54 protein-coding genes (2 of these 54 cut by a window edge) are annotated in these 57,186 nt (G+C 60.4%); 26 read left to right on the top strand and 28 right to left on the bottom strand.

The features are described 5' to 3' along the window. Positions 1-722: the 5' portion of a DUF58 domain-containing protein gene (locus AX768_RS14770; RefSeq protein ID WP_062000560.1), read on the bottom strand. The gene continues 241 nt to the left of window position 1, outside the view; 722 of the gene's 963 nt are visible here — the first part of the coding sequence; it begins with the start codon at positions 720-722; its stop codon lies beyond the left edge, outside the window. 17 nt (positions 723-739) lie between these two features. Then, positions 740-1,699: an AAA family ATPase gene (locus AX768_RS14775; RefSeq protein WP_062000561.1), complete on the bottom strand. Its 960-nt coding sequence runs from the start codon at positions 1,697-1,699 to the stop codon at positions 740-742. A gap of 471 nt (positions 1,700-2,170) precedes the next feature. Here AX768_RS14775 and AX768_RS14780 point away from each other — a divergent pair, with 471 nt between their 5' ends. The 4 genes from AX768_RS14780 (at position 2,171) to AX768_RS14795 (ending at position 8,995) form a co-directional block, all read left to right on the top strand. Continuing rightward, positions 2,171-3,403 carry a formylglycine-generating enzyme family protein gene (locus tag AX768_RS14780; protein ID WP_062000562.1) on the top strand — a complete coding sequence of 411 codons (1,233 nt, stop codon included), beginning with the start codon at positions 2,171-2,173 and terminating at the stop codon, positions 3,401-3,403. Between the two features lie 44 nt (positions 3,404-3,447). After that, positions 3,448-4,527 (top strand): HAD family hydrolase, encoded by a 1,080-nt coding sequence (locus tag AX768_RS14785; protein ID WP_062000563.1) that lies wholly within the window; start codon positions 3,448-3,450, stop codon positions 4,525-4,527. 203 nt (positions 4,528-4,730) lie between these two features. Continuing rightward, positions 4,731-6,329 (top strand): arylsulfatase, encoded by a 1,599-nt coding sequence (locus AX768_RS14790; RefSeq protein ID WP_062001016.1) that lies wholly within the window; start codon positions 4,731-4,733, stop codon positions 6,327-6,329. A gap of 89 nt (positions 6,330-6,418) precedes the next feature. Further along, positions 6,419-8,995 carry a fused MFS/spermidine synthase gene (locus AX768_RS14795; RefSeq protein ID WP_062000564.1) on the top strand — a complete coding sequence of 859 codons (2,577 nt, stop codon included), beginning with the start codon at positions 6,419-6,421 and terminating at the stop codon, positions 8,993-8,995. A gap of 145 nt (positions 8,996-9,140) precedes the next feature. Here the strand turns inward: AX768_RS14795 and AX768_RS14800 are convergent, their stop codons facing one another. From AX768_RS14800 to AX768_RS14825, 6 genes are all read right to left on the bottom strand, one after another. Further along, complete coding sequence (locus tag AX768_RS14800; protein ID WP_155524242.1) at positions 9,141-9,446, bottom strand: hypothetical protein; 306 nt, start codon at positions 9,444-9,446, stop codon at positions 9,141-9,143. 107 nt (positions 9,447-9,553) lie between these two features. After that, positions 9,554-10,231 (bottom strand): hypothetical protein, encoded by a 678-nt coding sequence (locus AX768_RS14805; protein WP_062000565.1) that lies wholly within the window; start codon positions 10,229-10,231, stop codon positions 9,554-9,556. Further along, positions 10,228-11,046, bottom strand: a complete 819-nt coding sequence (locus tag AX768_RS14810) for a DUF2092 domain-containing protein (RefSeq protein ID WP_062000566.1) — start codon at positions 11,044-11,046, stop codon at positions 10,228-10,230. The genes AX768_RS14805 and AX768_RS14810 overlap by 4 nt, the downstream gene beginning before the upstream one ends. Positions 11,047-11,056: 10 nt before the next feature. Further along, positions 11,057-12,031, bottom strand: a complete 975-nt coding sequence (locus AX768_RS14815; RefSeq protein ID WP_062000567.1) for a SphA family protein — start codon at positions 12,029-12,031, stop codon at positions 11,057-11,059. Positions 12,032-12,083: 52 nt separating this feature from the next. Beyond that, entirely contained in the window at positions 12,084-12,542 is a 459-nt protein-coding gene (locus tag AX768_RS14820) for a glycine zipper domain-containing protein (protein ID WP_062000568.1), read from the bottom strand. Positions 12,543-12,620: 78 nt separating this feature from the next. After that, complete coding sequence (locus AX768_RS14825; protein WP_231941283.1) at positions 12,621-13,286, bottom strand: hypothetical protein; 666 nt, start codon at positions 13,284-13,286, stop codon at positions 12,621-12,623. A gap of 858 nt (positions 13,287-14,144) precedes the next feature. Here AX768_RS14825 and AX768_RS14830 point away from each other — a divergent pair. The 4 genes from AX768_RS14830 to aqpZ all read left to right on the top strand — a co-directional run bounded on the left by AX768_RS14830 (position 14,145) and on the right by aqpZ (position 17,566). Next, positions 14,145-14,549, top strand: a complete 405-nt coding sequence (locus tag AX768_RS14830) for a helix-turn-helix domain-containing protein (protein ID WP_062000569.1) — start codon at positions 14,145-14,147, stop codon at positions 14,547-14,549. Positions 14,550-14,593: 44 nt separating this feature from the next. Beyond that, entirely contained in the window at positions 14,594-15,202 is a 609-nt protein-coding gene (locus tag AX768_RS14835) for a hypothetical protein (protein WP_062000570.1), read from the top strand. A 31-nt stretch (positions 15,203-15,233) separates the two neighbouring features. After that, positions 15,234-16,646, top strand: a complete 1,413-nt coding sequence (locus AX768_RS14840) for a DUF2252 domain-containing protein (protein WP_062000571.1) — start codon at positions 15,234-15,236, stop codon at positions 16,644-16,646. A 176-nt stretch (positions 16,647-16,822) separates the two neighbouring features. Then, positions 16,823-17,566, top strand: coding sequence for an aquaporin Z (gene aqpZ / locus AX768_RS14845; RefSeq protein WP_062000572.1), 744 nt, complete (start codon positions 16,823-16,825; stop codon positions 17,564-17,566). A gap of 90 nt (positions 17,567-17,656) precedes the next feature. Here aqpZ and AX768_RS14850 read toward each other — a convergent pair whose 3' ends face one another. Further along, positions 17,657-17,860 carry a cold-shock protein gene (locus tag AX768_RS14850; RefSeq protein ID WP_056364527.1) on the bottom strand — a complete coding sequence of 68 codons (204 nt, stop codon included), beginning with the start codon at positions 17,858-17,860 and terminating at the stop codon, positions 17,657-17,659. A 279-nt stretch (positions 17,861-18,139) separates the two neighbouring features. On the opposite strand from AX768_RS14850, the gene AX768_RS14855 reads away from it, so the two are divergent. After that, entirely contained in the window at positions 18,140-21,538 is a 3,399-nt protein-coding gene (locus tag AX768_RS14855) for an autotransporter outer membrane beta-barrel domain-containing protein (protein ID WP_062000573.1), read from the top strand. A 13-nt stretch (positions 21,539-21,551) separates the two neighbouring features. Here the strand turns inward: AX768_RS14855 and AX768_RS14860 are convergent, their stop codons facing one another. Next, positions 21,552-21,830: a DUF6440 family protein gene (locus tag AX768_RS14860; protein ID WP_062000574.1), complete on the bottom strand. Its 279-nt coding sequence runs from the start codon at positions 21,828-21,830 to the stop codon at positions 21,552-21,554. 56 nt (positions 21,831-21,886) lie between these two features. Then, entirely contained in the window at positions 21,887-23,020 is a 1,134-nt protein-coding gene (locus AX768_RS14865) for an aminotransferase class I/II-fold pyridoxal phosphate-dependent enzyme (protein WP_062000575.1), read from the bottom strand. 108 nt (positions 23,021-23,128) lie between these two features. On the opposite strand from AX768_RS14865, the gene AX768_RS14870 reads away from it, so the two are divergent. Both AX768_RS14870 and AX768_RS14875 read left to right on the top strand, forming a co-directional pair. Then, complete coding sequence (locus tag AX768_RS14870) at positions 23,129-24,022, top strand: LysR family transcriptional regulator ArgP (RefSeq protein WP_062000576.1); 894 nt, start codon at positions 23,129-23,131, stop codon at positions 24,020-24,022. A gap of 88 nt (positions 24,023-24,110) precedes the next feature. Continuing rightward, a complete protein-coding gene (locus AX768_RS14875) occupies positions 24,111-26,444 on the top strand; it encodes a patatin-like phospholipase family protein (protein ID WP_062000577.1) in 2,334 nt (777 codons plus the stop codon). A gap of 16 nt (positions 26,445-26,460) precedes the next feature. Here the strand turns inward: AX768_RS14875 and AX768_RS14880 are convergent, their stop codons facing one another. Further along, positions 26,461-27,576 carry an ATP-binding protein gene (locus AX768_RS14880; RefSeq protein WP_231941284.1) on the bottom strand — a complete coding sequence of 372 codons (1,116 nt, stop codon included), beginning with the start codon at positions 27,574-27,576 and terminating at the stop codon, positions 26,461-26,463. Between the two features lie 138 nt (positions 27,577-27,714). Then, positions 27,715-28,428: a response regulator gene (locus AX768_RS14885; protein ID WP_062001019.1), complete on the bottom strand. Its 714-nt coding sequence runs from the start codon at positions 28,426-28,428 to the stop codon at positions 27,715-27,717. 170 nt (positions 28,429-28,598) lie between these two features. On the opposite strand from AX768_RS14885, the gene AX768_RS14890 reads away from it, so the two are divergent. Together AX768_RS14890 and AX768_RS14895 are read left to right on the top strand one after the other, a co-directional pair. Further along, positions 28,599-29,573: a VirK/YbjX family protein gene (locus AX768_RS14890; protein WP_062000578.1), complete on the top strand. Its 975-nt coding sequence runs from the start codon at positions 28,599-28,601 to the stop codon at positions 29,571-29,573. A gap of 81 nt (positions 29,574-29,654) precedes the next feature. After that, complete coding sequence (locus tag AX768_RS14895; RefSeq protein ID WP_062000579.1) at positions 29,655-29,930, top strand: hypothetical protein; 276 nt, start codon at positions 29,655-29,657, stop codon at positions 29,928-29,930. A 19-nt stretch (positions 29,931-29,949) separates the two neighbouring features. Here the strand turns inward: AX768_RS14895 and AX768_RS14900 are convergent, their stop codons facing one another. Together AX768_RS14900 and AX768_RS14905 are read right to left on the bottom strand one after the other, a co-directional pair. Beyond that, positions 29,950-30,633, bottom strand: coding sequence for a hypothetical protein (locus tag AX768_RS14900; RefSeq protein ID WP_144022122.1), 684 nt, complete (start codon positions 30,631-30,633; stop codon positions 29,950-29,952). Positions 30,634-30,768: 135 nt separating this feature from the next. Further along, positions 30,769-32,151, bottom strand: coding sequence for a sigma-54 dependent transcriptional regulator (locus AX768_RS14905; protein ID WP_062000581.1), 1,383 nt, complete (start codon positions 32,149-32,151; stop codon positions 30,769-30,771). 272 nt (positions 32,152-32,423) lie between these two features. Between AX768_RS14905 and AX768_RS14910 the strand changes: the two genes are divergently transcribed. The 4 genes from AX768_RS14910 to AX768_RS14925 all read left to right on the top strand — a co-directional run bounded on the left by AX768_RS14910 (position 32,424) and on the right by AX768_RS14925 (position 33,764). Beyond that, positions 32,424-32,702 carry a GlsB/YeaQ/YmgE family stress response membrane protein gene (locus AX768_RS14910; protein WP_062000582.1) on the top strand — a complete coding sequence of 93 codons (279 nt, stop codon included), beginning with the start codon at positions 32,424-32,426 and terminating at the stop codon, positions 32,700-32,702. A gap of 161 nt (positions 32,703-32,863) precedes the next feature. After that, positions 32,864-33,136 carry a hypothetical protein gene (locus AX768_RS14915; protein WP_062000583.1) on the top strand — a complete coding sequence of 91 codons (273 nt, stop codon included), beginning with the start codon at positions 32,864-32,866 and terminating at the stop codon, positions 33,134-33,136. A gap of 115 nt (positions 33,137-33,251) precedes the next feature. Next, positions 33,252-33,491, top strand: coding sequence for a hypothetical protein (locus AX768_RS14920; RefSeq protein WP_062000584.1), 240 nt, complete (start codon positions 33,252-33,254; stop codon positions 33,489-33,491). A gap of 24 nt (positions 33,492-33,515) precedes the next feature. After that, entirely contained in the window at positions 33,516-33,764 is a 249-nt protein-coding gene (locus AX768_RS14925; protein WP_062000585.1) for a hypothetical protein, read from the top strand. Between the two features lie 231 nt (positions 33,765-33,995). On the opposite strand, the gene AX768_RS14930 is transcribed toward AX768_RS14925, so the two are convergent. The 7 genes from AX768_RS14930 to AX768_RS14960 all read right to left on the bottom strand — a co-directional run bounded on the left by AX768_RS14930 (position 33,996) and on the right by AX768_RS14960 (position 41,488). Beyond that, positions 33,996-34,400 carry a DUF488 domain-containing protein gene (locus tag AX768_RS14930; protein ID WP_062000586.1) on the bottom strand — a complete coding sequence of 135 codons (405 nt, stop codon included), beginning with the start codon at positions 34,398-34,400 and terminating at the stop codon, positions 33,996-33,998. A gap of 269 nt (positions 34,401-34,669) precedes the next feature. Continuing rightward, the gene (gene glmS / locus AX768_RS14935) at positions 34,670-36,487 is read right to left on the bottom strand and encodes a glutamine--fructose-6-phosphate transaminase (isomerizing) (protein ID WP_062000587.1); all 1,818 of its coding nucleotides are present in this window, start codon (positions 36,485-36,487) and stop codon (positions 34,670-34,672) included. A 69-nt stretch (positions 36,488-36,556) separates the two neighbouring features. Next, positions 36,557-37,918, bottom strand: a complete 1,362-nt coding sequence (gene glmU / locus AX768_RS14940; protein ID WP_062000588.1) for a bifunctional UDP-N-acetylglucosamine diphosphorylase/glucosamine-1-phosphate N-acetyltransferase GlmU — start codon at positions 37,916-37,918, stop codon at positions 36,557-36,559. A gap of 96 nt (positions 37,919-38,014) precedes the next feature. Beyond that, entirely contained in the window at positions 38,015-38,839 is an 825-nt protein-coding gene (locus AX768_RS14945; RefSeq protein ID WP_172811957.1) for an aspartyl protease family protein, read from the bottom strand. A 451-nt stretch (positions 38,840-39,290) separates the two neighbouring features. Continuing rightward, the gene (gene ttcA, locus AX768_RS14950; protein ID WP_062000590.1) at positions 39,291-40,235 is read right to left on the bottom strand and encodes a tRNA 2-thiocytidine(32) synthetase TtcA; all 945 of its coding nucleotides are present in this window, start codon (positions 40,233-40,235) and stop codon (positions 39,291-39,293) included. Beyond that, on the bottom strand, positions 40,232-40,633 hold the full coding sequence (locus AX768_RS14955; protein WP_062000591.1) for a dihydroneopterin aldolase: 402 nt from the start codon (positions 40,631-40,633) through the stop codon (positions 40,232-40,234). The genes ttcA and AX768_RS14955 overlap by 4 nt, the downstream gene beginning before the upstream one ends. Before the next feature lie 30 nt (positions 40,634-40,663). Continuing rightward, positions 40,664-41,488, bottom strand: a complete 825-nt coding sequence (locus AX768_RS14960) for an SDR family oxidoreductase (RefSeq protein ID WP_062000592.1) — start codon at positions 41,486-41,488, stop codon at positions 40,664-40,666. A 13-nt stretch (positions 41,489-41,501) separates the two neighbouring features. On the opposite strand from AX768_RS14960, the gene AX768_RS14965 reads away from it, so the two are divergent. Both AX768_RS14965 and AX768_RS14970 read left to right on the top strand, forming a co-directional pair. Further along, positions 41,502-42,716, top strand: coding sequence for a class I SAM-dependent methyltransferase (locus tag AX768_RS14965; protein ID WP_062000593.1), 1,215 nt, complete (start codon positions 41,502-41,504; stop codon positions 42,714-42,716). Positions 42,717-42,720: 4 nt separating this feature from the next. Continuing rightward, the gene (locus AX768_RS14970; protein WP_062000594.1) at positions 42,721-42,915 is read left to right on the top strand and encodes a DUF2905 domain-containing protein; all 195 of its coding nucleotides are present in this window, start codon (positions 42,721-42,723) and stop codon (positions 42,913-42,915) included. On the opposite strand, the gene AX768_RS14975 is transcribed toward AX768_RS14970, so the two are convergent. From AX768_RS14975 to AX768_RS14990, 4 genes are all read right to left on the bottom strand, one after another. After that, positions 42,912-44,150 (bottom strand): multifunctional CCA addition/repair protein, encoded by a 1,239-nt coding sequence (locus tag AX768_RS14975; protein WP_062000595.1) that lies wholly within the window; start codon positions 44,148-44,150, stop codon positions 42,912-42,914. The genes AX768_RS14970 and AX768_RS14975 overlap by 4 nt on opposite strands. Next, a complete protein-coding gene (locus tag AX768_RS14980) occupies positions 44,147-44,767 on the bottom strand; it encodes a glutathione S-transferase family protein (protein WP_062000596.1) in 621 nt (206 codons plus the stop codon). Before AX768_RS14980 ends, AX768_RS14975 begins: the two co-directional genes overlap by 4 nt. 28 nt (positions 44,768-44,795) lie before the next feature. Continuing rightward, positions 44,796-45,749 carry a complex I NDUFA9 subunit family protein gene (locus AX768_RS14985; protein ID WP_062000597.1) on the bottom strand — a complete coding sequence of 318 codons (954 nt, stop codon included), beginning with the start codon at positions 45,747-45,749 and terminating at the stop codon, positions 44,796-44,798. A 122-nt stretch (positions 45,750-45,871) separates the two neighbouring features. Then, positions 45,872-47,839, bottom strand: coding sequence for a lytic transglycosylase domain-containing protein (locus tag AX768_RS14990; RefSeq protein WP_062000598.1), 1,968 nt, complete (start codon positions 47,837-47,839; stop codon positions 45,872-45,874). A gap of 50 nt (positions 47,840-47,889) precedes the next feature. Here AX768_RS14990 and AX768_RS14995 point away from each other — a divergent pair, with 50 nt between their 5' ends. After that, positions 47,890-48,603: a 5-formyltetrahydrofolate cyclo-ligase gene (locus AX768_RS14995; RefSeq protein ID WP_231941286.1), complete on the top strand. Its 714-nt coding sequence runs from the start codon at positions 47,890-47,892 to the stop codon at positions 48,601-48,603. Between the two features lie 1,116 nt (positions 48,604-49,719). On the opposite strand, the gene AX768_RS15000 is transcribed toward AX768_RS14995, so the two are convergent. Then, positions 49,720-50,232 (bottom strand): winged helix DNA-binding protein, encoded by a 513-nt coding sequence (locus AX768_RS15000; protein WP_062001020.1) that lies wholly within the window; start codon positions 50,230-50,232, stop codon positions 49,720-49,722. 155 nt (positions 50,233-50,387) lie between these two features. Here AX768_RS15000 and pxpB point away from each other — a divergent pair, with 155 nt between their 5' ends. The 6 genes from pxpB (at position 50,388) to AX768_RS15030 (ending at position 56,885) form a co-directional block, all read left to right on the top strand. Beyond that, a complete protein-coding gene (pxpB, locus tag AX768_RS15005; RefSeq protein ID WP_062000599.1) occupies positions 50,388-51,041 on the top strand; it encodes a 5-oxoprolinase subunit PxpB in 654 nt (217 codons plus the stop codon). Further along, positions 51,038-52,069 (top strand): biotin-dependent carboxyltransferase family protein, encoded by a 1,032-nt coding sequence (locus AX768_RS15010; protein WP_062000600.1) that lies wholly within the window; start codon positions 51,038-51,040, stop codon positions 52,067-52,069. The genes pxpB and AX768_RS15010 overlap by 4 nt, the downstream gene beginning before the upstream one ends. Before the next feature lie 21 nt (positions 52,070-52,090). Further along, entirely contained in the window at positions 52,091-52,843 is a 753-nt protein-coding gene (gene pxpA, locus AX768_RS15015; protein ID WP_062000601.1) for a 5-oxoprolinase subunit PxpA, read from the top strand. Positions 52,844-53,010: 167 nt separating this feature from the next. After that, positions 53,011-53,730, top strand: coding sequence for a DUF969 domain-containing protein (locus AX768_RS15020; RefSeq protein WP_062000602.1), 720 nt, complete (start codon positions 53,011-53,013; stop codon positions 53,728-53,730). Next, positions 53,727-54,683, top strand: a complete 957-nt coding sequence (locus tag AX768_RS15025; RefSeq protein ID WP_062000603.1) for a DUF979 domain-containing protein — start codon at positions 53,727-53,729, stop codon at positions 54,681-54,683. Before AX768_RS15020 ends, AX768_RS15025 begins: the two co-directional genes overlap by 4 nt. 876 nt (positions 54,684-55,559) lie before the next feature. Beyond that, positions 55,560-56,885: an IS1182 family transposase gene (locus AX768_RS15030; protein ID WP_062001021.1), complete on the top strand. Its 1,326-nt coding sequence runs from the start codon at positions 55,560-55,562 to the stop codon at positions 56,883-56,885. A 155-nt stretch (positions 56,886-57,040) separates the two neighbouring features. Here AX768_RS15030 and AX768_RS15035 read toward each other — a convergent pair whose 3' ends face one another. Further along, positions 57,041-57,186: the 3' end of a TraB/GumN family protein gene (locus AX768_RS15035; RefSeq protein WP_082778845.1), read on the bottom strand. Its footprint extends 934 nt past the window's final position; 146 of the gene's 1,080 nt are visible here — the last part of the coding sequence; its start codon lies off the right edge, out of view; it ends in the stop codon at positions 57,041-57,043.

The raw sequence follows: 57,186 nt of genomic DNA on the forward strand, positions 1-57,186 counted from the left end.
ATGCGCTGCCAAAGCGGATCGAAGACCATTGCAGCGATGACATCGTTATGCCTCGCCAACTGGCGCAAAAGCTTGCGCGTGCGCTCGGCGGCGCCCGCAAAATCGCTCACGATGCAGATCAGGTAATCGTGTCCTGCAAGCTGCAACACGCCTTGAAGCGCGGCATCGAGTTGACCGTAATTGGTTCTCGCGGCACTTTCCGCATGCAGCGCCTGGTTCATGCGTGCAATGGTGCCGAATAGAACCTTGATGCGGCTGCGGCTGCGCAGCGGGCGGATGCGAACGACGCTGCTGTCGTCGAAGATCACGCCGCCCACGCGGTCCCCCGATGCAAATCCCATCCACACCGCAAGCGCCGCGACCTCCGCCGCCACGACCGACTTGAACGCGCGGCTCGATCCAAAAAACATGCCCATGCGCTGATCGACAACGACGAGCAGCGGCCGGTCCCGCTCCTCCGTATAAGCGCGAATTTGCGGCTTGCCCAGACGCAACGAGACCTTCCAGTCGATGTGGCGAATGTCGTCGCCAGGAAGATAAGCGCGGATCTCTTCGAAGTTGAGCCCGCGTCCGCGCAAACGCGACGCATGGCCTCCCGACAGAATGCTCGACACCGGCGCCGGCGCGATGAAACTCAACCCGCGCGCACGAAATTCGAGCTTGGCGAGGTGCGCCGCGTCCACGTACACGCGGCCAATATCTGACCCGGATGCCACGACCATGATGGTCCTCCCGCGCCTTATGCTGGCACGGCCACTTTTTCGATGAGACGATCGATCACGCTGTCAGCGCTGATGTTGTCGGCGTTGGCATCGTAGGAAAGAATCAGCCTGTGACGCAGGACTGGATGGATGACAGCGCGCACGTCATCGGGCGTGACGTAGCTACGGTCTTCAAGCCACGCATGCACGCGGCTCGCACGATCAAGACCGATCGCGCCCCGCGGACTTGCGCCAATCTCGATCCACTTGCCGAGGTCAGGGTCCAGCTCCGCGCCATGCCGCGTCGCATTGACGAGCGACACAATGTATTCATCGATAGCCGGTGCTACCCTGATTTGCTGCACGGCACGGCGCACCTCGAAGATGACGTCCTGAGCAAGCGTCTCGGCGACCTTGGGCAAGTCGTTACTTTCACGTCGGAGCATACGCAACATTTCGCGCTCGCTTTCAGGGGATGGATACGTGATCAGCACCTTGAACAGGAAACGATCCATCTGCGCCTCGGGCAGCGGATAAGTCCCCTCCTGTTCGATCGGATTCTGCGTTGCCATGACGAGGAACAACTCGGGCATTGCGTGGGTTTGTCCCGCGACCGATATCTGCCGTTCTTCCATCGCCTCGAGCAGGGCGGACTGGACCTTGGCAGGCGCGCGATTGATTTCATCGGCGAGAATCAGGTTGCCGAATATGGGGCCGGGCTGAAAGCGCAGCGTTCGTTCGGTACCGGATTGCAGGAGCGTCTCCGCGCCGGTGATGTCGGACGGAAGCAAGTCCGGCGTGAACTGAATGCGGCTCATGCTCGCCGCCAACCGCGTGGCGATCGCCTTGACCGTACGCGTCTTCGCGAGCCCGGGGAGGCTTTCGAGCAGGACGTGGCCGTCGGCGAGAAGCGCGATCAGAACCTGACGGACGACTGCCTCTTGCCCGACTATTGCCTCGCAGACGCTCGCTTCGAAGCGAAGGATCGTTTCACGCATGGCCCTGAATCCCCTGAACGTTTCAATCCCGGATGCCCGGCTGATACCGCTTGTCCTCCCGGACGTTAATGCACGTTGGCCCGTTCGTCAAAGATTCAGCGACCGCTAAAAAATCCTCGAAGTGCCGTAGAAAAGTTGTTGCCTGCTTCTGGCAAATATGAGATTGGTGGTTGCTGATGACGGTGACGTCGGAACAGTGAACAAGGATTCGGCATCGCTTGAAGCGGCCGTTCAAGCATGTGTGATAAAGCACGCCTTATCCTAATTTTCTGTTTGAAAGAAATCAAAGACGCAAGCTTTTAATGACATGAATAACGTCCATTTTTCGTTAGTCGAAAAGAAACTATTAGCAATACTAATTTAATCGACGATGATAAGAAACAGGAATCGCGCTTGCGCAAATTTCCGAAATATGACTGAAGTCATGCGCCAATCGGCGCGACACGTCGAACCCGCGTGAGAGAACAAGCCATGAGCGTACGCAAACCGGCATCGGTGAAAACAGCTACTGCAGGCAGCGATCAGAGATCGGCGCGCGTTGCAAAACCGTGGCGCAAGCTGGTGCTTTGGGGTGCCTTGCTGGTCCTCGCACCGGCGGTGGTGGGCGCGGCAGTCAGTCTGGCCGTGAAGTCGCACGAGACGCCACATCCGCAGATCGTTTTCGGCGATGGATCACGTGGTCCGCTGGAAATGGCGTGGATTCCGGGCGGCCAGTTCGAGATGGGAAGCGACTCGAAGCAGGCGCAAGCGAACGAACGTCCGGCGCACAAGGTACGTGTGCATGGTTTCTGGATGGATCGTCATCACGTTACCAATGCCCAGTTCGCCGCGTTTGTGAAAGCAACCGGCTATGTCACGACGGCGGAAAAGAAACCCGATTGGGAATCGCTGAAAGTCCAGCTTCCGCCGGGCACGCCACGACCGCCTGACAGCGCAATGGTCGCGGGCGCGATGGTTTTTGTCGGCACGGGTCAGCCCGTACCGCTGGAAGATTATTCGCGCTGGTGGCGCTATGTGCCGGGCGCCGACTGGCGTCATCCGAGCGGACCGGACAGCAGTATCGCGGGGAAAGACGATCACCCTGTGGTGCAGGTTTCTTATGAAGATGCGCAGGCTTATGCCAAGTGGTCCGGCAAGCGCCTGCCCACCGAAGCGGAATGGGAGTTCGCCGCGCGAGGCGGTCTGGAGCAGGCCACCTATGCGTGGGGCAATCAGTTCGCACCCGGCGGCAAGCAGATGGCCAACGTATGGCAAGGACAGCAACCGCAGTCGTTTCCCGTCGTCAATCCGAAGGCCGGCGGCGCAGTGGGAACCAGTCCTGTGGGCACTTTCCCGGCCAACGGCTACGGCCTCTCCGACATGACCGGCAACGCGTGGCAGTGGGTTGCCGACTGGTATCGGGCGGATCAGTTCAGGCGCGAGGCGAGCGCTACGAGCGTTGTGGAGAACCCCGTGGGACCGTCGAATTCCTGGGATCCGGCCGATGCAGGTGTGCCCGTCGAAGCGCCCAAACGCGTGACACGCGGCGGATCGTTTCTTTGCAACGAAGACTACTGCCTGAGCTACCGGCCAAGCGCGCGGCGCGGTACCGACCCCTACAACAGCATGTCGCACCTCGGTTTCAGGCTGGTCATGGACGAGAACACGTGGGCAGATCTGCACAAGCACCAGCAGTTGGCGCGCGCCGACGTGCCGGGCGGTTAGACGCGCCGGTCAACTGACCGCATTACTTCGGATGGACACGCTCGATGCTGCTTCACTCCCGACGCCATTGGCTCACCCGTTTATCGGCAAATGCCGGCGCAACATTCGTCGCACTTTGCCTCGCCGGCTGCGCGGGCCAGGGCACATCGAACACGTCCGTAGCTCTAAGCTCAACGCCGAGCACAGCGCCGGTTGCGAGCACGTCCGACGCGCTGCCTTCTTGGAGAGACGGCGCGGCCAAGCAAACCATCCGCAAGTTCGTAGCGGATGTCACGCGCGAAGGCTCGCCAAACTTCGTTCCGCCTGCAGAGCGTATCGCTGTATTCGATAACGACGGCACGTTGTGGAGCGAGCAGCCGCTGTACTTCCAGTTTGTGTTCATGCTGGACCAGGTCAAGGCAGCCGCACCGAGTCATCCGGAATGGAAGAGCAATCCGGCGTTCAAGTCGCTGGTCGCGAAGGACTACGGCGCGCTCGCCGGTCAGCAAAAGGAGCTGATGCAGTTGATCGCGGTTGCAAACAGCGGCATGAGCGTGGATGACTACGACAAGACCATCCGCGGCTGGCTTGCAACGGCGCAACACCCGAAATTCAAACGCCTTTACACCGAGCTCGTGTATCAGCCGCAACTGGAACTGCTCGGCTACCTGCGCGCGAACGGGTTCAAGACGTTCATTGTGTCGGGCGGGACGATCGAGTTCATGCGCCCCTGGGCGGAAAAGGCCTACGGCATTCCGCCGGAACAGGTGATCGGATCGAGTCAGGTCGTGAAATACGAACTCGTCGATGGCAAGCCCACGCTCATACGCATGCCGAAGCTCGATTTCGTCGATGACGGTCCGGGCAAGCCAGTCGGGATTTATCGGAACATCGGTCGCAAGCCCATCCTCGCATTCGGCAACTCGGACGGCGATCTGCAGATGCTGCAGTACACGGCCACGGGCGCCGGTCCGCATCTCGCGCTGCTCGTGCACCACGACGACGCCACGCGCGAGTTCGCGTACGACCGGCAATCGAAGGTAGGCAAGCTCGATAAAGCCTGGGACGAAGCCATGAAAGACGGCTGGACCGTGGTGAGCATGAAAGACGACTGGCAGACGATTTACCCGGGCACAGGGCAATAGCAATAGCAAAAGCAATAACGATCGGCAAGGCACTCGCGATCGATCAGGTCATGCGGCATCGCTTTTATAAGCGAGAAGCAACGACCGGCAACAACGTCATGGAGCAACACGATGAGACCGTTCTTTCGAAAGGGGCGCTATGCCCTGGGGGTATCGCTTGTCGCCCTCGCGGCAGTGATCGCGCTGGTGGTTCCCCCACCAGGCTGACCGCGCAGACGCAGGGGGCGGTCAGGCCCGCCGCACCCTCCGCAACCAGCGCAGCCAGACCGGCTAACCAGAGTTCGTCCAAGCCGAACATTCTCGTGATCTTCGGCGATGACATCGGTCAGGCAAACATCAGTGCATACGCGCATGGTGTAGTCGGCTACAGGACGCCGAATATCGACCGGATTGCCGCTGAAGGCATGATGTTCACGGACTACTACGCGGAGAATAGCTGCACCGCCGGGCGTTCGTCGTTCATCACCGGCCAGACTCCGCTGCGTACCGGACTTTCGAAGGTCGGCGCGCCGGGCGCACCGGTCGGTCTGCAAAAGGGCGACATCACCATCGCGCAGGCGCTCAAGCCGCTGGGCTATGCGACGGGCCAGTTCGGCAAGAATCACCTTGGCGACCGCAACGAATACTTGCCGACCAATCATGGCTTCGATGAGTTCTTCGGCAACCTGTATCACCTGAATGCCGAGGAAGAACCCGAACGCGAAAACTGGCCGCAGGACAAGAACGATCCCTACGTGAAGAACTTTTCTCCGCGTGGCGTGATTCACAGTACGGCTGACGGCAAGGTCGAAGACACTGGCCCGCTCAATGCAAAGCGCATGGAAACCATCGACGACGAAACCGGCCAGAAAGCCGCCGACTTCATCACGAAGCAGGTGAAGGCCAATACGCCGTTCTTCGTATGGATGAACTTCACGCGCATGCACGTCTTCACGCACGTGCGGCCGGAATTCAAGGGCAAGAGCGGCATGCGGGGCAACGAATACGCTGACGGCATGTGGGAGCACGATCAGGATGTCGGCAAGCTGCTGAAACTGCTGGACGATCTCAAGATCGAGAAGAACACCATTGTTGTCTACACCACGGATAACGGACCTAACGCATTTACTTGGCCTGACGCCGCGACCTCGCCGTTCCGAAGTGAAAAAGACTCCAACTGGGAAGGTGCTTTCCGCGTCCCTGCAATGGTTCGATGGCCGGGCATGATCAAGCCGGGAGAGGTATCGAACGAGTTGTTCTCAGGGCTCGACTGGTTCCCCACGTTGCTTGCCGCAGCAGGCGATGGCGGCGTGAAGGACCGGCTGCTGAAGGGCTGGTCGCCAAAAGCCGGCGGGACGAGTTTCAAGGATCACCTCGATGGCTTCAACCAGTTGCCGTATCTGACGGGCAAGTCACCCAAGGGAGCACGGACCGAGTTCTATTATTTCGACGACGACGGCGATCTCGTTGCCATGCGATGGGATTCGGAAGGCACTGCGTGGAAGGCTGTGTTCTGCGAGCAGCGCGCGCAAGGGAACCTGAACATCTGGCAGGACCCGCTCATCTGCCTGCGTCTGCCAAAGCTATTCAACCTGCGTATGGATCCGTACGAGCGAGCCGACATCACCTCGGATCAGTACAACGACTGGACGACGAAAAACGTCTATCTGAATGGCGTCGCCACACTAAAGGCATCGACGTTCCTGCAGACCTTCGTCAACTATCCGCCGAGCCAGAGGCCGGCAAGCTTCAGCGTCGACGGCGTGCGCCGGCAGGTGGACAAGAAGATAGATGAGTCGTTCAAGAAGCGCGGCCTGGAATGAGTGTTCAGGCAACGCGTTGAGCATGTTTTCAACCCGCCGCGTCCACCGGTCTCACAGCCGGTGGACGCGGCTCATTTGCTGATTCGACCATGACCCAGACGCTTGCCACGCGTGCCAAGGCGCAACATCGCGATAAACGCGCAAGTGCACCACGACGTCAGGAATCGTTGGTTCAGACCGGCAAGCCGGGCCGTCCTTCACTGAATATCTCGTGGCCCGCGTTGATGTTGTTCGCATCGGGCGCGGCATCGTTGATTTACCAAGTGCTCTGGATCAAGCAGCTCGCGCTCGTCGTGGGCGCTGAAGTGCAGGCCGTGACGACAGGCGTCAGCGCTTTTTTTGCGGGGCTCGCGCTGGGCGGCTGGCTATTCGGACGCCTTGCCGACCGGCAAAAGCATCCGCTGCGCGTGTATGCGTGGCTAGAATCGTTTGCACTCGTTCTGGCCGTTGGCACGACGCTCGCGCTGGCTCATTCGGCGCGCTCGTTCGCCACGATGCAGGATCACATCGGTGTGCTTGCGTGGGCGCTTCCGTTTGCGTTGGTCGGCGTGCCCGCCGTGTTGATGGGCGGCACGCTTCCCGTTTTGATGCGTGCCGCCGCTCCACTGAGTGGCGACGTCGGGCGTGCAGGCGGGCGTTTGTATGCAGCCAATACCGCCGGCGCTATCGCGGGGACACTCGCGGCTCCGTTCATCCTCATTCCCGCGCTCGGTGTGCAAGGCAGCGCTATCGCCGCGGCCGCGTTGAACGCTGCGGCAGCAATTTTCTCATTCGTTCTCAGCCGGTACGTACCCGCTTCTACGCCTGTCGATATGGCCCCAGCCAGCGAAGAAAGGAATCGCGCCCGGCTGGCGCTGGTTCTGTATGCGATCGCCGGCGGCATTGCGCTCGGCTATGAAGTCGTCTGGTCCCAGGCCATCGTTCAGTTCATCAGCACACGGAGCTTCGCGTTTGCCATCGTGCTCGCGACCTATCTTTGCGGACTCGTGGCCGGCAGCGCGCTCGTGTCCCGTCAAGCCGATCGGGCACGCGATCCGTGGAGCATGTTCGCGTTGCTGATCGTTGCTGCGGGACTCGCCGCGATGCTCGGAGTCGCGTTCCTCGGCGACTGGCTATTGCAAGGGCAAGCGTGGGTATCGAAGATGATGTTCGGCGCGACCGGCAGCATGCTCGCTGCGATGTGCGCGCGCTTCGCGCTTGCAGGCTTTTGCATCGTGTTCGTCCCGACCTTGCTGCTCGGCGCCGCGTTTCCGTTCGCGTTGCGTCTGAGCGTCGATAGCCGCAAGGTCGGGCGCGGCGTCGGCATGATCGTGGCCGTGAACACGGCAGGCGGTATTGCCGGGACCTTGCTTGCGGGTTTCGTGCTCGTGCCTTTGCTTGGTCTCGTTCACGCCCTGGCCGCGCTCGCCACTGCGGCGAGTCTTGTCGGGGTTATCGCCGTAACCTGCGGTCCGGGTGCGCGTACGAATACTCGATGGAGCGTGCTCGCACTCGCCATCGCCGCGCTGGTCGCCGCGCTCTTCACGCCCGCGGACCGCCTCGCTTCCCTGCTCGCCAGAGCGCGCGGCGGCGAACTCGCCTTCTACGCGGAAAGCAAGGGCGGCACGGTTGCGGTTGTCGCTCAGCAATCCGGCGATAACCGCTTCAAGCGTCTCTACATTCAAGGCGTATCGAATTCCGGCGATGCCATGACGTCCCTGCGCTACATGCGCCTCCAGGCAATGTTGCCCCTGCTCATTCATCGAGGCGAACCGCGATCGGCGCTCGTGATTGGATTGGGAACGGGTATCACGGGCGGCGCATTGCTGCCATATCCCGGACTCGAGCAACGTGTGGTGGCCGAGTTGCTGCCGGCGGTTGTTGCAGCCGCGCCGCAATTCAAGGGCAACTACGGCATGAGCACGGACCCACGCATCGATATCCGTCTTCACGATGGCCGCCGCGAACTGCTGCGCAACCCGCAACGCTACGACGTCATCACGCTGGAACCGCCGCCGCCATCCGCGGCCGGCGTAGTCAATTTGTACTCGTCGGATTTTTACAGGCTCGCCGCTTCGCGTTTGCAGGAAGGAGGTCTGGTTGCACAATGGCTGCCGTTGCCGACGCAAAATGAAGAGGACACGCGCGCGCTGATCAGGAGTTTCGTCGATGTATTTCCGTACGCAACGCTGTGGACCACGGAGTTGCACGAAATGATGCTGGTCGGTTCAATGCAACCCATCGAGCTCGATGTCCCGCGCATCACATCACGTTTTGAACAGCCAACGGTGGCGGCGTCGCTGCGCGAGGTTGGCATCAAGTCACCTGCGGCGTTGCTGGCAACGTGGATCACGGATCGCGCGGGGCTCGAATACTACGCTGCCGATGCGCCGCCCGTCACCGATGATCGTCCTGCCATCGAATATGCTGCGTGGGTTCGTTCGGCGGATTTTCCAGATGTGCTGACGCATTTGCTCGCGTTGCGCGCGGAGCCGCCGCTCAAAGGTGTGGATGATGCGTTCGTGAATGCGATGCACGCGGAGTACGCGACGTTGCACACTTTCTATGATGCAGGGCTCGATGCGTATCGTGGCGATCGTGATGCGTGGCAAGCCAATATCCGCAGCGTCATGCACGACGATGCGGATAATCCGTACTATCGGTGGTTCGTGGGGATTGGCGGTTAGGCGGGGTCGCCGGTTGCATGACCCCGTTCAGCAGGAGTGATCAGGCGCACTGCTGTTCGCGTTCGTGCTCACGTCCAAGCGCCCTCGCCCGCAACGCGTGCTGATGCACGCGCTGCCGCTCTGCCGTCACCAGCTCGCGCTTGCCCTAGAGCGTCGCGCTCTTGAAGCGCGGATCGCCCATTGCGGCAACGTACATGTCCCATCTGTGCTTTTGATATCGGCGGAAAAACTCCGGGCCCGGCAAGCCGTTATCGCAGGCGAGCAGCACGCCATAGTCGATGTCGGGCGCGTCGTTGAGAGAACGCAGGGCGGCGTCGAGTACTTCATAACGACGCGTCAAGGGAACCGTGCGCGGAAACAGCACGTGAAAGCGTTTGTACGGCAAGACCGTACTTTGCAACGCGGCTCGTTCGAGAGCCTGGATGACAAGAGCCAGCGGATTCGAGTCCATACCCATCTCCGGTTGATCGATAATCATCGTCATGCGTACATGACGCACTGTGACGCAGGAAAGACCGGCTGGTTTCGATCAGAAAACCAGCCGCGCGATGAAGCGGGTTATCGGGGCGCTGTGACCACGACGTACTGCACTTGCGTTCCGTAGTACTGCGGCTGATACCAGTTCGGGCCGCAGTGCTGATAAGCGATACCGTTGACGATCACGTTCGAACAGCTCGGCGGCAATGTAGCGACCGTCGCGCCGACCACGACCGCCGTTGTCACGCCCACCGCCACGCCGACAGCAACCGGATCGACGTACCAGCCGTCGTGGTAATGATCGTCATCGTGATGATGGTGGCCGTCGTCGTGGTGGCCGTCGTCGTGGTGGCCATCGTCGTGGTGGCCATCGTCGTGGTGGCCGTCGTCATGGTGGCCATCGTTGCCGCCGCCATGGTTGTGATCACCACCACCGTTGTTGTGGTCACCGCCACCGCCGTTGTTGTGGTCGCCGCCGCCGTTGTTATGGCTACCACCTCCGCCGTTGTTGTTATGGCCGCCACCACCGCCGCCGCCATGGCTTTCACCTACGCCGTGCTGCATGCCACCGCCCGGACGGCCCCCTTGCGGCATGCCGCCGCCGTGAAACCCTCCGCCGCCGTTGAAACCGCCCCCCGGCGGCGCATGAATACTGGTGCGCGCGCCGCCCCGAAAGCCGAATGCATAAGCGCTCATGGATGTCGCGAGGAAAACGCCGGCAATGCCGGCAACTGCAATTTGTCTGGTGCGAAACATCATTCACTCCCCTCAAACGGCGTGCGCACAGCAGGCTTGAGTTCAATAGCCTTCGCGTTTGCCGCCGGCCGGAAAGTAAAGGTCGATGCCGGGAATTCCGGATTGATCTTCCAGTGATAAGTCACGACGTGCCGCGGATGCGCACTCTGCGATGTATCGACGATTGCCATGCGGCATGGCAACGGACGCGAGCCGCTCTGGATCCATATCTCCCAGTCGGCGCCGCTTTGCTGATAGGCATAGTGATTGCACCAGCGTGTATCGACGCGCTCGAGCCCAATGAACAACGCCGACGTCAGCGTGGAGTCGTCGACCTTGCCGTCGCCCCAGTAGAACAAGTCGGCGAGCGGTGTATCGATGTTGTAGGTGCTCGCCAACTCGCGCACGAGTTCGTCGTTTGTCGGAGGCGCGGGGTTGGTCGAGTAATAGCCCGGCGTCGTGTCGTAGATCGTGAAATGGCGCCCGTCGTAGACGAGTCCCTTCTCGCCGCGGCTGCCCGTGATGTCCGCCCTCATGCAGTTCGGGCGCTGAACCTTGACATCGGTTTCGTGAAGAAACGCGACGGTCTGGCCGCTGTCGAGAACGGCATCGGTTGCGGTCGATGCCGAGACCTCGAAGCGGCTGAGCGAGCGCAGGTATTGCGACATTGCGCCTAATGCATCGAGGGCTTTTTGCTGGCGCTCGGGCTGCACGGTCGTTGCCGTGCCGCTGGCCGGCTGCGGACTGGACTGCGCTATTGCGTTTGTCGCGCCCATACCGTACGCGATGCACGCGACGGCAAGCGCGACGCGCGCGGGTTGATACTTACGGCTTGGCACATCGTCCTCCTTACTGAAAAGTAGCGCTGATCGAAAGCTCGACGGCATTGCCCTTCGGCCGGTTGAGCACTTCGAATTCGTTCACCCATCTGAGCGACGCCGATACTGGCGTGCCGCTCACTTTTCCTGCGTACGTGACCATCGGTCCGATTCCAACGGAATGGCCTTTCGCGCCGCCAATGACGTCGGCGAGACCACCGCTGTCATCGCTGATCTGCTGAATCCATCCGCCGACCACACCCACGCCCCAGCCGCTTGTGAAACGCTTGAGGGCGAGCAGGTCGAGCACGCTGATTGGTGCGTTGTGATAGTGGGTTTTGTCGTTCGCCGTATAGAAATTGATGCCGTAGTTCGCCGAGAGCTCTATGTTGTGCTCCGGCAAAAGCTTCGTATAAGCGATGGTCGGAATGAACGTCCACGTGTTCTGCCCGGCATTGGCGAGCCGGCTCGTGCTATAGGCGCCGGTAGGTGCGTACATCTGGACGCTCAACGCAACATGGTCGGTCTTCGTCAGGTGGTAACCCGCCACGACCGGCGTGAACAGGATGTCGGCGAATTGCGTGGCCTTGTCGTTCGGCAGCCGGCCATTGAACGACGACGCCGATGTCCACTGGAACGGCACGCCGAACTGCGTGGCGAAGTTCCATCCGCCAAGCGTCACGCCCCACGTCTTCACCGCGTTGAGCAAGGTGTACGAGACGTGATAGTTGAGACCCGCTGTCACCGTTCCCGCAACCGGAAGGGTCTTGCTGGTGCCAAGCGAGCCCTCGTAGTAGATCGTTGTGATGGAAAAAATCCAGTCTGATGTTGGCGGCACGACCCCCGCATACGGCATGACCTGCATGCCCGTGAGCGGCCGTCCGATCCCGCCCTCCGTTGCTCGGCTGGCGACGGGAACAGTGAGTGTCACGGCGGCGCACACAACTGCAGTAATGTCCTTGCGCAGGCCGCTGCGTTTGCGTGCCTGCCTGACCGACGTCTCCATACTGCCTCCTCGCTGATGGGTTGTCGTGCTCGCCTGAGTACATCTCCGTAAGCTACTGGACCGTATAGCCGCGTCCCTGCATGCATGCCGAATACGAACGCCAGTAGGTGTTCATTTCGGCTTGCTGATCAGCCTTTGCGTTCTGCGCCTGTGCTGCATGCTGTCGCCGGCTTCGCACACCGCCGGCCACCGCGCCGGCCGTGGCGCCCACTGCTGCGCCGTGGCCGGCATCGTTATGATTGACGTCACCGATAAGCGCACCTGCCGCAGCGCCTCGCGCGGCGCCGCCAACGCGTGCGCCGGTCGGCCCCTGCGGCGGTGGAGGCGTTCCTGCAACTACAGCAGGATCGATACCGGTGTTCTGCTTCGCCCACGCGTAACACGCGCCGTCGTCCTGCGACTGCTTTGCCGGGCTTTGCCCGTGCGCCGGATACACGGCGGGTTTCTGAGCAAGCGCTGCATGAGTGGCTACGGCAAGCGCGGCTGCTATTGCTAGATCTGATACTTTCATGACAACCTCAAAAACGATTAGTGCAAAGGGAGCTCCTCTTGCTCGCCAAACTTTTGAACGTCATCTTGTTTTGGATTCCTACTTACTAAAGGTCATGTTCAGACCGGCAAACAGGGTGAACTGCGGAACCCCGCGCCCCGAATGCGCGACCGAATATTGCGGCTCGATAAACGCGTTATAAATGGTCGTACCGGACTTCCACGCTTTGCCGCCGCCCAGGCCCACCGGTATGTAATAAGTCCCGTGCTGCAAGTCGAACGTCCATGTGCCCGTCGAACGCACATACCATCCACCCGGCAGATTGAAGATACCGAACGGCTGTGCAGTCAGCGATTGCACCGTCGGGAGACTGTCCTGTCCGGCGAAGGAGTGCTGCCATTGCACAAGCGCGCCAAGCAAACGCGCCTTGGTCGCACTGACTGCAACCGCGGCAAGCCCGGCCTGCCACTTGCCGCTGCCAAGGCTCGGATCTGTCGCCGTCGGCATGGTGAGCAACGGTCCGATACCGACCTGGATGCCCTCCTGCGAGAGCAGGAAGATGTCGAATAGATTGATATCGCCCAAACCTGTGTTGTAGCCGCCCGCTGGATCGGGCCGAGTACTGATGGGCAGCGTCGCTCGGAATATCTGCGGTACGCCAATCAAGCCATTCGGCCCAATGGGAATAGTCGGACGCAAGAGAAAATCGTTCGTATGCGAACTCGCACCGAAGACGCTCGGCGTATAGTAATTTTGAATATTCAACGACGCAGCCAAATTCAGCGGATTATTACTTTTATTGGCTTCATCGGCCGCACTCTGTGCAAGCGCCACGCTCGAAAATGTCGCGGCACTTAAGCTGAAGCAGAATGACCGGACGAATTGCGGCGCGCAAATTCCCATGATCTTCTCAATGTGCCAATTTATGAAACGCATAGTCGGCCGAAGCGTTCAGTGAAGAACGCTTGAGTTCCGGCCGCACGAATGAATCCCTCCGGCTCTAAAGAGGGATTGGTGTATTTTAGTGAATCGATGCCACTCGACGAGTAGTGACAATGAGCCTCAGGCAATGCGCCTGATGCGGGCAGTGGCCGTCACGAGCCCTCGCAGAGCCAAGACAGACGTGAACGTGTCCAGTAATTCCTACCTTTCACGGCAGGTATTGTCTTCCACAGAGTTCTACATTTGCACGGATGCTAGCAAACGTTTTCTGGTTTGCCAAAATTATTTTGTAACGACACGACGATTTAAATTAAACATCGAATTCGTTTCCATAACGTTAGCAAACATCTGACACAACATTTTCCGACGAGTCTCATTAGGTGAACAGAGATCAAATTTCAAGCAAAAAAATTTTCACAGGATCGCCCCAAATCGTTTGAAAACAGATATTGGTTTGGACAGTGGCTTCCATTGGGACCTGTCTCATTAGTCGAGGAGTTGTTTTATTAATTATTTCGTGAATTATCAAATCGGAGAGGACTCTTTGTTTTGAATTGCGTTTAAGTAGAAACGATTCCCTGGATTGTTTCGATATGAGACCCGGACGCCGCGGCAAACCGGGACGGTCAACAAGCGGCGACGGACTGCCGTGCATTCCTGAAGACAAGGACAAGTGCACAGATGCTTTCTCAGCCCGAAAACCTGCCCAGCGTAATGCGCCGGATGACCGCGGGACAGATGCTGCTCGACGGCGCATCGGTTGACCGCGTGGCCGAAGAGCTTCACCTGTCGCTCGCGACGGTCAGGCGCTACAAGGCGCTCATCGACGCAGGCGGCCTCGATGCCTTGCGGCAACTCGGCGTGGGCGGACGCACCTCGGTACTGGACCAGCGCGCGCTCGAGTGGATATCGGCGGCGTTGCAGGGCTCGGCGAGAGCCCACGGCTTCGACAGCGACGCATGGACCAATGCGCGGCTGCGCTCGCTGATCGAAACGCAATTCGGCGTGCGTTATTCGCGCGTATACGTCTGGCAAATCGCCACCAATCTCGGCCTCGGTCATCTGTTGTCGAAGTCTCGCCGGTAATCGTCACAAGCCCGCTTACATTTCAAACCGCATAGGAACTGCACATGACCCGTTACCACACTTCGTCGAAAATCAGCATGCATCTTGTACGAGCTTCCATCGTCGTTTCCGCCTTGATCGCGGCACCCGTCATGGCGCAGACAGCGGCATCGAGTGTGGGGCCGGACGGCGTGGGTGCAGCGGCGACTGCCGAGGCAAAGGCGCAGGTAGTAGGTATCGATACCGCGTCGAACAGCGTTGCGTTAAAGGGCGAAAGTGGAAAGATCGTGAACGTCGCAGTCAATCCGGACATTGCGGATGTCGGCAAGCTGAAGCTCGGCGACACCGTGGACATCCGCTACGAAAACGCACTGCTCGTGCGGGCGACCAAGGTGAAGTCGGACGGCATCCGCGAACGGATCGATGAAACCGCGGCCGTTCCCGAAGCCAACGGATCGACCGCCACGGCGCGGCGCGTACAGGTCGTCGCGACAGTCCAGAAGATCGACAAGGCGCATCGGACCATCACGATTCGCGGCCCGTACAGGACGGACACATTGCACGTGGGTCCCGACGTACCGCTGAAAGACATCAAGGTGGGTGACAACCTGCGCGCGGAATTCGTGGAAGCGACTGCCGTACTCGTGACACGTGACGGTGCTCCAATCAAATAATCGGCCACCGGACGTTTGAAGAGAGGCGGTCATGTCAGGTGAAAGCAAGACGGCGTCGCGCGTTGCCGCGGGCAAGGCGCATCGGAACAACATGCCACGCTCCGCGCATGGCAAGCTCGGGAAAATCGATCGCGATCCCATCGAATTGCTCGAACAAAGCAGCTACGGTCGCGTGAACCGTCTTGTTCCGCTTCGATATGGCCGCATGATGGCATCGCCATTTTCGTTCTTCAGGGGCAGCGCGATCCTGCAGGCGAACGACCTCGCACAGTCCGCCAACACGGGCCTGGTCATGCCTATTTGCGGCGACGCGCATCTGATGAACTTCGGCGGTTTCGCCACGCCGGAGCGCCAGCTCGTCTTCGACCTGAACGACTTCGATGAAGTCGCCCTGGGCCCATGGGAATGGGACCTGAAGCGGCTCACAGCAAGCTTCATGATCGCCGCGCGCCACATGCGCCTGAGCCGCCTGACCGCGGAGAAACTGGTCGAAACGGTGGTCTCGCAATATCAGACCCGCATGCGTGAGTACGCGCAATTCAGCGCGCTCGAACTCTGGTACGAGCGCATCACGTTCGACCGCATGCTCGAAACCGCCGTCAGTCCCGAACGCAGGCGCATCTTGCGCAAGGGCATGGAAAAAGCGGCGAGCCGCACGCACGACAGCATGCTCGAAAAGGTCGCGCAATTCGATGGCGAGCACTGGACGCTGCGTGACATGCCGCCCGGCATGTTCCATATCCACGGTACGAATACCTTGTTCGATGCAGACGACGACTGGGTCGCGCTCGGCAACTGGCAAGCAGTGATCAAGGGCATGTTCCCGCAATACATGAAGACGCTCACGCACGATCGCCGCGCGTTGCTGCGCCACTTCACCGCGCAGGATCTCGCCTTCAAGGTGGTGGGCGTGGGCAGTGTCGGAACGCGTTGCCTCGTGTTGCTGATGCTGGACGAACTCGGCAAGCCGATGTTCCTGCAGATCAAGGAAGCGCGCCGATCGGTGATCGAACAGCACTTCGAAGCCGAGACCCTGGGCCATGCCGGCGAGCGCGTGGTGCGCGGCCAACGCGTGATGCAGGCCGCCAGCGATATCTTCCTCGGCTGGGGCACAGGTCCCTCCGGACGCCACTTTTATTTTCGGCAACTGCGCGACATGAAGCTGTCGGCGAACATCGAATTGTTCGATATCGATGTCCTCGAAGGTTACGCCCGCCTGTGCGGCTGGATTCTTGCGCGCGCGCATGCGAAGGCAAGCGGCAAGGCAATCGAGATCAGCGCATACCTCGGCCAGGGCAGCCAGATGGCAGAAGCGCTGGTGTCGTATTCGAAGAACTACGCGGATCAGGTCGAACGGGACTTCGATCTTTTTACTCAGGCGTGCAGAAGCGGACGGCTGCTCGCTCGCACCGACGAAGACATGGCCGCCGACTTTCATGTTTGAAAGACGCATTTGCAGGGTCGATTTTTAAAATCCCTGACCTACACTGTTTGCGTGACGGCATTCCGTATTTATGCGCCGCGTCACACAGCAGACAAATAGTCAGGAGGACTAAAACGAATCAAAGCAGTCGCGCCGATTCTTCTCGAAACCCGTCAGATCTAATTGGATGTCACATCATGCGATTACAACAGCGTCTCATAGCGGAATTATTTGGCACGTTTTGGCTAGTAATTGGCGGATGCGGAAGTGCGGTTCTCGCCGCGAAGTTTCCGGGAACGGGAATCAGTTTTGTAGGGGTATCGCTGGCATTCGGTTTGACCGTGCTCACCATGGCTTATGCACTCGGCCATATTTCAGGCGCCCATTTGAATCCGGCAGTTAGCGTCGGGCTGGCAGTCGCCGGCCGTTTTCCGGCGAAGGAGCTGGTGCCGTACATCGTCGTGCAGGTGATCGGCGCGACCCTTGGCGCGTTCGTGCTGTATCTGATTGCCTCGGGCGTGCCGGGGTTCGACGCCGCCGCCAGCGGCTTCGCCAGCAACGGCTACGGGGCACGCTCGCCCGGCGGCTACTCGATGACCGCCGCCCTCATCTGCGAAGTCGTGATGACGTTCTTCTTCGTGCTCGTCATTCTGGGCACCACCGACGGACGCGCCATCTCCGGATTCGCGCCGCTCGCCATTGGCTTGTGCCTGACGCTGATCCATTTGATATCGATACCGGTGACCAACACATCGGTCAATCCGGCGCGCTCGACCGGGCCTGCGCTCTTTGCAGGCGGGGCGGCGCTGGGGCAGCTCTGGCTCTTCTGGGTCGCGCCGATAATCGGGGCGTTCATCGCGGGGGCGCTGTATCCGCGGCTCTTCCCGGAAAAGGTCACGGCAATCGCGCCGGCGCCGCTCGCCATCGACGCTGCGCCCTGACCCGGCAGCGCGCAGCCATAAAAAATGGCCCGCCAAGGCGGGCCATTCATTCACGCGATCAAGCTAGCTGTATCGAATTGAAGCGTCGAATTACAGCGGCTGGATGTTCGATGCTTGCAGACCCTTCGGGCCTTGCTTCGCTTCGTAGCTCACTTTCTGGTTTTCCTGGAGGGTCTTGAAGCCTTCCGTGCGGATTTCCGAGAAGTGCGCGAACAGGTCGTCACCGCCGCCGTCCGGCGTGATGAAGCCAAAACCCTTCGCATCGTTAAACCACTTCACAATACCTGTTGCCATTTGCTGATTTTCCTAGAAGAGACGTAATTCCGTTTGGTAGCGTCACCCGCCGTCAAACGGCAAAGCGTTGCTGCCTCCTTTTACCACGCGAAAATGACACTTTGCAATTGGATTCTCCCCGGAGTTCCCGGAAATCCTGTCCAAATAGCGCGTGTGCATAGTGCGGAGACACCTGCCGTTCATCCGAGCGGACATGCGAATAATAATTAAAACATTTGGTAAGGCAAAGAAATAAGTCTATTTTTATCTTTCATTAGACGTTCTGAGAGACCGGAGACAATGAAGAAAGCAGTCGACCTGGGCATTTGCGGCGCTGTTGTTTTTTCGGGAGCGATCGCGGGGTCGGTGAATGCCGCGTGCAGTTCGACTGCGCCAACAAGCGGCGCGAGCGTAGTGTGCAGCGGAACCGGCGTTGGTCCGGTGGCCGCGCTGACGGGCTCGACCGGGGTCAATGTCACCATCGACTCGACCGTGGCCGCAGCCCTCACGCGTGCGGCTTCGCCGGTATCGTTCAGCGTCGTGGGGGCGAGCACGATCACCAATAGCGGCGCGATTACGCTAACCGGCGGGGGCGGCTCGGGAACCAATCGAGGTGCGGTCCTCGTGGGCACTGCAAATAACAATCAGCTTACAAACGCTGCGACCGGCAGGATCACCACGACTGGTGCCTACAACGACGGCATGGCCGCCAATGGCAGCGGCAATTCGCTTGTGAACAACGGGTCCATCTCGACCGCTGGGCCGAATGCTTATGGGATGTCCGCAGCCTGGGGGCAGACAAATGTTGGTCAGGCCAACAACAGTTTGACCAACACCGGAACGGTATCGACGAGTGGCAGCAACGCGCGCGCGGCATCCATAGTCGGCGGCAGCGGGACGATCAACAACAGCGGCAGCTTGTCGACGTCAGGCGCCAACAGTCCCACAGCGTATCTTCAAGGCAACAACGATTCGCTCGTGAATACCGGCACGATCACCGCGACCGGCGCCGACTCCGATGCGGTGTTCTCCAACACTGCGGGGTCGAGCTTTGCGGCGACTATCGAAAACCGGACGGGCGGTCGGATTTTCAGCCAGACCGCGGCGGCTGTCCGGACGCTGAACGGCGCGAGTACCGTCACGAATGCCGGGCTGCTGCAGTCGGGCGGCCCACTGGCGATCGCCATGGGCAATGGGGCAAACACGCTGATCCTGCAGACAGGCTCGCAGATCATCGGCGGTGCCGATGGCGGCGGCGGTCCCGGCGTGAGCACGGTGATCCTGCAGGGAAGTGGTGAGGCATCGAATGCCTTCACGCGCTTTCAGACGTTGCGAATGGACGGCGATGCCTGGACGTTCAGCGGCACGGGGGATTTCAACCTCGCCGAAGTGCAGACCGGCACGCTCAACCTGACCGGCCTGTTTGCGCCGACGACCGTCGCCCTGGTCGATGCTCCTGGCACGCTCCGGGCCACGGCGCAGAACCTGCCGTCCAACGTAACCGACAACGGGCTCGTGCGCCTGGCTCAAGATGTCGACGGCACCTACAGCGGCACGATCTCGGGCACCGGCGCGCTGGAAAAGACCGGCGCGGGCACATTGACGATGGCCCCGGCGGCGGCCGGCGGCAACACGTATTCCGGGGGCACCTCGGTTCTTGGCGGCACGCTCGCGATCGGCGCCGATAACGCGTTGGGCGCCCCGACCGGTGGCCTGACGCTCGACGGCGGCACGCTGCGCCTGAACAATGCGCTCGATCTGGCCGCGACACGTCCCACCGTGCTTGGCGCGGCGGGCGGTGTCATCGATACGCAAAATTTCGATACCACCATCGAGCAGAACATCTCGGGCGCGGGATCGCTGACGAAGCTCGGCGCCGGGCAGCTTTTGCTGCAGGCGCCGACCACATTTACAGGCGGCACCACGTTGAGCGCCGGCACCCTCGCCGTAGGCGACAGCTCGCACCCCGGCGCATCGCTTGGCGGCGGCGGGCCGGTTTCCATCGCGGCAGGGACGAATCTGGGGGGCTACGGGAGCATCGTCGGCAATGTCACCAACAACGGCACGATCTTCGCGGCGAATGCGCTGCCGGCGTTTGCATCGGGAGGAACCGGCGCGTTGAACGTACGCGGGCAGCTCACGAACAACGGCCTCGCGCAGATTGCCGGGGCAGGCGTTGGCAATCAGCTTGTCGTGACGGGCAGTTACGTCGGGCAGAACGCCCGGATTGCGCTCAATACGGTCGTCGGTCCCGACAACTCGGCTTCGGACAAGCTGGTCGTCAGCGGCGGTAATGCCAGCGGGTCCAGCACGTTGCTGATCCACAACGTTGGCGGCACGGGCGCCGCGACCACCGCCGACGGCATCCAGGTGGTTCAGGCCGCGAATGGCGCCACATCGGCCGCTGGCGCGTTCTCATTGCCGGCGTCCATACAGGCGGGCGCCTATACCTACTATCTCGCGAAGGGCGGCGTCACGGCGGGGACGAGCGAAAGCTGGTATCTGCGAAATACCGTCGCCGCCGCAGCGCCGCCCGTAGTCACGCCGCCGACCTCGCCAGGAACGCCCGGAACGCCGACGACACCGGCCACGCCCGGGACGCCATCGGAGCCCACAACACCCACGACGCCCGGCGCGCCCTCCGGCACGACTCCGCCTTCAGACGATACCCCGTCCGTTCCCACCGCCGCGCCCGGCACGCCGCCGCTTCCCGCGCCGCCGCCAGCTGGTTCAGCGCCCGTCCCGGTGTACCGGCCCGAAGTGGCGCTTTACGCCGCCATCGCCATGGTCGCGCGCGAACTCGGCTTCCAGCAGATCGACAACTTCCACGACCGCCAGGGCGACCAGTCCCTCCTCACCGAAACCGGCGCGCTGCCGGCCGCGTGGGGCCGCGTCTGGGGCGCGCATTCGGTGCAGAGCCAGGACGGCGCAGCCAATCCTGAATTCGACGGCTCTGTTTTCGGCGCGCAAGTCGGTCACGACATCTACGCTGACTCCACCGCAAGCGGCCACAAGAATCATTACGGCCTGTTCCTGGGTTTTGCGCGCGCGACCGGCGATATCGATGGTTTCGCGCTCGGCTTTCCGAACGTGAACGTCGGCCATTTGTCGATGAATGCGTACAGTCTCGGCGGCTACTGGACGCACGTCGGCCCCACGGGGTGGTACACGGACGCCGTACTGATGGGTTCGTCGATTACAGTCGACCCGTTGTCGAATCAGGGAACCGGCGCGGGGACGCACGGGACAGCCGTGACCGGTTCGGTGGAAGGCGGCTTCCCGATAGCGCTCGGCAACGCGTTCGTTGTCGAGCCGCAGGCGCAGATCCTCTGGCAGAACTTGTCGCTCAATGACTTCAATGACGGCGTGTCGTCTGTCTCGTTCAACAATGGCAACACGTACATCGGGCGCCTCGGTGTGAGGCTGCAACATACCTTCAGCAGCGCAGGCGTGACGTGGCAACCTTATGCGCGGGTCAGCGTCCTGCGCGCGTTCGGCGAAGGCGACAGCACGACGTTTGCAGGGACCACGACCATCCCGGGGAGCGTTGGACAAACATCGGGACAATTGAACGTGGGACTCGTTGCCCAGGTCACGCGCTCGGGCAGCGCGTTCGTGACGGCGAGCTACCTCACCAATCTCGGCGGCTCGCATCAACGGACGATAGGCGGCAACGCCGGCGTCCGGTGGAAATGGTAGAACCGGCTGCGTCCTACTGACCGAGTTTCGGCGCGCTGCAGTCGGGCGTGCCGTTGCTTTTCAGCAGCGGCGTGATGCCCTGCCCTTGGGCGATGAGGTATCGGCAACCCGTTTCGTGATCGGTTTCCAACTGCAGATTGATGTCCTCGGTGGTCTCGCGTGTGAATCTGTTGAAGCTCGCGCGAGAGGCGGGTTTCGAGTCAGCGCTCGCGACGTTCGGGACATTCGGTGTGTTCTGGGCATGCGCTGCGAACGACGCGCTTGCCGCCAGCAATACCAACAACCTCTTCATGTGCGTTCCTCGTGACGTTTTGCGCGCAAAGACACACGCATTGCGTTCGATGACATCTACCGCCCGAGGTTCAACCCGCCGCCTTGCTCGCGCAAATAGTTATCGAGGATGGCCAGGACATCCGGCAGATTGCGCCGTCCCAGGCCGATACGAATATGGGTATCACCGTGATCCAGCAACGTGCCGGGGAGCAGCAGCACGCCGGTACGTTCGAGCACTTCCGCGCAGAAGCGCTCCGCGCCGCCCTGCTTCAACCGCGGAAAGGCTACCGTGCCGGCGCGTGGCCGATGCCATTCCAGAAGCTCCCGATGGCGCGCGAAAAATGGATCGAGCAAAGCCAGATTGCTCCGGACGATTGCTGTATTCCGCTCGATCAATGCGCCGGTATTGCGCACCGCGATGGCCGCAAGAAACTCGCTCGGCGCGCTATTGCAGATGGTCAGATAGTCCTTGAACGTGTTCATGGCGGCCAGCACATCCCGATCGCGCGTTGCAACCCAGCCAACGCGCAAGCCCGCGAGACCATGCGACTTCGATAACGCGCCAAGCGAGATCGCTTTCTCGTAGACGTCGCACGCGGCAGGCAGCCTGTGCGCCGGATCATGCTCGAGTCCCCTATAGACCTCGTCGCTGAAAAGCCAGAGACCGTGTTTGCGCGCGAAGTCGACGATTGCATCGAATCGTTCTCGATCCGGAAGATAACCCGTGGGATTGTGCGGCGCGCAGATGAGCAAGGCTTTCGTTTCGGGACGCAGCAACGTTTCGAGTTCGTCGGGATCGAGCGCCCAGCCCTCGGCTTCACGCGCCATCCAGGGCGACACCGATACACCCAGCGCCTGCGCCACCGAGTAATGCGACTGATAGCCAGGCATATGCACGATCATGTGATCGCCGGCCTCGAGCATCGTGTTCACGAACGAGTAGATCGCTTCCTGCGCGCCTGTGTGCACGATCAGATCATCCGTGCCGATCGACTCGTACAAGGTTGCCAGTTCTCGCCGAAGCTCGGGCGCCCCCGGGTATTCCGTGTAGCCCAGCCACGTGTTGTTGAAGGCATCGGCAGACCCGGGTTCGAGCGCGAGAAGATCCGCGACCGACATCGACTCCGGGTCGGAACTGCACATCAGATAGCGGGCGGTGAATTCGTGAACGGCGAAGTAGCGTTCGAGCGCAAATGGCGTGGGTTGCATGGCGGGTCCAGGGAGAAGAAGCGTGACGGACGCTGTTTAGAGGCGTAGTCTGCCGGTCGTACTTTCATAAATAAAGCTAACTCTCCTAATGCCACTTAAGAAACGCTAATGCTTGACTATGCCCTTCTCGATGCGCTCGGCGCCGTGGTGCGTCATGGCTCGTTCGATCGCGCGGCGCGCGAGCTCAATGTGACGCCATCGGCGGTATCGCAGCGCGTGAAGCTGCTGGAAGAGCGCGTGGGAAGCGTGCTGGTGAAGCGCGGCCAGCCGTGTATCGCGACGCCACCGGGCGCGCTGCTGTGCCGCCATATTGAACGCGTGCGCCGGCTCGAAACCGAACTCGGCAGTCAGATGCCGACGCTGCCCGGCATGCTTGCCGAAGCGTGGCCGACGTTTCGCGTCGCAGTCAACGACGACAGCGTGGGGACGTGGTTCATCGATGCCGTATCGGAATTTTGTGTCGAACGAGAAATGCTCGTGGACCTGGTGATCGACGACCAGGACCACACCGCGCAGCAACTGCGCGACGGCAGCGTGCAAGGCGCGGTGACCACGCAAGCCGAAGCCGTGCAGGGGTGCCGGTCGACCAAACTCGGGCGCATGCGGTACCTGCCCGTGTGTTCGCCCGCGTTTTTCGATCGATATTTCGCGGAGGGCCTCACGCGTGACGCGTTGCGCCATGCGCCGCGTGTCGAATTCAATTCGAAGGACCAGATGCAGCGGCGCTTCATCCGCCGCATCACGCGCGCGGATCTCGATCCCCCGCGGCACCTGATTCCGCACGTGGCGGGTTTCGTGCGCGGCTGCGCGTCCGGGATGGGATGGGGCATGTGTCCCGAACGCATGATCCGGCCGCTGATCGAATCGGGCGAACTCGTCCGCGTCGTGCCCGGCGCCCATATGGATGTCGATCTTTATTGGCAGAGCTGGCGGTTGTCCATCGGCTGGCTCGACGATTTCAGGACCATGCTGCAAAAACGCGCGAAGGCATTTCTCGATTAGTCCGCGGCCGCACATCACGATCGCGATTTCGGGATGCGAAACACTGTAATCTCTCGAACTCGTTCCTTCTGCATCGGATACACGAGTCTTGTCGAGCAAACATTCCAACGATAAAAAAACCGCCAATCGCTCGAATCTCGCACGTCGGCGCTTGCGTTACGCCGCCGCGCTGCTTGTGCTCGGCTGCGCCGGCGCAGAGCGTCCAGCAGCGGCAGAGGGTGCTGCGTGCGTTGCGGATGCAGGCCCGTCGCCCCGGCGCGCGGTCGGCCTCGTGCTCTCGGGCGGCGGTGCGCGCGGCTATGCGCACCTCGGCGTGCTGAAAGTGCTGGAGGCGAACCGTATTCCTGTCGACTGCATTGCGGCGACGAGCATGGGTGCGGTCGTCGGCGGACTGTATGCGAGCGGCATGAGCGCGCAAGACATGGACAATCGACTCGCGAAAATCAATCTTGCCGACGTCGCATTCGACGTCACCTCGCGCGCCGATCTGCCGCAATCCCAGCGGGAGGACGAGCGGCTGTATATGAACAGCTTGTCGTTCGGCTACGGCTCGCGCGGCTTCCGCCTGCCAGCCGGCCTCGTGCAAGGCACACAGCTTCAGGCACTGCTGCAGGACTGGACGAGCACGGTGCCCGGGAACATCTCGTTCAACGCGCTGCCCGTCCCGTTTCGTGCGATCGCCACGGACTTGCAGACCGGCCAGAAGGTCGTGCTCGATCACGGGTCGTTGTCGCAGGCGATCCGCGCGAGCATGGCGCTGCCCGGCCTGTTCGCGCCGGCGGATGTGGACGGACGCACGCTGGTCGATGGCGGCATAGTCAGCAACCTGCCGATAGAAACCGCCCACGACATGGGCGCCGACGTTGTGATCGCCGTGGATATCGGTTCGCCGCTGCGGCCGCTCGATGCGTTGGCGTCGCCCACCGACGTGATGCAGCAGATGATCGGCATCCTGATCCATCAGAACGTCGCGCGGCAGCGCGAACAGCTCAAGGCCGACGACGTGCTGATCGAACCCGCGCTCGGTTCCCTCAGCTTCACGGATTTCGCCAATGCGCGCCAGGCCATTGCTGCGGGCGAAGCTGCCGCCACCGCCGCGCTGCCGAAGCTGCGGCATCTGGCGTTGTCGCCTGCGGACTACGCAGCGTATCGCGTGGCGCATTCCGCGCCCGCGAGCAAGCCGGTGCGCATTACGCGCATCGAGATTGCATCGCAGGGCGCGGTGCCGCAGGCGCGCATCCGCGAAACACTGCACGTGCAAGAAGGCGATGTGTACGACCCCGCGGCGGTTTCCAGGGACTTGCTGTCGCTGACCACGCTTGGCAATTTCGAAAGCGCGACGCAACAACTCGTCGATAACGGCGACGAACACACGCTCATCATCAATACCCGCGATAAATACTGGGGGCCAAACTTCCTGCTCTTCGGGCTCGGCTTGTCGAGCAGTACGACCGATTCGGGCGGCTTCCGGCTGCACTTGGGTTATCGGAGGCCGTGGCTCACGTCATCGGGACTGGAAGGGCGTATTGACGGCACGGTCGGCAGCGACCTGACCAACATTCACGCGGAGCTGCGGCAGCCGTTGTCGAATACAGCGGGTTATTACCTTGCGCCTTATCTGGAGCTTCAGCGCCGGTACGCCAATCTCTACGACGACAACGGCGACCTCAAGGTGACGCAATATCTGTTGCAGACGGAACGTGCGGGACTCGACTTCGGATTGCCGCTTTCGACTCTCGGCGATTTCCGCGTCGGCATTGCTTATACGCACGCATATGGATCGCCGCAATACAACCTTCCGGCCAACATATATGATCCAGGCCTGCCTCCGTCCCAGCAACTCTTCCCCGAGTTTTACGGGCGGCAAGTCAGCGCCCGGGCGCGGCTTGTCATTGATCAACTCGACGATCCGCTGTTTTCGCGGAAAGGGTATTTCGGCGAGCTTCGCATAGAACATTCCCTCTTCGCCGGTAGCGACAGTTTCACCGAACTGTACGGCAAAGGCATTGCTGCGACCACGTTCGGGCGCCACAGCTTCAATGCGAGCGTGGAGGCCGGCGGCGATCTTGGCGGCAAGAGCAACCCCACTAACCCGCTTGGTTTTACGCTCGGGGGCTTCCAGCACCTGTCGGCCTATGCCGCCGATCAATTGGCCGGCGACTCCATGCTCTACGGGCAGATCACATACATGAACCAGCTCGCCAGCTTCAACACGCCGCCAATACGCGGACTGTTTGCGGGCGTCAGCGCGGAAGTCGGAAACGTCTGGGTGAAGGACTCGAAGTTCGGCAGCGGCGCCCTCAAGCGCAGCTTCACCTTTTTCACCAGCGTGACGAGTTCATTCGGACCCATTTACCTCGGCGTGGCGTTTGCGCCGGGCGGCAGGACGAACTACTACTTCCAGCTTGGACACTCGTATTAAGTTTGATCGGTGGTCTTCAGGCAGCAGCGCTGACAGGCCAGCTCAATTCAAAACGCGCACCGCTCAACGTCACAGGATCGGTCACCGCAATATGTCCACGATGCGCGTTCAAGACCTGACGCGTGATCGCAAGTCCGATCCCATAACCGCCTGTCTGGCGATCGAGCCGCACGAACGGATCGAAGATGCGGTCGCGTTCGTGTTCGGGCACGCCGGCGCCGTCGTCTTCAACAAAGATATGTACGTGCCCCCGCTGCACGGACAGCCCGACCACAATCCGTGCCTGAGCATATTTGCTCGCGTTGCGCAGCAGGTTGCGCATGGCATACGACATCAGGCGCGTGTCCATCGCAACGCATGCGCACGGATTGATATCGACGTCCCGCACAATGCGCATATGGGTGTAGAGCAGCGTGGCGTCGTGGACCTGCTTGTCGAACCAGCTCAAAAGCGGCGTTGCTTCCAGGTTGGATTGCAGCGAACTATGCTCGAGGCGGGCGTAGGTGAGACTCATATCGATGAGTTCTTCGAGTTCAGTCACATCCTGCCCGATGCCCGCCAACGCCTCGTCATACTCCGCTGCCGATCCCGGCTGGCGCAGGATTTCAAGCGCAAAGCGCACGCGCGCAAGCGGCGTGCGCAATTCGTGCGAGATGCCATTGGTCAGTTCGCGTTGCGCCGCAATGATGCGTTCCATGCGCGCGGCGAGCGCGTTGAGCATGCGCGCAAGCGGCCCGATGATCACGCTATGCGACACGCGTGCACGTATGTTGAAGCGCCCGCCCGTGAAGTCGCTTGCGCGCTCGCGGATGATCGTCAGGTCGTGCCAGACGGGCCGCATCCATCGGTATGCAATCAGCGCGGGGAATCCGAACGTCACCGCTGCAATCAGTATCAGCGCAACGCCTGGTATCTGGCCGGCACGACCCGGAGCAAGGGCAGTTGCTACCACCACAGCCGTCAGTATCGCGACACTCAACAGGCGGAAATACGCGCGCAGATAGAATCGTGACCAGCTTGGCGTGCGATCGGCGCGCGTGTCGGTCCAGGTGCGGCGGAAATGCAGCCAACGCCATTTGCAGTATCTGAGGAAGGGGAGTTTTTGCGCGGTCGCGTTCATGATCGGAGGCATCGGGTTTAGAGCGCGGAGGAACGTGAATCAGCATTCATATGCGCGCTTGAATGTTAGTCTCAGCGCGCAGATGACATTGTCGATATTGCACCATGCGATGTGCATTTTTGTAGCCGGCCATGTCTGAATGGCCGTGCATCATTCCCATGCGATCTTGCTGAATTGATAACCCTTGCCGCGAATGGTCTTGATGCGCTGCGGCGTGGTGGCATCGTCGTTGAGTTTGCGGCGCAGACGTGAAACGCCGCCGTCGATGGTGCGATCCAGCCCGTCGAATTCGACTCCGCGCAATTGCCGCATCAGGCTCTCGCGGCTGACCACCTCGCCCGCACACATGACCAGCGCCCAAAGCAGATCGAATTCCGCCGATGTGAGCTCCGGGCTGCTGCCGTCGGGCAACCGGACGCTGCGCGTCGCGCGGCTGATTTCGAATTTGCCGAACGCGAACATGTCCGGCTGCGTTGATGCGCCGGCCGTGCGTTCCATGACAGTCACACGGCGCAGTTGCGCCTTGATCCGCGCAAGCAGGATGCGCGGTTCGACCGGTTTGTGAACGTAGTCGTCCGCGCCGAATTCGAGGCCGAGCACTTCATCGAACTGATCGTCCCGCGCGGTCACCATGATGATCACGCCATCGAAATGAGCGCGTGCCTCGCGGCATATCTGGAAGCCGTCCTTGCCGGGCAGGTTGACATCGAGGATCACCAGATCCGGCTGACGCTTGAGTATTGCGGGAATTGCCTCGTTGCCATGCCGGACGGCATCGACCTCATAGTCGTTCTTGCGGAGATAAGCCGCGACCAGCGCCGAAAGGCGTTCATCGTCTTCGACGAGCAAGATCCGGAAGGGCATGAGGGACTCAGTGGTGACGCAATGGCGCCGAATGACAAACAGGATAGCGGATGCGCCGCACGCCACGAGCATGCCCGTACAAAACTCGACAAGACTCCACGCAATTCGACATGCCGGCCACGGCGCATGGATAGCATCCGTTCGATCGCAATCCAGAAAGGTCGTGCACGATGCCCTTGTTCTTTGAATGGTTTGGCGCGGGCTCGCAATCGTTCGCCGGATGGTTCGCCCGTATCGCGAACTCATGTGCAACGATAAACCACGCGAGCCGCATCTTATATCCGGGGACGAGCCGTTTCGCCCGATGGCGGCGGATTCGATTCTGGCTGCGCTCGCTGCTCTGGTGGCGCACGACCACGACGTGGCTCGAGCGCTGTGCGACATCGCCGTTGTCGAGCCTCGTGCAGCGTCAGCCGGTCGCGCTCGAACGCATGCACCGGCCGTTCCTTCATGGATGCTTCAACGCACGCGAACGGCTCGAGGCGAGCCTCGATCATTGCGCGATCACGCAGCAACGCGCGCCGCGACTGGCGAATCGTATTGCAGTTGAAGGACGAGTATCGATTGCACGCATCTCGGTCGATGCAGATAGTTGGGACGTATCGCTTGAATCGATCGGGCATTTTCAGCGCGAAGGCGACTGGTCACTTTGCATTCGCGATGCATCCGGCAGACGCGTGGTGTCGTGCACGTTCAGCCTGGCATATCTCGGCGGCAAGGTGCTGCGCCCGCGCATGTGCATTGGCGCGGTCCAGGGTCCCGACAAGTCGATGAACGGCCGCGACCTTTTCCGTACGCTCACCAAGAAGTGGCTTGGATTGCGACCCAAGGTCTTTGCGATTTATCTCGCGCAAAACGTGGCGCAAACGCTTGGCATGGGCAGTACGTTCATCGTCTCGAAACACGCACATGTCTATTCGAACTGGCGCTATTGCCTGCGCAAGAAACGCGTGTCGGCGGACTACGACAACCTGTCACGCGAATGCGGCGCTTTCGCCACATGGAACGGCTGGTTCGTGCTTGCCCCGCCCCGGTTGAATCTTGCGGATCGCGATGACTCGGCTAAGGGAAATGCGCTGCGCCGAAAACGCAATGCACTCAGGGAAGATGTTGTGTTGCAGATTCGCGAACGATTACGCGCGTAACAAACACGACCCGCTTATTAGCTGTTTTGGGCATGCCACTTGCACTACGTTCCCGTTCACTAAAAAGTACTGGGGCGACGCATGGCATCGACGATTTCCGCATCTACCAAATTCCGATCAGTACTAGCAGAGGGCGAGATCGATCATCTGGAAAAGATGCTGCGCCTGTCGCGGACGCAAGGGCCCGTTCCACATCTGAACGGCGCCTACTGGACGGCAAGACTTACATTCGTGCAAGAACATTTCGATCTCGTCGCGGAGCAGGCAAAGCGTGTCAAAGCGCTGCTTTGTGTATCGGCGACAAACGATGCGCTGGAATCGAAGGTTGGCGGCGGCACGCGCTCATGGGTCGCTTGAGCGCATCACGCACATTCAATCACTTGCCGCCTGCCTGAGCGGCCTGAGCAACCAGCCGTCGCGCGGACACGCTCGATGCATCCACGGCGGAAGCCTGCGACGCATTGTCCGATACACATCGCCAGTCGCCCGTTGCACGGCAGCGTGCAGCGCGATGCAAAAGGTCATCGCGCAAACGTTCGCGGGTAGCCAGGTCCACGCGCATCTGCTGCAACTGAGGATTGGTGCTGTCGTTTGCCGGCATCGCCGCAAGAGTCCGATGCGCCACAAAAAGATTGCGGCTCCCCATAGCACGATAAAACTCGGCAGCACCCGGAATTGCCGGTATCACGGCGGGTGGCTGTGCCGGCGAGACGCTCGCGTTTGCAAGTGCAGGGGCAGGTGCACTTGCGATAGCCCCGGCAGTTGCAGCCTGCATCCGGACGACCGCTCCGCTCACGAGCGCATGAGAAGAAACCGGCTGCGGCTTCAGATCCATGTTCGACGGACGAGAGCCACTCAGAGCCCATACGATCAACACGCCTCCGGCAAGCAGACCTGCCCATAGCAGTTGCTCCGTGCGTTTCGAGCGCGTCTGATAGAACTTCAGCGCGCCTTCAGCCAGTCCCGGATACGCGCCTTGCGAACGCTTGGGGCGCCTGATACTTTTCTTCTGAAATACCGTGGTTGCGAAGCTCGTCAAACGGTGCAAAAGGTTTGGCACATGGCCGCACCGCCCACATCTGTAAGTACCTGCAGGAAAGTCATTTCCGCACTCTTCGCATGTCGTCCACGCTGCGTAACCGATAGACTCCAGCATGCGCATAAAAGTCTCCATGTTAAGTGGGTACGGGTGTAATCAAAGGGCTGGGGCCGGATCGCCGGCTTCTTGCATGTCGTCGCCGGCGGCGCGTGTCGGCATTCCCAGATCCTGCATCAGCCGGTGCAAATGGACCCTGGAAATCCCGAGACCGCGCGCTGCATCCACGACGCGGCCCTTGTGTACGAAAAGCGCCAATTCTATCGCGCGCCGGTCCGCCGCCGCGCGGGCCTCCCGAAGCGAATCCGGTGCATTCGCGGCGTGCTCGGTTAGTTCGAGATCCTGAGCAGTGATGTATTTTCCCTCGGATAAAATAATTGCGCGACGTACACGATTAATAAGTTCGCGCACATTGCCGGGCCAGCCATAGTTATGCAAGGCAGCAATCGCATCCGGCGCGAACCCGTGTATGCGCCGTGCGCGTTCGTCCTTGAAGCGTTCGAGCGCGTACGACGCCAGTTCCGTAATATCTTTTCCGCGCATCCGAAGCGGTGGCTCCCGAATTTCCAGCACGCAGAGACGAAAAAACAGGTCGGCCCTGAAACGTCCTTCATCGACCGCCGTCTGCATGTCGACATGCGTCGCGGTAATCACGCGCACATCGACATCCACGCTTTCGATGCCGCCCAGCCTTTCGATTTTTCGCTCTTGAATGAAACGCAACAACGCTGCCTGACTTTCCGCTGGAAGGTCGCCGATTTCATCGAGAAACAACGTGCCGCCATTGGCTTCCTCGACACGTCCGATCTTTCTTTGCGTTGCGCCCGTGAAGGCGCCGCGTTCATAGCCGAACAATTCCGAATGCAGCAACTCGTGCGGGATCGCACCACAGTTCACCGCGATGAACGGCATGTCGCGCCGTGCCGATCGTGCGTGAATCATCTGCGCGGTCAATTCCTTCCCCGTGCCCGATTCACCTGATATGAAAACGGTCGCATCCGTCGAAGCAACTTTTCCGATCGCGCGATGAAGCGCCCGCATCACCTCCGACGATCCAATCATGCTACTTGCCATAGCGCCATCGGCAAGTGCCGTGTCTCCTTCGAACCGTAGCGCTTCCATGCCGACCGCCTGCGACAACACGGTCAGAATGCGCTCATGCTGCGTAGGCACCGTGACGAAGTCAAAGCAATGCGCGGCGATGGCGTCGCGCACCTCCCGCAAGTCCCGCGATTCACGCGATACCAGCGCAACCCACGCCACTAGAGCAGAACGCGAAAGCTGTTCGACCCTCTCCAAATGCGGCTTGCTCACGCCGGCCGTCAAGTCGAGCAAGCCGGGCATGGGTGCATCGCTTAAATCACTTGATGCATTTGCGTTGATTGCGGGTACCACTTTCCACGCGGCATCGCTGAGACTCTTTACTAGCTTTTCGTCCGGCTTGTCGCCTATATAAAGAAGCGTCCGATGCACGCGGTCCATGGTTGTAGATATTCTCTGGTAAGCCCTTCTTTACACTTGGATGGGAACAGCCCGGCCATTCGCAGCAGGCGCAACTTTCCGGGTGACCCATCCTATAGACGCGCATTCGCCGCAGGTGAAACAGAAAGTTAGTTTGCGTATCCAGGAATGAAAAAGATCGTCAGATGTAACCGCGCCGCTTCGGTCGAATCCGGGCACGTGGTTTGCGCCTACCGAATCGCCGCGTTCAACTTGCGTTTCCCGCAACGCGGAACTACCCAACGGAGAACGCTATGGAACCTGTATCGCACGGAATCATCTTCTGGCTCATCATCGGCGTCATTGCAGGCGCGCTCGCCGGCCGGATTGTCGATGGCGGCGGCTTTGGGATCGTGGTGGACATCATTGTGGGGATCGTCGGCGCGTTTATCGGCGGATGGCTGGGTGGCGCGCTTGGCCTGCACCTGGGCAGCGGCATCATCGGATCCCTGATTACGGCCGTGATCGGCGCGGTGATTCTATTGATCATCGTGCGGCTCTTCAGCCGTGGGCGTGCCGGGCCAACTGTCTAATAGCGTTCCAGCACCAAAACCCCGTGTCCGCACGGGGTTTTTTATTGTGCGACGCCAATTGATCTCAAACCGCACAACTGCTTACAAATCTCACGTGAGGGCGGTGCACCGGCACTGCCGGGCGCGCGTTGTAGCAAGACGCACCCACCGCGAGGCTTGTCATGAGCACTAGTTGGCATCTTCACGAGCAGCAACGTCGCCGCATTCATTCGCTGATCGCCGTCACGGCCATTGCAGTGATCGCGGTGAGCGGTATTGGCATCGCGGCATTGACCGGCATTCTTTCGGCATCGAAAGCCGAGAGCGCGACCTCGAATGCTTCCCCTCTCATCGACACACACAGCGCCGATCCCCTCAGCGGACTGAAGCTCAACGCAGAACCCCTGCATGGGTTGGCGGTTGAGCAGCGCATAGGCATATCGGGCGCGCGGTAACTCCGCGTTACCAATCTCGCAAACCGGTTTCACTTGCGAGCGGAAACTGCACATAGACTTTTCACTACCGGATGACGTCGTTGTCGATGCCGCCGGAACCATCGAGGATCGTGGAATGAACAAGCGCAATATCGCTGCCGTATTGTCGATGACGCTCTTCGCGTTCGCCGGCTCGGCCAACGCGGCGGGATGTCTCAAGGGCGCAGTTGTAGGCGGCGTTGCGGGCCACGTCGCGGGTCATCATGCGGTGATCGGCGCAATGGGCGGCTGCATTGTCGGACATCACATGGCGAAGGAGAAAGCGAAAGAACGTGCAATGGAAGCAAGTCAGCACACCGCCGCGACACCGTCCTGAGCGGTTCACCGAACAGGAGGACCCATGCTGCGACCCCGAAGCCTTCGAGTCACAGCGCAAGCGGCCGGCACGCAAATGTGCGCTGACTACTGCGAGGAAACTGGCCGCCTTCGCATCCTTCAGGACGAAGTGGCGTTGCGTGAATGGTTTCCGCCCAACTCGTGGATGGCGATTGCATCGGTTGCCGGCGCGCGCAACTGGGGAACGCGGCCGGACTTGAACGAACTCCGAGCATTGCTCGTGAGCCAGATGTCGCTGATGAACATCGGCTGAAAGATGTACGAGTTATCCGTTACAGCCTCTGGATAACTTCGGCATAACAATACGGATTGGTGTGCGCCGATTCTTGATAACCGCGGGCATGTTCGCAACGCCGCAGAAGTTATCCTTTGATCCACCCTGTTGTCCCGCACGCCTGCTTGCGGTTATCTGTTCTGTAGAGCGTTGATGCAATGACGCTTTCGATGCTTGTCCACAGAAACGGGCGATGCTTGTTAACTATTACTATGTATACATATCACTCACGATAAAACCATTAAGGGGTGAAGGATATGCGTTGCCGATGGCGCTTAGAAAGTGAGCACAGCTCGGCGTCCCAGTAAATGTTCGATGCTCAAGCGATTGGACCATCGTGAATTCAAGTAATCGACGGCAAGTCTTCGATGACAGATCACCCGATCGGTATCGCTTGAGATGGTCGCGTTCGGGCGCAAGCTCACGAAGCTCGACGTATCTGATATCGAGTAGCTCGGACAGGAAGAACTCGAGGTCCGGTTTTTTGGAGAAGCCCGCGAGTTGCGAAGTGTTGTTCAGACGGACATCGAGAAGGGTGCGGACTTCGGCTTGCTTTAACAGCGTGAAGAACTGTGCGGCCGATTTTTGGGTGAAGCCGATGGTGGTGACTTGCATGGCTTGAGATTTCGAACGAGCGAATGCGTTGAAGGTGACGAAGCGTGATATCTGGCGGGCTGTAGCGACGTTCTGGTGGTTCCAGGCTTTCCTTGGTGCCCGTGAACGCGAGAAGCCCGTACCGACCGCTCAGGCCGTGTTACGCGCGCCTGCGGGCGTTCAAAGAAAAAGCGCCGCGTGATGACAAGCATCGACGCAGCGCTTCAGGATTCGGCGTGGACTTCGTGACTTTGATGGCTTTGATGGCTGACCACAAAGCCCCTACCCCCTCACTCCACCGTCACACTCTTGGCCAGGTTCCTTGGCTTATCCACATCGGTCCCTCTTGCACAAGCCGTGTGATACGCCAGTAACTGTAGCGGCACCGTATGCAGGATCGGCGACAGCAAGCCATAGTGCTCCGGCATCCGGATCACATGAATGCCGGCTTCGCTGACAATGCGCGTATCTGCATCGGCGAAAACATACAGCTCGCCGCCGCGCGCCTTCACCTCCTGCATATTCGACTTGAGCTTCTCCAGCAGCGTGTCGTTGGGTGCGATCGTCACGACCGGCATTGCCTCCGTGACCAACGCCAGCGGCCCATGCTTCAACTCACCCGCCGGATACGCTTCAGCATGGATATACGAGATTTCCTTCAGCTTCAACGCGCCTTCGAGCGCGATCGGATAATGCAGCCCGCGCCCGAGGAACAGTGCATTTTCCTTCCGAGAAAACTCCTCTGCCCAAGCGATGATCTGCGGCTCCAGCGCAAGCACGCTGTTCAGCGCCGCCGGCAGATGCCGCAACTGCGCGAGATACGCGGTTTCCTGCTTCGCGCTCACATGGCCGCGCAACGCGCCGAGCGTCACCGCCAGCACGAACATGCCGACCAATTGGGTCGTGAAAGCCTTCGTGGACGCCACGCCAATCTCGGTGCCCGCATGGGTGAGAAACGTCAGCTCCGTCAGCCGCACCATCGCGCTTGAACTCACGTTGCACACGGCCAGCGTGTGCTTGTGCCCAAGCGACTGTGCGTGCTTCAACGCGGCGAGCGTATCGGCGGTTTCGCCCGACTGCGATATCACCACGACCAGCGCCTTCGGATTCGGCACCGACTCGCGATACCGGTACTCACTCGCCACCTCGACCTGCGTAGGAATCCTGGCGATGGACTCAAGCCAGTACTTCGCCGTCATGCCGGCATAAGAACTCGTGCCGCACGCGAGGATCAGCACACTGTCGATATCGGCGAACACTTCTGCCGCCTTGGCGCCGAACAGGTCAGCGGTGAACCGCTCGGCCTGGGGAATGGTGTCGGTGATGGCGCGCGGCTGCTCGAAGATTTCCTTCTGCATGAAATGCCGGTACGGCCCGAGTTCAACCGCGCCGCCGTACGCCGCGACCACGCGCACTTCGCGCTGCGCTGGAATGCCATCGCGATCGACGATCTTCACGCCATCGAGCGTGATCTCGACCACATCGCCTTCATCCAGGTATGCAAACCGGTCGGTACTGCCCGCGAGCGCCAGCGCGTCCGAAGCCAGGAAGTTTTCGCCATCGCCCACACCGACCACCAGCGGCGAACCTTCACGCGCGCCGACCACCGTGTTCGGCTGATCCTTGTGAATCACGGCGATGGCATACGCGCCGTGCAACAGTTTCACGGCCTCGCGCACGGTCTGAAACAAATCCCCGCGATACATGCTGTGAATCAGATGCGCGATGACTTCGGTATCGGTCTGCGATACAAATTCGTAGCCCTTTTCACGCAACGTGGTCCGCAGGCTTTCGTAATTCTCGATGATGCCGTTGTGCACCAGCGCCAGCTCGTTGCGCGAGAAGATAGGATGCGCGTTGTCGGTGACGGGCGCGCCGTGCGTGGCCCAGCGCGTGTGCGAGATGCCGGTCACGCCGTCCAGATGACTTTCGCGGACCTGTTCGGCGAGATCGGCGACGCGGGCGACGCTGCGCGCGCGTTTGGTTTCGCCATCGGCGATGACGGCGACGCCGCATGAATCGTAGCCGCGGTATTCGAGCCGCCGCAACCCTTCGACCAGCACCGGGACAATGTTACGTTGCGCGACCGCGCCAACAATTCCGCACATGGATCTATCCTTCAAGTTGTTTTCGAATCGCCCGAATCGCCTGAATCGCGCGAGCATTCGTAATTGTTCTCAAGCTTTTTTCTTCACCGGCCGTACGTAACCGCTTTTGCTGATCTGCGTCTTCTCGTTCAGCACGAGCTGGTTTTCTCCAACGATGTCCTTCCAGACCGTCGTGCCCGCCGCGATCGTCGCGCCGCGCGCCACGCGTACCGGCGCAACAAGTTGCGTGTCCGAGCCGACGAACACATCGTCTTCGATCACCGTACGGAATTTGTTCGCGCCGTCGTAGTTACAGGTGATCGTGCCCGCGCCAATATTCACGCGCGCGCCGACATCGGAATCGCCGATATAACTCAAGTGATTCGCCTTCGAGCCGCGCCCGAACACCGCGTTCTTCACTTCCACGAAGTTGCCGACATGCGCTTCGTCGCCGAGCACGGCGCCTGGCCGCAATCGCGCATACGGTCCCAGCACGACGTTCGCGCCGGTCGTGCCGCCTTCAATGTGCGTGAAAGCATCAACGCGCGTGCCGGCGCCGATGCTTGAATTGCGGATGACGCAATTCGGGCCAATGGTCACGTTATCCGCGAGCGTCACGTTGCCTTCGAAGACGCAATTCACATCGATGGAAACATCGCGTCCGCACGTCAGCGTGCCGCGCACGTCGATGCGCGCCGGGTCCATCAGCGTCACGCCTGCAACAAGCAGATCTTCGGCGACGTTGCCCTGATGAATGCGTTCGAGTTCGGCGAGTTGCTGCTTGCTGTTCACGCCGAGCGTTTCCCATTCGTCGTCGGGCTGCGAGGTCACGACTTCGATACCTGCTTCGAGCGCACGTTCGACGACATCGGTGAGATAAAACTCGCCCTGCACGTTGTCGTTCTTCAACGATGCCAGCCATTCGCCAAGCTGCGCCGTTGGCGTAATCACGATGCCCGTATTGATCTCGCTGACTTTCAGTTGATCGGCGTTGGCATCCTTCTGCTCGACAATGCGCTGAACCTTGCCCATCGCGTCACGCACGATACGGCCGTAACCCGTCGGATCGTCGAGGTTGACGGTGAGGACGCCGTAGTGCTGGCCGGCGGTATCGACGAGACGTTTTAACGTGCTTGCGCGCGTGAGGGGTACGTCGCCGTAGAGAATCAGCGTGGAAACAGCAGGGTCAAGCAGCGGCAGCGCCTGCATGACCGCGTGGCCGGTGCCGAGTTGCTGCTCCTGGATCGCAAACTGGACGTCGGGCGCGCCAACAGCGTTCTGCACCTGATCGGCGCCATGCCCGACCACCACGACAAGCCGCGTGGGGTTGAGCGTGCGCGCGACATCGAGCACATGGGACAAGAGCGGCTGGCCAGCCAGGGGATGAAGGACTTTCGGCAAGGCGGAACGCATGCGCTTGCCGGTACCTGCCGCCAAAATTACGATGTTCATGGCGTCAGCTTTTTTGGAAGTGTTGGAGGCGTCAATATAACATGCGGGCGTATCCTGAAATTGCGGCCCGGCCTTGCTGAGCAACGGTCCGGACGCTCAGGACGCGTCCATGCGTTGCATGAAAACCCAGCCCGTCGAGTATGAAAGCCAGACACGGCGCCCTCGCAAGTAGTCCATGCCGAGAACCATATCGAAGTCCGGCAGCGCGATGTCCCCCACCTCGATCGACGCGCTTGGGAACCGTTCGGCGCCAATATCCAGGTCCACGCTATGCCGATAACTCGCAATCGGCTCGCCATCCCAGCCGAAGTTGTACAAGGGCACCGTTTTCTCCATCGCCGTCAGGTCCGCTCCGGTCCCGGCAATGCTGGCTTTGGCCGCAATCGAGGTCTCCGCGCCTGTATCGATGACTGCCCGAATGGGATGTCCATTCGCCGATATATGCAGTACGAAACGGTTACGCCGCGTTAAATCGGCGGAAAAGGCAGTGAATTGTCCCGACCATGGAACAAACCGGCCGACGCAATTCGACACCGAATAGAGCGCCATGGTCCGCGCGGGAAAATCAAGTTCAACGTCGTACCGTGTCAGTATGTTGGAGCCCAGAAAGCCAATCGGTGCGGGCAATCGTGCTTCACGCGCCCGCTTTGCAACAAAGGCGAAAGAGGTCGGACTGACGCGGAGATCAATCCACTCGGGCGCTCCCAGTTTCAGGGACGAAAGGATGCGCGGATAATGCCAGCCTGCCTCTCCGCCGAGACCCGTTACCTTGTGCTCGCCGAACTTGTCCTCCTGCAGATGCCAGACATTCGCCATGGCAGGTTCAATAGTCGTCTGGTCGCTGCCCGTATCCACGACCATTGGATAAGTTCGTCCGTCGATCTCGGCCGGCACCGTGAAAAAGCCGAAGAATCTGGTCAAGGGCAACTTCGCCTCAAGCTGAACCCGGCAAGCGGCAATGTTCGACGTAGGAGGCGGCCGCCTCGCAGGCCTTGTCGCGGAAGCGCCTTTTGTATTTCGGGCACGCGGCTTCATGACACGCTCAACCGGAGCGCGTGTGAACGCTGAATGTGGTGATGACTGACCTTCGAAACCCGTATTTGCCGCGCTGCTGACCGCAAACAAGAGAAGCGCGCAACTGAATACTGTAAGTTCCCTGAGCTTCCGATAGATGATTAACCGCAACGAGATAATCTGCCGCATGCCTGCTCCGCTTATCGAATTGGCGATGGCGTTCAAGCATTTAAACTAAAGCTTAAAACACACAAACGGCGCAGCCTATCATCTCCTTCATCTCATAAACGTAGAAACTCGGTTAGATCCAGAACACCGGTTTAAAAAACAACTAGCAGTGCCGAATCACCAGACAGCTTCAAATATCGTCGAACTGGACAATCGAAATAGTCTGGGAAGCAGGTTCCGTTGAACATGGATCTTCGTCAAAAGCGATATCACCCGTCGGATCCGCCATGCCTGTCGCGCGCAAACCGCCGAACGGAAACAGCTTGTGATCCATCAAATGCGACGGCACCACGTTCGACAACGCGTTGAACATATTCTCCACGCGTCCGGGAAAGCGCTTTTCCCAATCGCGAATCAGCGCCTTCATTTCCGCGCGCTTCAAGTTCGGCTGGCTGCCGCACAGGTTGCAAGGAATGATCGGGAATTCGCGCAGCTCGGCGAACTTCTCCAGATCCCGTTCCTTGATATACGCGAGCGGCCGGATCACGACATTCTTGCCGTCATCGGATTGAAGTTTCGGCGGCATTCCCTTCAATTTGCCGCCGTAGAACATATTCAGAAACAGCGTCTGCAGGATGTCATCGCGATGATGGCCTAGCGCAATTTTCGTTGCGCCCAATTCACCGGCCACACGATACAAAATCCCGCGCCGCAGTCTGGAACAGAGCGAGCACGTGGTCTTGCCTTCCGGCACGAGCCGCTTGACGATGCTGTACGTATCCTGATTTTCGATATGAAACGGGATATCGAGTTTGCTCAGATATTCGGGCAGCACGTGCTCGGGAAAACCGGGCTGCTTCTGATCGAGATTCACCGCCACGATGTCAAAATTGATCGGCGCGCGCTCGCGCAGCCGCATCAGCAGTTCGAGCATGGCGTACGAATCCTTGCCGCCCGAAAGGCACACCATCACCTTGTCGCCGTCCTCGATCATCTTGTAGTCGACAACCGCTTCGCCCACTTGCCGCGCGAGGCGCTTGAACAGCTTGTTGTTCTCGTACGCCTGCTTTTGCTCGTGGCGCGTCATCGGCTCGCGAATTTTCGGAACCGAAACTGGCTCGATAATCGAACTCATGCCGCCACCTCTTTGATGCGAAAGACCTCGACGCCAACGGCATCGCAATCGGGATAAACGTCCGGCTTTTCCGTCGATACCACCACTGCCCGCACATTTGGATGTTCGAGCAGCGCAGCGGCGACGTCGTCGCAAAGGGTTTCCTGCAAGTGGATATGCCCTTTGCCTACACGTTTGGCGATGGTCGAGCGCATGAAGTCGTAATCGACGACTTCGCGCAACTTGTCCTCGACCGGCGTCGATAAAGCCAGCGGCACGAACAATTCCACGTTGATCACGACGCGTTGTTCGCCCTGCTTCTCGAAATCGTGCACGCCGATGTTGATGCGCACTTCGTAATTGCGCAGAAAAAGGCGCCGGCAATCGGCGAGCCGGGGATGCGAAAGAACGGCAAGCATGGTCGTGTCCTGGGAATACTGATTAACTTACTAGGTGCGGTCGGCCATCAAAAACATGACATCGCGCGGCGATGGCACGAGATGCTGGCCGCCGTCGACAATGAGCGTCGTGCCCGTCACACCGGACGCATCGGCGAGATAACATGCGGCTGCGACCACGTCCTCGACATGCGAAGCGCGACCCAACGGCGTCACGCGATGCGCGGCTTCGAACTCGGCATCCGTCATGTCCGCCGATGGCAACGTCAGACCCGGCGCGAGCCCGACCACGCGCAACTTTGGCGCAAGCGCCTGAGCCAGCGCGACGGTCGCGGTTTCGAGCGCCGCCTTGCTCAACGTGTACGACAAATAGTCCGGATTCATGTTGTACAGCTTCTGGTCCAGCACGTTGATGACGCACGCGCGCCGGGTTTCGTCGTGGATGGCGGCCTCCGGCGTGGCTTCGTGAAGCGCACGCGCCAGAGCCAGCGGCGCGGCCACGTTGACCGCCATCATCTCGAGCAGACGCGCGTAGCTGAAATCACGCGCGGTATCTTCCGTGAACCGGGATGCGTTGTTCACCACGCAATGCAGGCCACCCAACGCTTCGATACACCCCGGCACCAGTTTCGCGACATCGTCCTCGACGCCAAGATCCGCACCAAGCGCAACCGCCCGGCGGCCGAGCGCGCGGATCGCCGCGACGACTTCCTGCGCGTCCTGTTCCGAGCCGTTGAAATGCACGGCGACGTCCCAGCCGCGCGCCGCAAAACCAAGCGCCAGCCCCCGGCCGATGCGTTTCGCCGCGCCCGTGATCAGCACGACGCGGGATTTGGGGGCGGAAGAATCAGGAGAAGTCGACGAAGAATCGCTCATTTACAATGCCGGAATGAATCCAAAAGCTCACGAATCCGACAGTTTACCTGCTCCCGGCCCCGACGCGCTCGCGCAATCCGAGCGGCTGACCGCGCGCATCCGCGAAGAAATCGCGTCCGTAGGTGGCTGGATGCCTTTCAGCCGATACATGGAACTCGCGCTTTATGCGCCTGGCCTCGGCTATTACAGCGGCGGCGCGATGAAATTCGGCAAACGCGGCGACGATGGCAGCGATTTCGTCACCGCGCCTGAAATGTCGCCATTGTTCTCGGCAACGCTTGCACGGCCGGTCGCACAAGCGTTGCGGGACAGCGGCACGCGCAACCTGATGGAGTTCGGCGCCGGCACGGGCAAACTTGCGGCGGGTTTGCTGAACGCGCTCAAGGCGCTGGACGTTCCGTTCGACAGCTATTCAATCGTGGATCTTTCGGGGGAATTGCAGCAACGCCAGCGCGCGACGATCGACGCCGATGCGCCGGAACTGGCATCGAAAGTCCGCTGGCTGAGTGCGTTGCCCGAACATTTCGAAGGCGTGGTGATCGGCAACGAAGTGCTCGATGCCATGCCCGTGCGCCTGGTCGTGCGCAAACTCGGCGATTGGCACGAACGCGGTGTCATCTGGAGCCACGATCATTTCGCCTTCGACGACAAACCCCTGTTGGCCGCGCTAGATAACCCGCTGCTCGCCGAAATCGATACGACCATCGACGAAGTCAACGACGAGCCTTTCATAGAATATGTGAGCGAGACGCACGAAGCCGCGCTGGCTTTCACGCGCACGATTTGCACGATGCTCACCCGCGGCGCCGCGTTTTTTATCGATTACGGCTTTCCCCGGCGCGAGTTTTATCATGCACAGCGCGCGCAGGGCACGCTGATGTGCCACTACCGCCACCGGGCGCATGGCGATCCATTTCTGTATCCCGGCTTGCAGGACATCACGGCGCATGTGGAGTTTTCGGGGATCGCGGAAGCCGGGACCGAGGCGGGCGCTGACCTGCTTGGCTTTACATCGCAAGCGCGGTTCTTGATGAACGCGGGGATCACGGACGCACTTTCCGACCTCGATCCCACCGATGTCCGCCGTTTCCTCCCCGCAGCAAACGCGGTTCAGAAGTTGTTGTCCGAGGCGGAAATGGGCGAGTTGTTCAAGGTGATCGCGTTTTCGCGCGGTATCGATGAAACAATCGCCGCGTTCTCCTCCGGCGACCGCTCACACACGCTATGACGCCATGATCCGCTGGGTTCTCACCACGTTCATTGCGTTGACCATTCTTTCGGCCTCGTTGCCGTGGATGAAGAAACTCGGCATCGGCAAGTTGCCCGGCGATTTCACGTTGAAACTGTTCGGGCGCGAGTATTCGTTCCCGTTCATGTCCACCATCCTGCTTTCGATCATTCTTTCGCTGATCGCGCGGGCGCTTTAAGCGTTCTGAAGCGCCGCGTCCACGGCCGCAACCCGCGCCGCATGCACCGCGTCCTTGATCTTCGCCGGCTCGCTGGCGTATTGCTGCGCGACGGCGCCGGCATCGACCCCGCGCGCCGCCACCAGCGCCTCGCGCAAACGCTCGGCTTGCGGATACGGCTGCTGACTTAGACCAAGACGGCCGCGTGCATCGGACACACAGGCTTGCAGCGCTTCGGCAAACCGCGCGGGCTTGCGCAACGCATCGCATCGTTCGAACAAGCGGACCAAGGCGGCCGCCCCGAACTCCATCACCCGATGAATATTCCCGTGCTCACGCGCGACCAGCAGCGCGAGGTCGCGGCAATCGTTCGGCACGCGCAGACGCTCGCATAGCGGCTTCAGCAAATCGACGCTGCGCCCTTCATGCCCGACATGGCGCGGCAAGATGTCTTCCGGCGTGGTCGCCTTGCCGAGATCGTGCGTGAGCGCGGCGAAGCGGACGGGCAACGTAAAACCGTGCGACGCCGCGTAATCCACGACCATCATCACGTGAATGCCGGTATCGACTTCCGGGTGATAGTCGGCACGTTGCGCGACGCCCCATAACGAATCCACCTCGGGCAAGATCCGCACGAGCGCGCCGCATGCGCGGAGCGTCTCGAACATGCGCGACGGCTTTTTTTCCATCAACCCGCGCGATACTTCCTGCCACACACGTTCGGGCACGAGCGCATCGACTTCGCCATCGGCGACCATGCGTTTCATCAGGGCAAGGGTTTCGTCGGCGATGGTGAAATCAGCAAAGCGCGCCGCGAACCGTGCAAGCCGGAGAATGCGCACTGGATCTTCTATGAACGCCTCGCCCACATGGCGGAACACGCGCGCTTCAACGTCAGCCCGGCCATTGAACGGATCGATCACCGGTCCGGTCAATTCGCCATCAGGCCGGACTTCGCGCGCCATTGCGTTGACGGTCAGGTCGCGCCGGGCGAGATCTTCTTCGAGCGTGACATCGGGCGCGTAGAAAAACTGAAACCCGTGATATCCCGCCGATGTCTTGCGTTCCGTCCGCGCCAACGCATATTCCTCGTGCGTCTGCGGATGCAGGAATACCGGAAAATCCTTGCCGACCGGCTTGAAACCCTGCGCTGTCATTTGGTCGGGCGTGGCGCCGACCACGACGTAATCGCGGTCCTGCACCGGCAAACCCAGCATTTCATCGCGGATCGCGCCGCCCACGGCATAGATGTTCATTGCTCTTTCCGCGCGCCTTCAATCCATTCGGCGACTTCCGGCATGGTGGTGATGTGCTTGCAGTAGTCGCGCGCATGGTCGCTGATCTTCGGCGCGTACGAGTTGAAGCGCATGACGACGGGCGCGAACATCGCATCTGCGATGCCGAATTCCTTGCCGAACAGGAACGGTCCGCCGTGCGCGCTCAGACAGTTGCTCCAGATCTTGTCGATGCGCTTCACGTTCGACAACGCCCCCGCCGTCAACGGCTGGCCGAACGCCTGACGCTGGATGTTCATCGACATTTGTTCGCGCAGATCGCCGAAACCCGCGTGCATTTCCGCGCTGATGCTGCGGGCGTGCGCGCGAGCGGCGGCATCGCGTGGCCACATGGCGTGTTGCGGGAAAAGCTCGGCCAGCGTTTCCATGATCGCGAGCGATTCCCAGACGGCGTCGCCGGCATCGGTCACGAGGCACGGCACCTTGCCGGACGGTGAATGTGCCAGGATGTTCGCGGTCGAGTCCGGCTGGCCGAGGCGGATCAGCACCTCTTCAAACGGGATGCCGAAGTGCTTGAGCACGAGCCACGGCCGCATGGACCACGACGACTGATTTTTGTCACCGATAACGAGTTTCATCGCAGAAATTTGAAGTTGAGTATTTGATTCAACGCCCCGCCGACGCACGGAACGTGTTGAAACGCGAACGCGTGGAGGCGCCCGTGAGATACATCGGCGCAATCGCCTCGACGCTCGCCGGATCGATGCCGAGTTCCGGCGCAATCGGCCCGCTGGCAATGTTCGGCGCTTTCATTGAATCCAGATTATCGCGCGACATCATGGGTTCGCCGGGCGCGAGTTCCAGCGACATGGCCTGCAAGCGGCCAAGGCTGTCAGGCAAACGGATGATGCGCGCGTTCTTGCCGATCGCCGCGCCGCTGAAGCGCACGAGTTCTTCGAGCGTGTAGACCCTCGGGCCGGCGAGTTCGTATGCGCGACCGCTGGCGGCATCGAGATCGAGCGCGTTGACGAAGGCCTTGGCGACATCGCCGACAAATATTGGCTGGAATTGCGCCTGCGAACACGCGAGTGGAATGATCGGAAAGATCCGTTCGAGGAATGCGAACTGGTTCAGGAAGTTGTCCTCCGGACCGAAGACCACGGACGGACGAAAGATGGTCGTGGCCAGGTTCGAATCGCGCACGGCTTTTTCGCCATCCCCTTTTGATCGCAGATACATGCTCGGGCCGTTCGAATCCGCTCCGAGCGCGCTCATGTGAAGGAGGCGTCGCACGCCTTTCGCCTGACACGCGGCCACGATCTTGTTCGGCAATTCGACGTGCGCCTTCGCGAATTGCGGACCGTAGGGCGCGCCACGTTTGCCTTGCAGCACGCCGACGAGATTGATGACGGCGTCGGCTTGCGAAACGAAAGCGGCGAGTTGAGCGGGATCGTAGACGTTGGTTTCGATCACATCCACGGGCAAGAGCGTGAGATGCGCCGCGTTTTCACGCCGCCGGGTGGCGATGCGCACGTTCTTGCCGACTTCCACAAGCGCGTTCACCAGATGACTGCCGATAAACCCCGACCCGCCGATCAACGCAATGGTTTGATGTCGCATATTCGCCTCTGTGAGTGACGTCGGCGGCGCGAGGGAAGCTTGAACGGCCGAGGCCGGGCGTGGCTTCCGGCGCGCCGCGTTGCCGGATAAGCGAAACGCGCGGCGAGTCTGATGCGATACGCTTACGGCGCGATGTAGCCGAGCCGCGCCTTCAGCGATTGCGGACGACCCTCGAACAACGCCGCGTAGTACACGGTGTTCGACAGCACGTTCTTGACGTAATCGCGGGTTTCGGTGAACGGAATGGTTTCAGCAAAAATCGCGCCCTCTACCGGACCGGTCAGCGTGGAGCGCCATTGTTTCGGCCGGCCCGGGCCGGCGTTGTAACCGGCTGTTGCCAGCACAGCGGAGTCGTCGAACTGGTTATAGACCATGGCCAGGTAGTTCGTGCCGAGGAGAATGTTTGTATCGATGTCATTCATCTGCTCACGCGAAACCGGACCCATGCCGATCTTCTTCGCCACGAGCTGCGCGGTTCCGGGCATCAGTTGCATCAGGCCGCCCGCACCAACCTCGGACTTCGCGTTGATGATGAAACGCGATTCCTGGCGGATCAGGCCGTAGGCCCATTCGATATCCAGCCCGGTATTTTTCGATTCGCGGTCGACCACGTCCTTGTAGGGCGCCAGATAACGTAGCGAGAAATCGTGCTCTGTCTTGGTTTTATCGGCGGTATTCACCGTGCGATCGAACAATTCGATACGCCGAGCGTACTGAGCCGCCGCCAGCAACTGACGATCAGTCATGGTCCGTAGCGGCCAGTTCCATTCGCGGTTGCCTTCAAGGCGCAGGTTCATGTTGTAGAACTTCTGCGACAACGCGAAACCCGGAATGGTCTGGGCTTGTACGATTTCGGCGTCGGTCACGGTCGTGCGCGGCGGCACGGTGATCTTCTGCCCCAGTTCTTCCGATGCCAATTGGCCGTAGAAATTGAACTGATCGGCGATGCTCGTGAATTCCTGCGCGGCAGTAGCGGTGTCGCCGGCCTGCTTCAAGGCGCGTCCGTGCCAGTAGATCCACGTTGCTTGATTACGCAGCGCGGGCGGCATCTGCTCGATCGACCAGCGCACCATGGTCCAGTCGCCGGCGAGCAACGCCATGCGTGTGCGCCATTCGTAGGCCGGATTCGACAATTGCGCATTCACCGACAACCGGTACCAGTCCACTGCGCTCGGCATGCGCTTCGACGCAGCCTGATACGCAATCGTGCCCCAGCCGGTAGCGCGTTCCAGCGGCGTCAGGGCCGGCGCAACAGAACTGAACGATGCCGCGGCCATGGCCGGATCGTTGCGCGCCATGCGCGTGATGGCCAGCAACGCGAGCTGGTGCGACGACGTGTCCCGGCCTACGCCACGCGCCAGATAGAGCGGCGGCGTGTTCGAGGCGCTGTCGAAGGAATTCTGACTCGGGCGCTGCTGACCGAGCGCGTCGGCAATCTTGCTGGCGGTGTTCGTGTAGTTCTGCTCGTTCGCGAGACGAATTTGTTGCCAGACGTCATCGGACGTAAATTGCTGCGATACCGCCAATGCGTTGATCAGGTCCACGCAACCGTCGCCATACCATTTAGGATCCACGAGCAATGCCCGGGCGGCGTCCGACACGTTTTCCCCCCGCGATGCCCGTGCTTCGAGCGCGTAGCATTTCACCTGCGTGTCGTCGTTCAGGACAAAACGCTGATACTGATCGAGGAAATTGCGCCAGTCGTGGCGGGCGCCCAGCACGACGAGATAATCATTTCGCATGCGATCCGCGATAGCCTGGCCGTCGTAGCGCTGCAGGAACGAAAGCACGGGTTCATCGGGTGCATCCACGCGCGCGTGCCCTTGCGAGTCGAAAAGCTGCGGCTTGAGCGTGAAATATTCGACGTAACCCGGCGCCGGATAATTCGGAATTTGCGCCGCGAGCTGCATGGCGCGGCCGGCGTCATTCGAGCGCGCGGCTTCGCGCAACTGAATGAAAGTGCGGTCATCTTGCGACAGCGAATAATCGACTGAAGGACGAACCGCCGATGCGGTGCTGCACCCGATCAGCGTGATCGCGGCGAGCGCCGTGGCGGCTGCGAGATATACTCGTTTGAGACGTTTTGACATCGTTTTTTGTGGAGCGCGAAGTGATCCAGAGCATAGCATGCAACCCTCTGATGGAAGCCAAAAGCACGCTGCGTGCGAGCTTGCTTGCGACCCGCGAAACACAAGGCGGCGAGGCTGATCACGAGGCGCGTGGCGAAGCGCTCGCGCGGCGCTTGATGGAGGTCGTGGGGCGGTATCCGGAGGCATCGTGTATTGGGTTTTACTGGCCTGTTGCCGGCGAGTTCGATGCACGCAATGTGCTGAGCGTCTGGCTCGCGCTGGCGGCGTCGCGGACGGCGGCGTTGCCGGTGGTTGTTGCTCCGAGGCAACCGCTCGTGTTTCATGCGTGGCGTTGCGACTCTGCCATGAAGAAGGGGCGTTATGGGATTGCAGTGCCGGAGGAGGAGCGGCTCGTAGTTCCGGATCTTCTGTTGATTCCCTGCGTGGGGTTCGATGCCGACCGGTATCGGTTGGGGTATGGCGGCGGGTATTACGACCGGACGCTGGCGTTTTGGCCCGCGGACAGGAAGCCCGCTACGATCGGGGTGGCTTTTGAATCTGCCAGGTGTGATGCGTTGCCGCGGGGGAGTTCGATTTGCCGCTGGGGGCGATTGTTACTGAATCGGGGATTTATTGAGGCTAGCGCCTGGTGGGTTTTTAGTAGTGGTCGGAGTTTATGCCGGGTTGTTGCTGGTTGGGCTACCGCGCGGTTTATTTTGGCTGATTTCTTTAGCACTATTAGCCACTGTCCGTGGCGGGACTTCATTTCACGGGTAATGCGCTGACGCTTCGTTGGTCTTTGGCAGCGGTCAGGATTGATGCTGGGTTGCTGCTGGGTTGCTGCTGCTTCGGCCTTCGCGCGTTCCCTGTTTTCTGATTTCTTTAGCACTATTAGCCACTGTCCGTGGCGGGACTTCATTTCACGGGTAATGCGCGGACGCTTCGTTGGTCTTTGGCAGCGGTCAGGATTGATGCTGGGTTGCTGCTGCTTAGGTCTTCGCGCGTTCCCTGTTTTCTAATTTCTTTAGCACCGTTAGCCACTGTGCGTGGCGGGACTTCATTTCACGGGTAATGCGCTGACGCTTGGTTGGTCTTTGGCAGCGGTCAGGATTGATGCTGGGTTGCTGCTGCTTAGGCCTTCGCGCGTTCCCTGTTTTCTGATTTCTTTAGCACTGTTAGCCACTGTCCGTGGCGGGACTTCATTTCTTTGTCCAACGGCGACAAAGAAACGAAGCAAAGAAAACGCCTCCCCACCGAGGGCTCTTAAGTGTCCTGAGCGTGCACGTTTAACTGTTTGGTACTTCAGAAGAACGCTCGACGCCGGAATTCAGAACACTTGAAACCCTCCCCCTCCGTCAACCGCAACCCACACGCTTCGCCACCAGTGTGGGAATCCGCTAATTAGGCCTCCGCGCTGCGCGCGCTGACGCCCAAACGACGGGCTTGGCTGTACTGGTTCCGTTTTGCCCGCGCGAGCCTGGGACCACCGGCGGCACAGTCTCGGCAAGTTTAGAATGCTGTAGCGCCGTCATGTGCTCAACCCGTTGTTCACTTGGGCCAGATTTCCGTATTGACTGCCACAGTTACTGGTGGCGAAGCGTGTGGGTATCTGTTGACGGAGGGGGAGGGGTTCAAGTGTTCCTGATTGCGGCGTCGAGCGTTCTTCTGAAGTACCAAACAGTTGTACATGCACGCTCGGGACACTTAAGAATTAGCGGTTGGAAGGCGTTTTCTTTGCTTCGTTTCTTTTTCGCCGTTGGAAAAAGAAATGAAGTGCCGCCACGCACAGTGGCTAATAGTGCTAAAAAAATCAGCCAAGACGGAACGCGCGAAGACCTGGAAAGCAGCAACCCGGCATCAACCCCAACCGCCAAACCCCAGCCCAAGTGCGAACGAAAACCCTATAGTGAGGCAGCGGCGCGAGCCGCCGTATCGTACAACCCCGAGGCATTACGCAGCAATTGCGCCGCCTCTCCAATCTGCTCGTTCGAAAGCCCGCTCTCCTTCAGCGCGCTGATCAAACAGCTCTCCCGCACCTCCCGATACTTCCCGCACAGCTCCCGCCCCGCCGGCGTTGCGGAAAAGAACACCTCCTTTCCCACCTTTTCACTGGCCACATAGCCCCGCGCCATCAACTTCTTCAAGGCATAGCTCGCAACGTGCGTGTCCTCTATATTGAGAACAAAGCAGATATCGGCGATCTTTTTCTTGCGGTCACGATGACTGACATGATGAAGCAGCGATACTTCCACCGCCGTCATGTCCTTCGCGCCCGCCGCCGACATGCAGCGCACCATCCATCGGTTGAACGCGTTGCCGGCCATGATCAAACCGTACTCGAGCTCGGACAACTCCGCGCTGGTTTCGGATACGAGATGCTCGGAGGAAACAATCTTGGTCGGATGGCGAGGCATGGCATTCAACGAAACAATGTGCCAGCGAGTGTAGCGTATCGAATGAAATTTCAATAACAAACCCACATTCTTATTGATAAATTGTCGATAATTTATTGACGATGTACATTCCATGATCGAATCGAGGCACACCCTCGACTACCGGCAAGGTCAGCATGACACCACCCAAAATTCATCCACTCGGCGACACCGCGCTTGTTTGCGAAGCGCCCGCGCCCGCCACGCTCGAATGCCAGCGCCGAATGTGGGCGCTCGCCGACGCGGCGCGGCTCTGGCCGCATGTCGTCGAGGTGGTGCCGGGCATGAACAACCTGACACTCGTCTTCGATCCGCTCCAACTGGAGCAGACCGACCTCGCGCAGCAACTGAAGAGCGCTTGGGACGAGGCGCTGGAAGCGGATGTCGGGACCACCGAAATCGAAATTCCCGTGCGCTACGGCGGGGCGGACGGGCCGGACCTGGCGTCGCTGGCGAAGCATTTGAAGCTGGATATCGATGAACTCGTGAAGCGGCACACGCAAGCCGATTACATCGTGTTCTTCCTGGGTTTTCAGCCGGGATTTGCTTACCTCGGCGGCCTCGATCCGACGCTCAACGCCCCGCGTCACGCGAAGCCGCGGCTGGAAGTGCCGGCGGGGTCCGTGGGGATCGGGGGCGAGCAGACAGGGATTTATCCGGCGGTGTCACCGGGTGGCTGGCAGTTGCTCGGGCGCACGGACGTCAAGCTGTTCGATCCCGCCCGCAACCCGCCCACGCTGATGCAACCGGGCGATCACGTGCGATTCACCGCGCTGGAGGTGCTCGCATGATCGACGTGATTCGCGCCGGCATGCTGTCTTCAGTGCAGGACCTCGGGCGTCATGGGTACAGGCATCTGGGCGTGAGTTCGGGCGGTGCGCTCGACGCCTTGTCGCTGGAAATTGGCAATCGGATCGTGGGCAACCGGCCGGATGCAGCGGGTATCGAATTGACGCTGGGGCCTGCAACCCTGCGCTTCACGCGAGCAACGCGCATCGCGATCACGGGTACGGATTTCGGCGCGACACTCGACGACAAACCCGTCTACTCGTGGTGGAGTCTTCCCGTTCAGGCCGGCCAGGAACTGACGCTGCGTGGCGCCAGGCACGGCATGCGGGGGTACGTGTGCGTGGCGGGTGGTATCGATGTCCTGCCCATGCTGGGTTCGCGCAGCACGGATCTCGGCGCGTGTTTCGGCGGCCTCGGGGGCCGGGCGTTGCGTGACGGCGACCGTCTTGCGACCGGCGTGCCGCAGCCGCCGAAGAACGGCGCGTTCTCGCCCACGGGCGTGGCATTCGGCGTGAAAGCGCCCGCCTGGTGCAAATTCGTGTACGTCGAAGAACCGGTGAGGCGCGGCAAACATACGGCGGGCAACGCGTGGTCGCTCCCGGTTCGGGTTTTACGCGGTCCCGAATACGAGACATTCACGAAAACGGCGCAGCACGATTTCTGGGACGAAGAATGGACCATCACGCCGAACAGCAACCGCATGGGTTTTCGGCTCGCGGGAACGGTGCTGGAACGTACCGATAAAGCCGATCTGCTCTCGCACGCGGTGCTGCCCGGCACGATCCAGGTCCCGCCGAACGGTCAGCCGATCGTGCTCATGGGTGACGCCCAGACCACGGGCGGTTATCCGAAGATCGGATCGGTGATCCGGGCGGATTTGTGGAAGCTCGCGCAAGCGCGGTTGAACGGCGGTGTGCGCTTTATCGAAACGACGGTCGAGGCCGCGCGCCACGCCCTCGCCGAAGAGCGCATGTATGTGAAACAGGTTGAAGCGGCGATCGCGATGCACGCCGAACGCCACGACCGGTAAATCAACGTGAAAGGAACGACCATGGATATCGATCTGAATGCCGATCTCGGCGAAGGCTGTGGTTCCGACGAAGCGCTGCTCGATCTGGTGAGCTCGGCGAATGTTGCGTGCGGCTGGCACGCGGGCGGCGCCACGGCCATGCGCGACTGCGTGCGCTGGGCGGTGGCGAAGGGCGTGGCTATCGGCGCGCATCCGAGCTTCAACGATCCCGAGAATTTCGGGCGCAAGGAAATGGATATTCCGGCCTCCGACATCTATGCCGGCGTGTCGTACCAACTCGGCGCCCTGGCCGCGATTGCCAAGGCGGAAGGCGGCAGGATCGCGCACGTGAAGCCGCACGGCGCGCTGTATAACCAGGCCGCGAAGAACCCTGAAATTGCCGAAGCGATCGTTGCGGCCATTCACGATTTCGATCCATCGCTGCTGGTGTTTGGCCTGGCAAACAGCAATCTCGTCGATGCCACCCGCAAGGCGAACATGGCGGCTATCGAAGAGGTGTTTGCGGATCGCGGGTATCGGGCCGATGGATCGCTCGTGCCGCGCAAGGACCCGGGCGCGCTGCTGGACGACGAAGAAGCGGTCCTCGCCCGCACGCTTTCGATGGCAACCGAACGGCGCGTGCAGGCGGTCAGCGGCGAATGGGTGCCGATCAACGCACAAACCGTCTGCCTTCACGGCGACGGCGCGCACGCGCTGGCTTTCGCCAAGCGGATTCGCGGCGCGCTGGAGGCGGCGGGCATCGAGGTCCGGGCGGCGCACGCGGTTGCTGCATGAACTGAAATCAGCGCCTCTTGATTACTTATTCAACGCCTCGGGTCAACACGGGGCGTTTTAGCAAGCGGCCATAGAGCTGCTTTTCGTCGAGCCGATGGAACAGACCACTCAAAGCAAGCGGTCCGTCCAAAGGCGGCAGGTCAATTACCCGAGCTTTGGAGATCTGAATGGGAACCGCAGTCAATCTATGGCCGCTAATTGGAGTGGTCGTCATCATCGTGGGATTCATCCTGCGCTTCAACCCGATGCTGATCGTGGCCGCCGCCGCCATCGTCACGGGGCTGGCGGCGCATTTTCCGATCGATCGAATTCTTACTGCGATCGGCACGGGATTTCTCAAGACGCGCAACATCCCGCTGATCATCTTGCTGCCACTGGCGGTGATTGGCTTGCTCGAACGCCACGGCTTGCGTGAACGCGCGCAGATCTGGATTTCGGGCATCAAGGCCGCGACGGTCGGGCGGCTCCTCATCGTGTACCTGCTGATTCGCGAGCTGACGGCGGCTGTCGGTTTGACTGGCCTCGGCGGCCATCCGCAGATGGTGAGACCGCTCCTCGCGCCCATGGCCGAAGGCGCGGCTGAAGCCCGCTACGGCAAGATCTCCGATGAAACCCGCTACACGCTGCGTGCGTATTCCGCGGCAACCGACAACGTCGGCCTGTTCTTCGGCGAGGACATTTTCGTGGCGTTCGGCGCCATCGTCCTGATGACGACGTTCCTGCGCGAAGCGGGCATCGTGGTCGAGCCGCTGCACGTCGCCGTGTGGGGTATCCCGACCGCGATCTGCGCATTCCTGATCCACGGCTTCCGGCTCTGGCTGCTTGATCGGCGACTCACTCGCGAACTCGGCGCGCTAACCAAGAACGTTCGTGGAGAAACGGCATGACGCTCACCATCAACTATCTGTTCTACTTGCTTGGCGTGGTGCTGGTAATCGTCGCGGGCATGATTTACGTCGATAAAAGCCATCCGCGACGCCTCACCGCTGGAACCTTCTGGCTCGTCTATGCGCTGATTTTCCTGATCGGCGACTGGTTGCCGGCGAATGTCGTCGGCGTTCTGGTCGTGGCAATGGCGCTGATTGCCGGCTTCGGTGGCGTGACGGCCGCAAAGCCCAAAATGCTCTCCGATGAAACCCGCCGCAAGACCGCAATCCGTCTTGGCAACAAGCTGTTCGTGCCGGCGCTGACCATTCCGGTGGTGACCGTGGTGCTGACGCTGGCGGCGAGCCATCTGGTGTTCGGTGGCAAGCCGCTGCTCGATCCGAAGAACGTCACGCTGATTGGTTTTGGCGTGGGTTGTATCGTCGCGCTGGGCGTGGCTTGCGTGATGACGCGCGACACTGTCGGTCAGTCGATGAAGGAAACCCGCCGTCTCGTCGATGCTCTTTCGTGGGCAGCAGTTCTGCCGCAAATGCTGGGCATGCTGGGGCTGGTGTTTTCGGATGCGGGCGTTGGCAAGGCGGTGGCGCACGTGACGACGGCTTACGTGAATCTGGATTATCGGCTGGTCGCGGTGGCGGTTTATTGCGTCGGGATGGCGCTCTTCACGATGGTCATGGGCAATGGTTTCGCGGCGTTTCCGGTGATGACCGGGGGTGTTGGTGTGCCGATTCTGGTGGGCGTTTTCCACGGCAATCCCGCGACGATGGTCGCCATCGGGATGTTCTGCGGTTATTGCGGAACGCTGATGACGCCGATGGCCGCGAACTTCAATATGGTGCCGGCGGCGTTGCTTGAATTGCCGGACAAGAATGCGGTGATCAAGGTGCAGGTGCCGACGGCATTGTCGTTGTTGGTTGTGAATATCTTTTTGTTGAATTGGTTGATGTTTATTTGATTGGTGCGCGAGGGGGGGCGGGCGGGGCGGGGTTGGTGCTGGGTTGCTGCTTTTTAGGCTACCGCGCGGTTTATTTTGGCTGATCTTTTTAGCACTGTTAGCCACTGTGCGTGGCGGCACTTCATTTCTTGGTCCTTCGGCGACAAAGAAACGAAGCAAAGAAAACGCCTCCCCACCGCTAATTCTTAAGTGTCCCGAGCGTGCACGTTTAACTGTTTGGTACTTCAGAAGAACGCTCGACGCCGGAATTTAGAACACTTGAAACCCTCCCCCTCCGTCAACGGCAACCCACACGCTTCGCCACCAGTGTAGGAATCCGTTAATGAGGCTTCCGCGCTGCGCGCGCTGACGCCCAAACGGAGGAGTTCGCTGTACAAGTTCCATTGTGCCCGTGCTTACCTGAGACCGACGCGGCGAAGTCTCGGCAAGTTCAGGATGCTGTAGCGCCGTCACGTGCTCAACCCGTTGTTTACTTGGGCCAGGTTTCCGTATTGACTGCCACAGTTACTGGTGGCGAAGCGTGTGGGTATCTGTTGACGGAGGGGGAGGAGTTCAAGTGTTCCTGATTGCGGCGTCGAGCGTTCTTCTGAAGTACCAAACAGTTGTACGTGCACGCTCGGGACACTTAAGAGTTAGCGGTTGGAAGGCGTTTTCTTTGCTTCGTTTCTTTGTCGCCGAAGGACCAAGAAATGAAGTCCCGCCACGGACAGTGGCTAATAGTGCTAAAAAAGTCAGCTAGAATAGAACGCGCGGTAGCCTAAAAAGCAACAACCCGGCATTAACCCTACCCCCGATCAAGCGCAAACGCCCCGCCCTAGGAGTCTGCGCGGCAGAACGATATGTCATCCAAATGGATGGGGTAAACGTTGTTGAATGATGACGACCAGCTATCTCCCCTACAATCCGCAGCAGCAGATGCTTCTGCCTCAGGCCCTGCAGGAGTGGCTTCCTGAAGGGCATCTTGCCTATTTCATTAGCGATACGGTTGATACGCTGGACCTGAGCGCATTTCACGCTCGGTATGCCGGTGGCGGGTCACGCAATCAGCCGTTTCATCCGTTGATGATGGTCAAGGTGCTGATGTACGGCTATGCGACGGGCGTATTCTCGTCGCGCAAACTGGCCAGGAAACTGCATGAGGACGTCGCGTTTCGTGTTCTGGCGGCGAACAATTTTCCGGCGCACCGAACCCTCTGTGATTTCCGTGCGTTGCATCTGAAGGCATTGTCCGATCTGTTCGTTCAGGTGGTGAAGTTGGCGCAGGAATGTGGACTGGTCAAGCTGGGGACCATCGCCGTCGATGGCACTAAGATCAAGGCCAACGCCTCGCGCCACAAGGCGATGAGCTTTGAGCGCATGCAGAAGGCGCAATTGGAACTGAAGGCGCAAATCGATGCCTTGCTGGCCCAGGCGCAGGCGACCGACGATCGCGAGAAGAACGAGCTGGAGCTGGACATTCCGGCCGAGATCAAGCGGCGCGAAGATCGGCTCGCCGTGATTGCGGCTGCGCGCGCACGGCTGGAAGAACGCCAGCGCGAAGCGGACACTGCACGCGGACGTTCATCCGACGATGACACCCCGCCGGGTGGCGCAGGCAAGCCAAAGAAGAAGTCCCGCTTCAAATACAAATTTGGCGAACCGAAGCCGACGGCGCAGGAGAATTTCACGGATCCGGACAGCCGGATTATGCCGCGTGCCGGCGGTGGCTTCGACTACAGCTACAACGCCCAGGCTGCGGTGGACGACACGGCGCACATCATCGTCGCGGCCGAACTGACCAACAGCGCCGCCGACAGCCGTCAATTGCCGGGCGTGCTCGCGGCGCTCAAGCACAACACCGGAGCCGATCCGCGCCAGGTTCTCGCCGATGCTGGCTATTGCTCGGAGGACGTGTTTGAGGCGCTGCGCGAGCACCCCGCCGAGTTGATCGTCGCTCTTGGAAAGGAAGGAAAGGAGAACGTAGCAATTGATCCGAAGAAACGGCCGCTGTGCGCCGCGATGGCAGAACGATTTAAGTCAATGGCCACGCAGGAGGCTTACCGTCGGCGAAAATGGTTGTCCGAACCGCCCAACGGTTGGGTGAAACAAGTTCTGGGGTTCCGACAATTCAGCATGCGCGGTCTGACCAAGGCCCAGGCCGAATGGAAACTCGTCTGCGCTGCGCTCAACCTGCGAAGAATGGCCAATATGATGGCTGCATAAGCGTGCCAAAGCGGCGATTGCTTCAACGTTCGGATCGAAACGTGATCAAATCGGCCGCATCGCTCGCCGTCCCCGGGTGAAAATCGGCGGCGCTCACACGTATGCATTCGATGTCAGTCGCTCACCATCCCAATTTCTATCTGCCGCGCAGACTCCTAGGCCGGTTCGACCACAAACCCGCGCTTCCTAAGCAACGCCAGCACCCCCCGCTTCCCGCCTAGGTGCAACGCCCCGATAGCCACAAAAATCGGCCTGTTCGGCGCCGCCAACAAAACCGTCCGCGCCACAAACCGATAATTCC

It is taken from the genome of Burkholderia sp. PAMC 28687, assembly GCF_001577465.1.
Taxonomy (GTDB): domain Bacteria; phylum Pseudomonadota; class Gammaproteobacteria; order Burkholderiales; family Burkholderiaceae; genus Caballeronia.

Excerpts from the sequence above, each read along its gene's own strand:
- AX768_RS15020 (WP_062000602.1), top strand. The coding sequence starts at position 53,011 with ATGGGAACCGCAGTCAATCTATGGCCGCTAATTGGAGTGGTCGTCATC.
- AX768_RS14920 (WP_062000584.1), top strand. The coding sequence starts at position 33,252 with ATGAACAAGCGCAATATCGCTGCCGTATTGTCGATGACGCTCTTCGCG.
- AX768_RS14835 (WP_062000570.1), top strand. The coding sequence starts at position 14,594 with ATGACCCGTTACCACACTTCGTCGAAAATCAGCATGCATCTTGTACGA.
- AX768_RS14890 (WP_062000578.1), top strand. The coding sequence starts at position 28,599 with ATGCCCTTGTTCTTTGAATGGTTTGGCGCGGGCTCGCAATCGTTCGCC.
- AX768_RS14865 (WP_062000575.1), bottom strand. The coding sequence starts at position 23,020 with ATGCAACCCACGCCATTTGCGCTCGAACGCTACTTCGCCGTTCACGAA.
- AX768_RS14800 (WP_155524242.1), bottom strand. The coding sequence starts at position 9,446 with ATGGACTCGAATCCGCTGGCTCTTGTCATCCAGGCTCTCGAACGAGCC.
- AX768_RS14965 (WP_062000593.1), top strand. The coding sequence starts at position 41,502 with ATGAATCCAAAAGCTCACGAATCCGACAGTTTACCTGCTCCCGGCCCC.
- AX768_RS14860 (WP_062000574.1), bottom strand. The coding sequence starts at position 21,830 with ATGAAGAGGTTGTTGGTATTGCTGGCGGCAAGCGCGTCGTTCGCAGCG.
- AX768_RS15030 (WP_062001021.1), top strand. The coding sequence starts at position 55,560 with ATGACGACCAGCTATCTCCCCTACAATCCGCAGCAGCAGATGCTTCTG.
- AX768_RS14785 (WP_062000563.1), top strand. The coding sequence starts at position 3,448 with ATGCTGCTTCACTCCCGACGCCATTGGCTCACCCGTTTATCGGCAAAT.
- AX768_RS14820 (WP_062000568.1), bottom strand. The coding sequence starts at position 12,542 with ATGAAAGTATCAGATCTAGCAATAGCAGCCGCGCTTGCCGTAGCCACT.
- AX768_RS14780 (WP_062000562.1), top strand. The coding sequence starts at position 2,171 with ATGAGCGTACGCAAACCGGCATCGGTGAAAACAGCTACTGCAGGCAGC.
- AX768_RS14855 (WP_062000573.1), top strand. The coding sequence starts at position 18,140 with ATGAAGAAAGCAGTCGACCTGGGCATTTGCGGCGCTGTTGTTTTTTCG.
- AX768_RS14970 (WP_062000594.1), top strand. The coding sequence starts at position 42,721 with ATGATCCGCTGGGTTCTCACCACGTTCATTGCGTTGACCATTCTTTCG.
- AX768_RS14930 (WP_062000586.1), bottom strand. The coding sequence starts at position 34,400 with ATGCAAGTCACCACCATCGGCTTCACCCAAAAATCGGCCGCACAGTTC.
- AX768_RS14980 (WP_062000596.1), bottom strand. The coding sequence starts at position 44,767 with ATGAAACTCGTTATCGGTGACAAAAATCAGTCGTCGTGGTCCATGCGG.
- AX768_RS14795 (WP_062000564.1), top strand. The coding sequence starts at position 6,419 with ATGACCCAGACGCTTGCCACGCGTGCCAAGGCGCAACATCGCGATAAA.
- AX768_RS14985 (WP_062000597.1), bottom strand. The coding sequence starts at position 45,749 with ATGCGACATCAAACCATTGCGTTGATCGGCGGGTCGGGGTTTATCGGC.
- AX768_RS14995 (WP_231941286.1), top strand. The coding sequence starts at position 47,890 with ATGGAAGCCAAAAGCACGCTGCGTGCGAGCTTGCTTGCGACCCGCGAA.
- AX768_RS14915 (WP_062000583.1), top strand. The coding sequence starts at position 32,864 with ATGAGCACTAGTTGGCATCTTCACGAGCAGCAACGTCGCCGCATTCAT.
- AX768_RS15025 (WP_062000603.1), top strand. The coding sequence starts at position 53,727 with ATGACGCTCACCATCAACTATCTGTTCTACTTGCTTGGCGTGGTGCTG.
- AX768_RS14830 (WP_062000569.1), top strand. The coding sequence starts at position 14,145 with ATGCTTTCTCAGCCCGAAAACCTGCCCAGCGTAATGCGCCGGATGACC.
- AX768_RS14990 (WP_062000598.1), bottom strand. The coding sequence starts at position 47,839 with ATGTCAAAACGTCTCAAACGAGTATATCTCGCAGCCGCCACGGCGCTC.
- AX768_RS14880 (WP_231941284.1), bottom strand. The coding sequence starts at position 27,576 with ATGCCTCCGATCATGAACGCGACCGCGCAAAAACTCCCCTTCCTCAGA.
- AX768_RS14850 (WP_056364527.1), bottom strand. The coding sequence starts at position 17,860 with ATGGCAACAGGTATTGTGAAGTGGTTTAACGATGCGAAGGGTTTTGGC.
- AX768_RS14955 (WP_062000591.1), bottom strand. The coding sequence starts at position 40,633 with ATGCTTGCCGTTCTTTCGCATCCCCGGCTCGCCGATTGCCGGCGCCTT.
- AX768_RS15000 (WP_062001020.1), bottom strand. The coding sequence starts at position 50,232 with ATGCCTCGCCATCCGACCAAGATTGTTTCCTCCGAGCATCTCGTATCC.
- AX768_RS14815 (WP_062000567.1), bottom strand. The coding sequence starts at position 12,031 with ATGGAGACGTCGGTCAGGCAGGCACGCAAACGCAGCGGCCTGCGCAAG.
- ttcA (WP_062000590.1), bottom strand. The coding sequence starts at position 40,235 with ATGAGTTCGATTATCGAGCCAGTTTCGGTTCCGAAAATTCGCGAGCCG.
- AX768_RS14975 (WP_062000595.1), bottom strand. The coding sequence starts at position 44,150 with ATGAACATCTATGCCGTGGGCGGCGCGATCCGCGATGAAATGCTGGGT.
- pxpA (WP_062000601.1), top strand. The coding sequence starts at position 52,091 with ATGGATATCGATCTGAATGCCGATCTCGGCGAAGGCTGTGGTTCCGAC.
- AX768_RS14910 (WP_062000582.1), top strand. The coding sequence starts at position 32,424 with ATGGAACCTGTATCGCACGGAATCATCTTCTGGCTCATCATCGGCGTC.
- AX768_RS14840 (WP_062000571.1), top strand. The coding sequence starts at position 15,234 with ATGTCAGGTGAAAGCAAGACGGCGTCGCGCGTTGCCGCGGGCAAGGCG.
- glmS (WP_062000587.1), bottom strand. The coding sequence starts at position 36,487 with ATGTGCGGAATTGTTGGCGCGGTCGCGCAACGTAACATTGTCCCGGTG.
- AX768_RS14905 (WP_062000581.1), bottom strand. The coding sequence starts at position 32,151 with ATGGACCGCGTGCATCGGACGCTTCTTTATATAGGCGACAAGCCGGAC.
- AX768_RS15010 (WP_062000600.1), top strand. The coding sequence starts at position 51,038 with ATGATCGACGTGATTCGCGCCGGCATGCTGTCTTCAGTGCAGGACCTC.
- AX768_RS14895 (WP_062000579.1), top strand. The coding sequence starts at position 29,655 with ATGGCATCGACGATTTCCGCATCTACCAAATTCCGATCAGTACTAGCA.
- AX768_RS14805 (WP_062000565.1), bottom strand. The coding sequence starts at position 10,231 with ATGATGTTTCGCACCAGACAAATTGCAGTTGCCGGCATTGCCGGCGTT.
- pxpB (WP_062000599.1), top strand. The coding sequence starts at position 50,388 with ATGACACCACCCAAAATTCATCCACTCGGCGACACCGCGCTTGTTTGC.
- AX768_RS14775 (WP_062000561.1), bottom strand. The coding sequence starts at position 1,699 with ATGCGTGAAACGATCCTTCGCTTCGAAGCGAGCGTCTGCGAGGCAATA.
- AX768_RS14925 (WP_062000585.1), top strand. The coding sequence starts at position 33,516 with ATGCTGCGACCCCGAAGCCTTCGAGTCACAGCGCAAGCGGCCGGCACG.
- glmU (WP_062000588.1), bottom strand. The coding sequence starts at position 37,918 with ATGAACATCGTAATTTTGGCGGCAGGTACCGGCAAGCGCATGCGTTCC.
- AX768_RS14885 (WP_062001019.1), bottom strand. The coding sequence starts at position 28,428 with ATGCCCTTCCGGATCTTGCTCGTCGAAGACGATGAACGCCTTTCGGCG.
- aqpZ (WP_062000572.1), top strand. The coding sequence starts at position 16,823 with ATGCGATTACAACAGCGTCTCATAGCGGAATTATTTGGCACGTTTTGG.
- AX768_RS14960 (WP_062000592.1), bottom strand. The coding sequence starts at position 41,488 with ATGAGCGATTCTTCGTCGACTTCTCCTGATTCTTCCGCCCCCAAATCC.
- AX768_RS14870 (WP_062000576.1), top strand. The coding sequence starts at position 23,129 with ATGCTTGACTATGCCCTTCTCGATGCGCTCGGCGCCGTGGTGCGTCAT.